This window comes from Bradyrhizobium iriomotense, assembly GCF_018129405.1.
In the GTDB taxonomy this organism is placed as follows: Bacteria; Pseudomonadota; Alphaproteobacteria; order Rhizobiales; family Xanthobacteraceae; genus Bradyrhizobium; species Bradyrhizobium iriomotense_B.
Genome location: NZ_JAFCLP010000009.1, coordinates 164,581 through 222,108, shown reverse-complemented (window position 1 = coordinate 222,108; position 57,528 = coordinate 164,581). Strand labels below are relative to the sequence as shown.

General features: G+C 65.6%; 50 protein-coding genes (2 of these 50 cut by a window edge). 25 read left to right on the top strand and 25 right to left on the bottom strand.

Features of this window, described 5'->3' with window-relative positions; translation table 11 throughout:
• The 3 genes in view from JQ592_RS20710 to JQ592_RS20700 are tightly spaced (at most 15 nt apart) and all read left to right on the top strand, a layout consistent with a single transcriptional unit that may run on beyond the window.
• Positions 1-308, top strand: partial view of an enoyl-CoA hydratase gene (locus tag JQ592_RS20710; protein ID WP_211404638.1) — the 3' portion only. The gene continues 547 nt to the left of window position 1, outside the view; only the last 308 of its 855 coding nucleotides appear in the window; the start codon falls outside the window, past its left edge; the stop codon is at positions 306-308.
• Between the two features lie 5 nt (positions 309-313).
• Positions 314-1,453 carry an acyl-CoA dehydrogenase family protein gene (locus tag JQ592_RS20705; protein ID WP_211404637.1) on the top strand — a complete coding sequence of 380 codons (1,140 nt, stop codon included), beginning with the start codon at positions 314-316 and terminating at the stop codon, positions 1,451-1,453.
• Positions 1,454-1,468: 15 nt separating this feature from the next.
• Positions 1,469-2,665 (top strand): acyl-CoA dehydrogenase family protein, encoded by a 1,197-nt coding sequence (locus JQ592_RS20700; RefSeq protein WP_211404636.1) that lies wholly within the window; start codon positions 1,469-1,471, stop codon positions 2,663-2,665.
• Positions 2,666-2,890: 225 nt separating this feature from the next.
• On the opposite strand, the gene JQ592_RS20695 is transcribed toward JQ592_RS20700, so the two are convergent.
• From JQ592_RS20695 to JQ592_RS20685, 3 genes are all read right to left on the bottom strand, one after another.
• The gene (locus JQ592_RS20695; RefSeq protein WP_211404635.1) at positions 2,891-5,212 is read right to left on the bottom strand and encodes a xanthine dehydrogenase family protein molybdopterin-binding subunit; all 2,322 of its coding nucleotides are present in this window, start codon (positions 5,210-5,212) and stop codon (positions 2,891-2,893) included.
• A gap of 204 nt (positions 5,213-5,416) precedes the next feature.
• A complete protein-coding gene (locus tag JQ592_RS20690; protein WP_211404634.1) occupies positions 5,417-6,292 on the bottom strand; it encodes a dihydrodipicolinate synthase family protein in 876 nt (291 codons plus the stop codon).
• Positions 6,293-6,348: 56 nt separating this feature from the next.
• Positions 6,349-7,314 (bottom strand): VOC family protein, encoded by a 966-nt coding sequence (locus JQ592_RS20685; protein WP_211404633.1) that lies wholly within the window; start codon positions 7,312-7,314, stop codon positions 6,349-6,351.
• Positions 7,315-7,531: 217 nt separating this feature from the next.
• Between JQ592_RS20685 and JQ592_RS20680 the strand changes: the two genes are divergently transcribed.
• Both JQ592_RS20680 and JQ592_RS20675 read left to right on the top strand, forming a co-directional pair.
• Positions 7,532-8,398, top strand: a complete 867-nt coding sequence (locus JQ592_RS20680; RefSeq protein WP_211404632.1) for a S1C family serine protease — start codon at positions 7,532-7,534, stop codon at positions 8,396-8,398.
• The gene (locus JQ592_RS20675) at positions 8,395-8,766 is read left to right on the top strand and encodes a response regulator transcription factor (protein WP_211404631.1); all 372 of its coding nucleotides are present in this window, start codon (positions 8,395-8,397) and stop codon (positions 8,764-8,766) included. The genes JQ592_RS20680 and JQ592_RS20675 overlap by 4 nt, the downstream gene beginning before the upstream one ends.
• A gap of 10 nt (positions 8,767-8,776) precedes the next feature.
• Here JQ592_RS20675 and JQ592_RS20670 read toward each other — a convergent pair whose 3' ends face one another.
• The 5 genes from JQ592_RS20670 to JQ592_RS20650 form a co-directional block, all read right to left on the bottom strand.
• Positions 8,777-10,018, bottom strand: coding sequence for an amidohydrolase family protein (locus tag JQ592_RS20670; protein WP_246820547.1), 1,242 nt, complete (start codon positions 10,016-10,018; stop codon positions 8,777-8,779).
• 29 nt (positions 10,019-10,047) lie between these two features.
• On the bottom strand, positions 10,048-11,130 hold the full coding sequence (locus tag JQ592_RS20665; RefSeq protein ID WP_211404629.1) for a sensor histidine kinase: 1,083 nt from the start codon (positions 11,128-11,130) through the stop codon (positions 10,048-10,050).
• Positions 11,117-11,809, bottom strand: a complete 693-nt coding sequence (locus tag JQ592_RS20660; protein WP_211404628.1) for a response regulator transcription factor — start codon at positions 11,807-11,809, stop codon at positions 11,117-11,119. Before JQ592_RS20660 ends, JQ592_RS20665 begins: the two co-directional genes overlap by 14 nt.
• A 100-nt stretch (positions 11,810-11,909) precedes the next feature.
• The gene (locus tag JQ592_RS20655; protein ID WP_211404627.1) at positions 11,910-12,443 is read right to left on the bottom strand and encodes a hypothetical protein; all 534 of its coding nucleotides are present in this window, start codon (positions 12,441-12,443) and stop codon (positions 11,910-11,912) included.
• A 324-nt stretch (positions 12,444-12,767) separates the two neighbouring features.
• A complete protein-coding gene (locus tag JQ592_RS20650) occupies positions 12,768-15,098 on the bottom strand; it encodes a Tex family protein (protein ID WP_211404626.1) in 2,331 nt (776 codons plus the stop codon).
• Between the two features lie 384 nt (positions 15,099-15,482).
• Between JQ592_RS20650 and JQ592_RS20645 the strand changes: the two genes are divergently transcribed.
• The gene (locus JQ592_RS20645; protein ID WP_211404625.1) at positions 15,483-16,595 is read left to right on the top strand and encodes a ring-opening amidohydrolase; all 1,113 of its coding nucleotides are present in this window, start codon (positions 15,483-15,485) and stop codon (positions 16,593-16,595) included.
• A gap of 124 nt (positions 16,596-16,719) precedes the next feature.
• A complete protein-coding gene (locus tag JQ592_RS20640; protein ID WP_211404624.1) occupies positions 16,720-18,189 on the top strand; it encodes an amidase in 1,470 nt (489 codons plus the stop codon).
• Between the two features lie 117 nt (positions 18,190-18,306).
• Here the strand turns inward: JQ592_RS20640 and JQ592_RS20635 are convergent, their stop codons facing one another.
• Positions 18,307-18,624 carry a hypothetical protein gene (locus JQ592_RS20635; protein ID WP_211404623.1) on the bottom strand — a complete coding sequence of 106 codons (318 nt, stop codon included), beginning with the start codon at positions 18,622-18,624 and terminating at the stop codon, positions 18,307-18,309.
• Positions 18,625-18,775: 151 nt separating this feature from the next.
• Here JQ592_RS20635 and JQ592_RS20630 point away from each other — a divergent pair, with 151 nt between their 5' ends.
• Positions 18,776-19,684 carry a PaaI family thioesterase gene (locus JQ592_RS20630; RefSeq protein ID WP_211404622.1) on the top strand — a complete coding sequence of 303 codons (909 nt, stop codon included), beginning with the start codon at positions 18,776-18,778 and terminating at the stop codon, positions 19,682-19,684.
• 68 nt (positions 19,685-19,752) lie between these two features.
• On the top strand, positions 19,753-20,118 hold the full coding sequence (locus JQ592_RS20625; RefSeq protein ID WP_211404621.1) for a hypothetical protein: 366 nt from the start codon (positions 19,753-19,755) through the stop codon (positions 20,116-20,118).
• Here the strand turns inward: JQ592_RS20625 and poxB are convergent.
• The 3 genes from poxB to JQ592_RS20610 all read right to left on the bottom strand — a co-directional run bounded on the left by poxB (position 20,115) and on the right by JQ592_RS20610 (position 23,520).
• Positions 20,115-21,851: a ubiquinone-dependent pyruvate dehydrogenase gene (gene poxB / locus JQ592_RS20620; protein WP_211404620.1), complete on the bottom strand. Its 1,737-nt coding sequence runs from the start codon at positions 21,849-21,851 to the stop codon at positions 20,115-20,117. The two genes, JQ592_RS20625 and poxB, sit on opposite strands and share 4 nt — an antisense overlap.
• 108 nt (positions 21,852-21,959) lie before the next feature.
• Positions 21,960-22,592: a 2-dehydro-3-deoxy-6-phosphogalactonate aldolase gene (locus JQ592_RS20615; RefSeq protein ID WP_211404619.1), complete on the bottom strand. Its 633-nt coding sequence runs from the start codon at positions 22,590-22,592 to the stop codon at positions 21,960-21,962.
• 13 nt (positions 22,593-22,605) lie between these two features.
• Positions 22,606-23,520 carry a 2-dehydro-3-deoxygalactonokinase gene (locus JQ592_RS20610; RefSeq protein ID WP_211404618.1) on the bottom strand — a complete coding sequence of 305 codons (915 nt, stop codon included), beginning with the start codon at positions 23,518-23,520 and terminating at the stop codon, positions 22,606-22,608.
• Between the two features lie 210 nt (positions 23,521-23,730).
• Between JQ592_RS20610 and JQ592_RS20605 the strand changes: the two genes are divergently transcribed.
• Both JQ592_RS20605 and JQ592_RS20600 read left to right on the top strand, forming a co-directional pair.
• On the top strand, positions 23,731-24,828 hold the full coding sequence (locus JQ592_RS20605) for an LLM class flavin-dependent oxidoreductase (RefSeq protein WP_211404617.1): 1,098 nt from the start codon (positions 23,731-23,733) through the stop codon (positions 24,826-24,828).
• A 57-nt stretch (positions 24,829-24,885) separates the two neighbouring features.
• Entirely contained in the window at positions 24,886-25,440 is a 555-nt protein-coding gene (locus JQ592_RS20600; RefSeq protein ID WP_211404616.1) for a flavin reductase family protein, read from the top strand.
• A gap of 1 nt (position 25,441) precedes the next feature.
• Here JQ592_RS20600 and JQ592_RS20595 read toward each other — a convergent pair whose 3' ends face one another.
• The 7 genes from JQ592_RS20595 to JQ592_RS20565 form a co-directional block, all read right to left on the bottom strand.
• Positions 25,442-26,866, bottom strand: coding sequence for an FAD-binding protein (locus JQ592_RS20595; RefSeq protein WP_211404615.1), 1,425 nt, complete (start codon positions 26,864-26,866; stop codon positions 25,442-25,444).
• Between the two features lie 136 nt (positions 26,867-27,002).
• Positions 27,003-27,890, bottom strand: coding sequence for a LysR family transcriptional regulator (locus JQ592_RS20590; protein ID WP_211404614.1), 888 nt, complete (start codon positions 27,888-27,890; stop codon positions 27,003-27,005).
• A gap of 230 nt (positions 27,891-28,120) precedes the next feature.
• On the bottom strand, positions 28,121-29,971 hold the full coding sequence (locus JQ592_RS20585) for a sigma-54-dependent Fis family transcriptional regulator (RefSeq protein ID WP_211404613.1): 1,851 nt from the start codon (positions 29,969-29,971) through the stop codon (positions 28,121-28,123).
• 213 nt (positions 29,972-30,184) lie between these two features.
• Positions 30,185-33,487, bottom strand: a complete 3,303-nt coding sequence (locus tag JQ592_RS20580; RefSeq protein WP_211404612.1) for an acetyl-CoA carboxylase family protein — start codon at positions 33,485-33,487, stop codon at positions 30,185-30,187.
• A gap of 12 nt (positions 33,488-33,499) precedes the next feature.
• The gene (locus tag JQ592_RS20575) at positions 33,500-35,221 is read right to left on the bottom strand and encodes an AMP-binding protein (RefSeq protein WP_211404611.1); all 1,722 of its coding nucleotides are present in this window, start codon (positions 35,219-35,221) and stop codon (positions 33,500-33,502) included.
• A gap of 147 nt (positions 35,222-35,368) precedes the next feature.
• Complete coding sequence (locus JQ592_RS20570; protein WP_211404610.1) at positions 35,369-36,025, bottom strand: aspartate/glutamate racemase family protein; 657 nt, start codon at positions 36,023-36,025, stop codon at positions 35,369-35,371.
• A 1-nt stretch (position 36,026) separates the two neighbouring features.
• Positions 36,027-36,797, bottom strand: a complete 771-nt coding sequence (locus tag JQ592_RS20565; protein ID WP_211404609.1) for a GntR family transcriptional regulator — start codon at positions 36,795-36,797, stop codon at positions 36,027-36,029.
• A 200-nt stretch (positions 36,798-36,997) separates the two neighbouring features.
• Between JQ592_RS20565 and JQ592_RS20560 the strand changes: the two genes are divergently transcribed.
• The 5 genes from JQ592_RS20560 to JQ592_RS20540 are packed head-to-tail and all read left to right on the top strand — an operon-like array spanning position 36,998 to position 41,729.
• Positions 36,998-38,119, top strand: a complete 1,122-nt coding sequence (locus tag JQ592_RS20560) for an ABC transporter ATP-binding protein (protein WP_211404608.1) — start codon at positions 36,998-37,000, stop codon at positions 38,117-38,119.
• 1 nt (position 38,120) lies between these two features.
• Entirely contained in the window at positions 38,121-39,170 is a 1,050-nt protein-coding gene (locus tag JQ592_RS20555) for an ABC transporter substrate-binding protein (RefSeq protein ID WP_211404607.1), read from the top strand.
• Positions 39,171-40,028 (top strand): ABC transporter permease, encoded by an 858-nt coding sequence (locus JQ592_RS20550; RefSeq protein WP_211404606.1) that lies wholly within the window; start codon positions 39,171-39,173, stop codon positions 40,026-40,028.
• Complete coding sequence (locus JQ592_RS20545; RefSeq protein ID WP_211404605.1) at positions 40,018-40,827, top strand: ABC transporter permease; 810 nt, start codon at positions 40,018-40,020, stop codon at positions 40,825-40,827. The genes JQ592_RS20550 and JQ592_RS20545 overlap by 11 nt, the downstream gene beginning before the upstream one ends.
• Positions 40,828-40,829: 2 nt before the next feature.
• Positions 40,830-41,729 (top strand): polysaccharide deacetylase family protein, encoded by a 900-nt coding sequence (locus tag JQ592_RS20540; RefSeq protein ID WP_211404604.1) that lies wholly within the window; start codon positions 40,830-40,832, stop codon positions 41,727-41,729.
• Here JQ592_RS20540 and JQ592_RS20535 read toward each other — a convergent pair.
• Positions 41,726-43,408 (bottom strand): methyl-accepting chemotaxis protein, encoded by a 1,683-nt coding sequence (locus tag JQ592_RS20535; protein ID WP_211404603.1) that lies wholly within the window; start codon positions 43,406-43,408, stop codon positions 41,726-41,728. The two genes, JQ592_RS20540 and JQ592_RS20535, sit on opposite strands and share 4 nt — an antisense overlap.
• A 284-nt stretch (positions 43,409-43,692) precedes the next feature.
• On the opposite strand from JQ592_RS20535, the gene JQ592_RS20530 reads away from it, so the two are divergent.
• Entirely contained in the window at positions 43,693-44,193 is a 501-nt protein-coding gene (locus JQ592_RS20530) for a hypothetical protein (protein ID WP_211404602.1), read from the top strand.
• Between the two features lie 11 nt (positions 44,194-44,204).
• Positions 44,205-44,672 (top strand): hypothetical protein, encoded by a 468-nt coding sequence (locus JQ592_RS20525; RefSeq protein ID WP_211404601.1) that lies wholly within the window; start codon positions 44,205-44,207, stop codon positions 44,670-44,672.
• Positions 44,673-44,675: 3 nt separating this feature from the next.
• On the opposite strand, the gene JQ592_RS20520 is transcribed toward JQ592_RS20525, so the two are convergent.
• A complete protein-coding gene (locus JQ592_RS20520) occupies positions 44,676-45,272 on the bottom strand; it encodes a TetR/AcrR family transcriptional regulator (protein WP_211404600.1) in 597 nt (198 codons plus the stop codon).
• A gap of 161 nt (positions 45,273-45,433) precedes the next feature.
• Here JQ592_RS20520 and JQ592_RS20515 point away from each other — a divergent pair, with 161 nt between their 5' ends.
• From JQ592_RS20515 to JQ592_RS20505, 3 genes are all read left to right on the top strand, one after another.
• Complete coding sequence (locus JQ592_RS20515) at positions 45,434-45,811, top strand: tautomerase family protein (RefSeq protein ID WP_211404599.1); 378 nt, start codon at positions 45,434-45,436, stop codon at positions 45,809-45,811.
• 108 nt (positions 45,812-45,919) lie between these two features.
• A complete protein-coding gene (locus JQ592_RS20510; protein ID WP_211404598.1) occupies positions 45,920-46,291 on the top strand; it encodes a hypothetical protein in 372 nt (123 codons plus the stop codon).
• A gap of 1 nt (position 46,292) precedes the next feature.
• Positions 46,293-46,688: a GFA family protein gene (locus JQ592_RS20505; RefSeq protein ID WP_211404597.1), complete on the top strand. Its 396-nt coding sequence runs from the start codon at positions 46,293-46,295 to the stop codon at positions 46,686-46,688.
• A gap of 3 nt (positions 46,689-46,691) precedes the next feature.
• On the opposite strand, the gene JQ592_RS20500 is transcribed toward JQ592_RS20505, so the two are convergent.
• The 3 genes from JQ592_RS20500 to JQ592_RS20490 form a co-directional block, all read right to left on the bottom strand.
• Entirely contained in the window at positions 46,692-47,564 is an 873-nt protein-coding gene (locus JQ592_RS20500; protein WP_211404596.1) for an urea carboxylase-associated family protein, read from the bottom strand.
• Between the two features lie 76 nt (positions 47,565-47,640).
• Positions 47,641-48,570 (bottom strand): CobW family GTP-binding protein, encoded by a 930-nt coding sequence (locus JQ592_RS20495; RefSeq protein ID WP_211404595.1) that lies wholly within the window; start codon positions 48,568-48,570, stop codon positions 47,641-47,643.
• Between the two features lie 3 nt (positions 48,571-48,573).
• Positions 48,574-50,064 (bottom strand): amidohydrolase family protein, encoded by a 1,491-nt coding sequence (locus tag JQ592_RS20490; RefSeq protein ID WP_246820545.1) that lies wholly within the window; start codon positions 50,062-50,064, stop codon positions 48,574-48,576.
• Positions 50,065-51,027: 963 nt separating this feature from the next.
• Here JQ592_RS20490 and JQ592_RS20485 point away from each other — a divergent pair.
• The 4 genes from JQ592_RS20485 (at position 51,028) to JQ592_RS20470 (ending at position 55,044) form a co-directional block, all read left to right on the top strand.
• Entirely contained in the window at positions 51,028-51,525 is a 498-nt protein-coding gene (locus JQ592_RS20485; protein WP_211404593.1) for a GNAT family N-acetyltransferase, read from the top strand.
• A gap of 81 nt (positions 51,526-51,606) precedes the next feature.
• The gene (locus JQ592_RS20480; RefSeq protein ID WP_246820544.1) at positions 51,607-53,073 is read left to right on the top strand and encodes a hypothetical protein; all 1,467 of its coding nucleotides are present in this window, start codon (positions 51,607-51,609) and stop codon (positions 53,071-53,073) included.
• A gap of 13 nt (positions 53,074-53,086) precedes the next feature.
• Positions 53,087-53,749, top strand: coding sequence for an SEC-C metal-binding domain-containing protein (locus JQ592_RS38300; RefSeq protein ID WP_246820543.1), 663 nt, complete (start codon positions 53,087-53,089; stop codon positions 53,747-53,749).
• A gap of 269 nt (positions 53,750-54,018) precedes the next feature.
• Entirely contained in the window at positions 54,019-55,044 is a 1,026-nt protein-coding gene (locus tag JQ592_RS20470; protein ID WP_211404592.1) for an alpha/beta fold hydrolase, read from the top strand.
• 98 nt (positions 55,045-55,142) lie between these two features.
• On the opposite strand, the gene JQ592_RS20465 is transcribed toward JQ592_RS20470, so the two are convergent.
• Positions 55,143-57,528, bottom strand: partial view of a UPF0182 family membrane protein gene (locus tag JQ592_RS20465; protein ID WP_211404591.1) — the 3' portion only. 398 nt of this gene lie beyond the right edge of the window; the window shows 2,386 of its 2,784 coding nt (coding positions 399-2,784); the start codon falls outside the window, past its right edge — the gene reads right to left on this strand; the stop codon is at positions 55,143-55,145.

Below are 57,528 nucleotides of genomic sequence, written 5' to 3'. Positions count from 1 at the left end.
CCGACAGCTGGAGCGCCGAGGAGGCGCACCAGCTCGGCATGGTCAACCAGGTCGTGCCGCGCACGGAGCTGTCGGCACGCGTGCTGGAGCTGGCGCGCCGGATCGCAGCAAAACCGTCCTTCGCGTTGAAGCTGACCAAGGAAGCGGTGAATCGCTCGGTCGACGTGATGGGCCAGCCCGCCGCGATCGACCAGGCCTTTGCGCTGCATCAGCTCTGTCACGCCCATAATCTCCAGGAGTTCGGCATGATCGTCGATCCATCCGGCTTGCATCCCTCCGTGCGCAAGCCGCCGGCGGCCGCGGAGTAGATGCGATGGACCTGAACCTCAGTGACGAGCAGCGGCTGCTGCGCGAGAGCGCGGAACGCTTCGTGGCCGAAAGCTACGATGCCGATCACCGCCGCAAGATGGCGAACGATCCGCTCGGATACAGCCCGGCAGTTTGGAAGCAGTTCGCCGAGCTCGGCTGGCTGGCGTTGCCGGTCGCGGAAGAGTTCGGCGGGCTTGGCGGCGGCGCGGTCGAGATCGGCATCTTGATGGAAGCCTTCGGGCGTGGGCTGGTGTCCGAGCCTTATGTGGCAACGGTGGTGCTGGGCGCGGCGCTGATCGACAGATGCGGCCGCCCAGCGCAGAAGCAGGCGAGCCTGCCGAAGATCGCGGATGGATCGTTGAAGCTCGCCTTTGCGCATTCCGAGCGCGCTGCGCGGTTCGATCTCGCCAAGGTCGCGACTGTCGCCAACAAGACGGCGCAAGGCTGGCGCCTTGCCGGGAACAAGATTGCCGTGCTCGACGGGCACGCCGCCGATGAGATCATCGTCTCCGCGCATCTCCATGATCATCACGGCCCGTCGGGGCGGATCGGTCTGTTCCTGGTCCCGGCGACGGCACCTAGCCTTATCATCAGCGACTATCCTCGACTCGGCGGCGGGCACGCCTGCAACATCGAACTATCGGACGTGCATCTGCCTGAAGACGCCCTGCTCGGCGACGGCCACGATGCGCTGCCCGCGATCGAATGGGCCGTCGACCGCGCCATGGCGGCGTTAGGGGCGGAAGCCGTCGGCATCATGCAGACGCTGCTGGACACCACGCTCGAATACACCAAGATCCGAAAACAGTTCGGCCGGCCGCTCTCGGCCAACCAGGTGATCCGCCACCGCCTCGCCGACATGGCGATGCAGGTCGACGAGGCGCGTTCGATGGCGCTGCGGGCTGCGTTGAAGGTGGACGTCGCGCCGGTCGAACGGGCGCGCGCCGCGTCGGGTGCGAAGGCGAAGATCGGCAAATGCGCGCGCTTCGTCGGCGAGCAGTCGATCCAGCTTCACGGCGGCATGGGCGTCACCGAGGAGCTCGAGGTCGGCGCCTATTTCAAGCGGCTGGTCGCCTTCGACACGCTGTTCGGCGGCAGCGCGCATCATTATGCCCGCCACGCGCAGCTCGGCCGCACGGCCTGACACTGGGAGAGCCTCATGGACCTCACGTTCAATGCCGAGGAGCGCGCCTTCCAGAGCGAGGTGCGCGGCTTCATCGCCAAGAATCTCACTGAGGAGATGAAGCGCGCCACCGCGCTGACGCCATCGGTGTTCTCCGATCCTGACATCGGCATGGCCTGGCAGCGCGCGCTGCACAAGCAGGGCTGGGGCGCGCCGGGCTGGCCGGTCGAATATGGCGGCCCCGCCTGGACGCCGGCGCAGCGCTGGATTTTTGAGACCGAATCCGCGCGCGCGGGCGTGCCCAACGTCAACGTGATGGGCGTGAAGATGGTCGGGCCCGTCATCATCGGCTTCGGCAGCCCCGAGCAGAAGAACTTCTATTTGCCGCGGATTCTCTCCGGCGAGGACTATTGGTGCCAGGGCTATTCCGAGCCCGGCTCCGGCTCCGACCTCTCCTCGCTGAAGACGCGCGCGGTGCGCGACGGCGACGACTACATCATCAACGGCACAAAAATCTGGACCACGCATGCCCATCACGCCAACCGCATGTTCGCGCTGGTGCGCACCAGCGACGGGCCACGACAGCAGGACGGCATCAGCTTCATCCTGATCGACATGAAGACGCCGGGCATCAAGACGCGCCCGATCCTCACCATCGGCGGCGACCACGAGGTCAACCAGGTGTTCTTCGACGACGTGCGCGTGCCCGTGGCCAACCGGGTCGGCGAGGAAGGCAAGGGCTGGACCTACGGCAAATACCTGCTCGAGTTCGAGCGCGGCTCCGGCATTGCCTCGGCCAAGCTGCGCGAAGGGTTGAAGGCCATCGCCGATCTTGCTGCATCCGATTTAACCGGACGCGCGATCGACAGCGCTGACATCGCAACGCGCATCTCGGAGGTCGAGGTCGACATCGACGCGCTGGAGATGACGGAGCTGCGCGTGCTCTCGGCGCTGCAGACCGGACAGAATCCCGGCGCGGTGTCGTCGATCCTGAAGCTGCGCAACAGCGAGATCCGCCAGGCCGTGACGCGGCTGGGAGTCGACGTGATCGGCCACGACGCACTCGCCGTCGAGCCGATGCGTCCACTCTACAGGCTCAACCACGAGCCGGCGATCCCGGAGGACATGCTGACGGTGGTACCGGAATATCTCAACGGCCGCGCCTATACGATCTTCGGCGGTACCTCGGAGATCCAGCGCGACATCATCGCGAAGATGATGCTGGGGATTTAGCCCCCAGCAGTCGCCTCATTCTCCGCCGTCGTCCCGGACAAGCGTAAGCGCAGATCCGGGACCCATAACCACAGGCGGGTGTGGTTACGGGGATTCGGAGTTACCGACTTCGCGCCACAACCACTCCCTGTGGTTATGGGTCCCGGATCGGCGCGCGCTTATGGCGCGCTTGGCCGGGACGACAGCGGAGTTTGTCGCAATAGCCCGCGTAACAGAGTGTTGCCCCTACCCCGCCTTCGCATCCCTGATCGCTTGCCAGATCTTCTGCGGCGTCAGCGGCGTATTCAGCTGGGTGATGCCGAGCTCGGCGAGCGCGTCCATCACGCCGTTGGTGACGCAAGGAGGGCCGCCGATGGCGCCGGATTCGCCGCAGCCCTTGGCGCCGAGCGGATTGGTGCGGCAGGGCGCGGTGTCGTCGAGCGTCACCACGATCGGCGGCACGTCGTCGGCGCGCGGGATGCAGTAGTCCTGGTAGCTCGCGGTGAGAAGCTGGCCGTCGGCATCGTAGGAGACGCCCTCATACAGCGCCTGGCCGATGCCTTGCGCGACGCCGCCATGGATCTGGCCGGTGACCAGCATCGGGTTCACGGCGACGCCGACGTCGTCGACGGTGGTGTAGCGCACGACCTTGGACACGCCGGTCTCCGGGTCGATCTCGACCTCGCAGATATGCGTGCCGTTCGGCCAGCTCGGTCCATCCACCTCGCCTTCGGAATCGACGCTGAGCTTGGCGCCGCTCTCCTTCTCGGCGAGATCGAACAGGCTGATGCGGCGGTCGGTGCCGACCACGGTGAGCATGCCGCCCTGATACTCGATGTCCTCGACCGAGGTCTCCAGCACGTTGGCCGCCTTCTCGCGCGCCTTCTGGATCAGATCGTTGGAGGAGACCGCGACTGCCGTGCCGCCGACGAACAGCGAGCGCGAGCCGACGCTGCCAAAACCCATGGCCAGATCGGTGTCGCCCTGGACGACATCGATCTTGTCGAGGGGAATGCCGAGCGAGTCGGAGATCATCTGGGTGTAGGTGGTCTGCAAGCCCTGCCCCATCGCCATGGTGCCGGAATGCAGCACGACGCGCCCCTGCGAGGTCGCGTGCAGGCTGACCTTCTCGGTATGCGCGCGGCCGCCGGTCCATTCGATGTAGGAGGTGAGCCCGCGGCCGTAGAGCATGCCCTTCTTCTTGGCCGCCTTCTTGCGCGCGGCAAAGCCGTCCCAATCGGCGAGCTTCACGGCACGGTCGAGCATGTGGGCGAAGGCGCCGGAATCGTAAACCTGGCCGGCCGCGTTGGTGTAGGGCAGCTGCGCCGGCTTGATATAGTTGGCTTTGCGGATGGCGCGCGGGTCCATGCCGATCTTTCGCGCGGCAGCGTCGAACAGGCGCTCGACGATGAAGACCGCCTCGGGCCGGCCGGCGCCGCGATAGGCCCCGACGGGCGCGGTGTGGGTCATCACCGACTGCACCTCGAAATGCACCAGCGGCAGGTCGTAGACGCCGGTCTGCACGAACGGTCCGAGCACCAAAGGAATGATGTTGGCAGCGCCTGAGGAGTACGCCCCGGTGCAGCCGATCGACTTGACGCGATAGGCCAGCACCTTGCCCTTCTCATCCAGCGCGAAGGAGGCCGTCGAAGTGAGATCGCGGCCATGGGTGCCGCCGACGAACTCGTCGGTGCGGTCGCCGCGCCAGCGGATCTTCCTGTTCAGCTTGGTCGCGGCATAGGCGACGATGCCGTCCTCGGGATAGAGGTTGGTCTTCTGGCCGAAGCCGCCGCCGATATCGCCGACCAGCACGCGCACGCTGTCCTTCGGACGCTTGAGCACGGCTTCGGCGAGGACGTCGCGGGTCGAGGCCGGCGTCTGCGACTGCACATGCAGGAGGAGGCGGCCGGTCTTCTTGTCGATCTCGGCAATGGTCGAGCGCGGCTCCATCGCGGAGGGCACGAGGCGCTGGCTGACGAGATCGAGCTCGACGGTGTGCGCGGCCTTGGCAAAGGCCTCATCGACCTTGGCAGCGTCGCCGTAAGCCATCGCGCCAACGATGTTGTCGGGCGCCTCCGGCCACACCACGGGCGTGCCGGGCTTGACCGCCTCGACCGGATCGACCACCGCGGGCTGCACGTCGTATTCGACCACGATCGCCTCAGTCGCGCTCTGTGCTTCCGCGCGAGAGGCCGCCACCACGGCTGCCACCGCTTCGCCGGCGTAGCGCACGATCTCATGGGCGAGCAGGCGGCGCGGCGGCACCGTCATCGGCTTGCCGTCGGGGCGCTTGAAGATGCTCAAGGTCGGGATGGCGCCGATGTCGTCCTTGAGAAGGTCAGCGCCGGTGTAGACCGCGGTGACGCCGGGCATCGCAGCCGCGGCGCTGGTGTCGATCGAGACGATCTTCGCGTGCGCGTGCGGCGAGCGCAGCACATGCAACCACAGCGCGCCGTCTTCCGGCTTGTCGTCGATGAATTGCCCCTTCCCGGTCAGCAGCCGCTGGTCTTCCAAACGCTTGACGGGCTGGCCCGCTCCGAAACGCAAATTGCCGGGAAGAATGTTCATTCCGTGGGGTCCTCAGGGTCTTTTCGAAATTGCGGGCTGCCTTTTAGCGGATCGATCAGGGGCAGGCCAGCCGCGGTTTTGGGCGGGATATCCACGATTTCGGCATGCCGTTGGGATCGTCATTCCGGGATGGTCCGAAGGACCAGACCCGGAATCTCGAGATTCCGGGCTCGGTCCTTCGGACCGCCCCGGAATGACGGCTCGCTATGCCAGCTCTCTCAGCGCCGCTTCCACGACCCTGCGCGCATCGGCCGTCAGCGCGGCCTGCGGCGGGACGGGATCGCCGACGTCGTAGCCCTGGATCGAAAGCCCGGCCTTGATGCAGGCGGCGAGGTTGAAGCGGGCGAAGGCCTCGTTGATGCGCCACAGCCGGCGCTGGAGCGTCATGGCCTCGTCCCAGCGGCCGGCCTTGCAGAGGTCGTAGAGAGCCACGCTCTGGCGCGGGATGATGCAGGCCGGGCCCGCCATCCAGCCGAGCCCGCCGATCAGCATCACCGCCGCCGGGATATGGGCGGATGCCGAGAACACGCGCAAGGCATCGCCGCAGCGGTTCATGATCGAGAGCAGCCGGCCGGTGTTGGTCGAGGCGTCCTTGATGTAGCCGATGCGCGGATGCTCCGCGAGGCGCGCGATGGTGTCGAGCGTGAGATCGGAGCGCTGGAATTGCGGATTGGTGTAGATGACGACGGGAATGTCCACGGCATCCGCGATGGCGCGGAAATAGGATTCGACCTGGACATCCGAGAGCGGGAAATAAGCCTCCAGGATCGCCAGGATGCCGGCGGCGCCGAGTGCCTGATAGGCCCGTGCCTGCGCCACCGCATCCGCCGTCGAGGTGGAGGCGACGCCGGCCACGACCGGCACGCGGCCCTTCGCGGCTTCGATCGTGGTCTCTACGACCGCGGTGCGCTGCGCGGCATTGAGATAGGCGAACTCGCCGGTCGAGCCCAGCGGCGTCAGTCCATGCACGCCGGCGCCGATCAGGTCGTCACAGAGCCTTGCGAGCACGCTCGTCCGCACCGTGCCGTCGGCATCAACGGGGGAGACGAGGTAGGGGAAGACGCCGTGGAATTCGGACATGTCGGGGGCTCCGGAAGCTGGCACCCTAGAGGTATTAGCAATGCCCGCCCCGGCGATCAAACCTTGAGCAAGCGTACCCGCGTGCCCCAGGGATCGATTGCCTCCACGCCGTCGGCAAGCGCCGTGACCTTCACGCCGCTCTTGCGCAGGCGCTCTTCCTGGGCGGCGAGCAGCTCCTGCTTCGCCATCACCAGCGAGAACCAGGCGAGACCGGTCGTGGAATCGTCGCGCTGGCCGGCGCCCTGGCTCTGCCAGACGTTCATGCCGAGGTGATGGTGATAGCGGCCCGACGACAGGAACGCCGCGCCGTTGCGCTTGCGGGTCGGGTCGAGGCCAACCGTGCCGTGATAGAAGCTCTCGGCCTGCGCGAGATCGCCGACGCGCAGATGCATGTGGCCGACACGCATCCCGTCCGGCGCCTTGGCATAATCAGGAACGCGCGTATTGGTCAGCGACAAGAGGTCGGGGATGTTGAGCTCGTCGGTTGCCATCTTCACGCTGCCCTCGCTCCACTGCCATTGCGAGGGATCGCGATCGGCATAGACCTCGATGCCGTTGCCTTCGGGATCGTCGAGATAGACGGATTCGCTGACGAGGTGATCGGCAAAGCCCGACAGCTGCACGCGATGTGAGGCCGCATGAACCAGCCAGCGCGCGAGGTCCTTGCGGGTCGGCATCAGGAAGGCGGTGTGATAGAGGCCGGCGGCGCTGCGCGATTCAATCGCGGCATCGGGACGGGCCTCCAGCACCAGGAGCGTGATGCCGCCCGTGCCGAGCCTTGCTGCGGCCGACGAGCGCTCCATCACGGTGAGGCCGATCACGTCGCGGTAGTAGCCGGCCACCTTGTCGAGATTCTTGACCCGGAGCGTGACCATGCCGACCCGCATCGGCGTGCGGCTGGCATAGGTCGGTCCGCCGCCTTGCGGTGTGCCCTCGGCACGCGCCGCGGCTGCGGCCGCCATCGCGAGCGACGTGGCACCGGCGAGTTGAAGCAGGGTGCGGCGGGTGAGGTCGATGGTCATCAGTCAGGGCTCGCTGAAATCCTTGAGGCCACAGGGCGCAATTTCGGGATTGCTACACGTTCCCGTGAGGCGCTCCCAATCACATGTTCGTCGGCCGTGGTCCTACGGAGGCCCGCCCCTGTCCCCTGTTCTGGTCCTGGTTCTCGTCCTGGCCACCCGGCCAGTTTCGCAATCGCCCGCGGCATCCCAGATTGAGGACAACTTACAGGAGCCCGCCATGACTGATCTTAGTCCCCTGTTCTCACTGTCGTCCGCGCTCGCGGAATTGGTGGCGCGCACCGCGCCGTCCGTCGTCTCCGTGCATTCGCATCGCTCCCGCGCAACCGGCTTCGTCTGGAAGAGCGGCCTGGTCATCACCGCCGACGAGGCGCTGGCCGACGAGGGCGAGGTCGAGATCGGCCTCGCCGACGGCAGCAGGGTCGCCGCCACGATCGCCGGGCGCGACCACACCACCGACGTCGCGCTGCTGCGCGCTGACACCGCGCTCGCGCCGGTCAAGCTTGATGCCACAGTCCCGCCGCTCGGCGCATTGTCGATCGTGGTCGCCACCCATCGCGAGACGCCGAGCGCCGCGCTCGGAATGGTATCGGCGTCCGGCAAGGGCTGGCGCTCCTTGCGCGGCGGCGACATCGATGCCCGGATCGAGCTCGACGTCCGCCTGCGCGAAAGCCAGCAGGGCGGCCTCGCGCTCGATGCATCGGGTGACGCCTTCGGCATGGCCGTGCTCGGGCCGCGGCGGGTGCTCGTCATTCCGACCGCGACGATCGAGCGCGTCGCGCCGCAGCTGGAAAGCCGCGGCCGCATCGCCCGCGGATATCTCGGCCTCGGGCTCCAGCCGGTGCGGCTCGACGATGGCGTCGGCGCGATGGTGATGCATGTCGACAAGGCCGGTCCTTCGGCCGCGGCCGGCATCCGCCAGGGCGACGTGATCGTGGCCGTCAACGACCAGAAGCTGTCCGGCGTGCGCGCGCTGTCGCGGACGCTGGGCCCTGCCAGCGTCGGCGCCGTGGTCGATGTCGCGGTGCGCCGCGGCGGCGAGCCGGTCAGCTTCAAGGTCACGGTCGGCGAGAGGCCGGAGGCGTGAGCGCGGACAACACGGCCGAGATCGTGCTCGCGCTGGAGATCGACGATCCTGCGCTGGCCGATCGCCTGACGGCACTGCTCGGCAATGTCAGCGGGATTCGCCTCGCCGCACCTGGCGAGCGGGCCGCTGCGACGGTCGTCGCCCGCGATGCGCGCAGCATGCCTGAAGACATCGCGCTGACGCAGCGGGAGCTCGACGTGCTGGCGCTGATGGCCGAAGGCGCCTCCAACAAGATGATCGCGCGTCAGCTCGGCATCTCCGTGCACACCGTGAAATTCCACGTCGGCTCGCTGCTCGACAAGCTGGATGCCACCGGCCGCACCGATGCGGTGGCGCATGCGGCGCGCCGGGGCGTGATCGAGCTTTGAGCGGCGTGAATCAATCGCGGGCGGCAATCTGCGCCAGCGCGCGCATGCGGTCGGTGTCGACAACGCGGCCGTGGCTGATGACGACACGCGGGGGGCTGTGGAAACGCAGGGCCTCGGTGACGTCGTCCTGCTCGAGCACGACCAGATTGGCCACGCAGCCGAGCCCGAGACCGTAGCGCTCGAGGTTGATCGCCGCGGCGGCGCGCGTGGTGATCATGTCGTAGAGCGTCTCGAACTCGTTCTTCCCGGTCATCCACAACAGATGTGAAGCGAGGAACGCCACCTCCAGCATGTTGTTGCGGCCAAACGGATAATAGGCGTCGGAGATATCGTCCTGCCCGAGGCAGACATTGATGTCGGCGGCCAAGAGCTCCTTCACGCGCGCATGCAGCGGGCCGGTGTGGGGATTGCTGACGACGCTGACGCGGGCGCTCCCGAGCAGCGCCATCAATTCACGGAAATAATTGTCGGGATAGAGCGCCATCGCCCGGCAGTGATGCGCCAGCGCCCAGCCCTCGACGCCGCGGGCGATCACTGCGCGCGCCATCATGTCGAGCGTGCGCATATTGGCGTCGCCGACATCGTCCAACAGCATCGAGACGTCGGCGCCGTGCTCGGTCGCGAGATCGAAGCAGAACGCGACATGGCGGCGCATGTCCTCTTCATCAGCTTCGATCCAGGGGATGCCACCGACGACATCGGCCCCAAGCGCCATCGCCTTGCGCATCAGGTCGTCTGCGCCGGGCTCGCGGAGCAGGCCGTCCTGCGGGAAGGCAACGACCTGGATCTCGACGATGCCGCGAAACTCCTCGCGGATGGCGAGCAGTGCCTTGATGCCTTCGAGCCGGGCCTTGGTGTCGACATCGGCGAAGGCGCGAATGTGGAGATTGCCGTGGAGCGCGGCGAGCGCCACCGCGCGCCGCGCGTTCGGGACGATCCAGGACGCGTCATAGTTGTTCTTCACCACCGCGGCGAGCTCGACCGCCTTCGCCGCCTCGCTCATGCCGCCGCCCTGATAGGCCTCGAGTGCCGCCTCCGACATCATCGGCAGGGTCCAGACCTTGCAGAGATGCAGGTGCGGATTGACGAAAGCGGGCGTGACCAGACCGCCTTTGGCATCGACGAAGGATTGGGCAGCGGTCTCCAGCCGGCTGCCGATCGCGGTAATCACGCCATCGGCGATGGCGATGTCGACGATCTCGCGGCTGCGCGTGCGGGCGTTGGCGATGACGAGGTCTGGCAGGCGGGACATTGCAGGACTTCCACTCGATACCAGTGCGATCATGCAAGTTGGGTGCCGGTATGCGGAAACCGTAGCTGGACGGTCAGGCCCGGCGCATTGTCATGCAGCGCAATCTCGGCGCCATGAAGGCCCGCGACCGCGGCGACGAGGCTGAGACCGAGGCCGTTGCCCGGCGTGTAGCGGCTCTGCTCGAGCCGGTAGAAGCGCTTGAAGACGCGATCGCGCGCCTCGGTGGGAATGCCAGGTCCATCGTCGGCGATCGCGATCACCGGGCCGCCATCGGCGCTGCGGCAGGTCACCGTCACCTGCCCGCCTTTGCGGCCGTGCTTGATCGCGTTGTCGACGAGATTGGCGACGGCGTCGAACAGGAGGTCGCGGTCGCCCGTGATCGCCACCTCGCGGTCGCCGTCGAGACTGAGGCGGGTCGCGACCTGCTCGGCGGCGGCGTCGTAGAGCTCGACCACCTCGCCGGCGATTTCGGTCAGGTTCAGCGGGCGAAAGGCGCTCCGGCGCGCGCGGGTTTCGATCTCCGAGATCCGGGTGATGGAGGCGAACATGCCGAGCACGGCATCGAGATCGGCGATGGTGTCGCCGATCAGGGCCGCGTCGGCCTCGCTGTTTCGCGGGGTGTGATAGGCCTTTTCCAGCCGGCCGCGCATGCGCGTCAGCGGCGTGCGCAAATCGTGGGCGACATTGTCGCTGACCTGCTTGACCTCGCCCATCAGCGTCTCGATGCGGTCGAGCATCTGGTTGAGATTTTCGGCGACGCGGTCCCATTCGTCGTGACTGCCGCGCAGCGGAATGCGCCGGTCGAGGCCGGACAGCATGATGGCACGGCTGGTCGCGTTGATCTCCTCGATCCGGCCGACCGTGCGCCGCGTCACCAGCACCGCCGCAAGTCCGGCGAGGACGAGGAGCAGCACGGCGACTGCGACCATCGCGAGCTCGATCATGGTGGTGAAGCCATCGTGATCGACGGCAGCGCCGAGCCGGCGCTCCACATAGGCGAGCGTCCCGACATAGACATAAGCCATGATCGCCGCGACGATCAGTCCGAATGCCGCGATCGCCATCAGCGCCAGGCGGAAGGTCGAGGAGTGGAGCGTCTTAGCCAGGAGCACGGAGGCAATATCCGATACCGCGGATGGTATGGATCAGCGGATAGGCCTGGGCATCGTCGACCTTGCGGCGGACGCGGCCGACATAGACGTCGATGATGTTGGTGGAGGGATCGAAATGCAGGTCCCAGACGTGCTGGAGCAGCATCGCGCGGGAGACGACGCGGCCCTCGTTGCGGACGAGATATTCGAGCAGCTGGAATTCCCGCGGCAGCAGCGGAATCTTGCGGCCGCGGCGGCTGGCGCTGCGTGCGATCAGGTCGATGGCGAGGTCGCCGACGCGCAGCAGCGTCTCCTTGGCGATGGTGTCGCTGCGCCGGCCGAGGACCTCCAGCCGCGCCAGCAGCTCGACGAAGGAGAACGGCTTGACCAGATAGTCGTCGCCGCCGGCGCGCAGGCCGCGGACGCGGTCGTCGACCTCGCCGAGCGCGGAGATGATCAGGAAGGGCGCGGCGATGCCGTCGTCGCGCAATTGGCGCATCACGGTGATGCCGTCGATGTCAGGCAGCATGCGGTCGATGGTGATCACGGCATAATCACGCGCGGCGCCGTGGCTGAGGGCCTCGCGCCCGGTGGCGGCGAGATCGACGTCATAGCCCGAGGTCGTCAATTCCTCGACGAGCTGGCCTGCGGTTTCCGGATCGTCCTCGACGACCAGGATGCGGCGGTGACCTCCGGTCATGCAAAACTCCGCGCGACGATCGCCACCAGACTATCCCGTTCCGGGGCTGAGCGGAACTGCCCGATGGCGATCGCGACAATGGTGCGGTACGGCGATGCGACTACCAATAGTCTCCGCACACATTGACCCATTGCCACCCGTAGGGCGTCCAGCTCCTGCGCCAGCAGCCGTCGTCGTAGTAGTTGGCATAGATGAACGGCGCACCGACGAAGGCGAACCGGTGGAAGCGATGATGATGGCGGAAGAAGGCATGGCGGCCGATGAAGGGCCTGCCGTGCCAGCCCGTGCCGGCAAACCGCGGTCCGAAGGCGGCGCGGGTCGCCAGCGGAGCTGCGGCAAAGCGGGGTCCGATGGCGGCGCGGGCAGCCATCGGCGAACCGACGAAGCGGGCACCACCGATATGAGGGCCGCCCATCCCGCCAGATCGCATGGCCCCGCCACCCATGCCGCCACCACCGACGTGCATGCCGCCACCACCGAAGTGGCCAGCGCCGCCAAAGCCGCCATGGCCACCACCGCCGAAGCCGCCGTGACCTCCGCCCCCCATGCCGCCACGGGCGAGCACTGGTGAAGCGAGCGCCATCACTGCGGCGACCGTCACCGCAGTGAGGCCTTTGAGAAGCCTGTTGTCCATCGAAGCATCCTCCGTGCTGCGCGGCGGTATTTCTGCCGCGTCAGAAGGATCAGATGAGAGGAAGGGACAGGCACCTTCAACTTACAAACGCGCCAGATTCTGACGCGGAAGTTAGGGAAGGCACGCTCGTGCACTCCCTCTCCCCGTTCTTACGGGGAGAGGGTGGGGTGAGGGGCTGTCTCCGCGAACACGGTTTGAATGAAGGACAGAACGAGTCGGATGGACTTCCAGCTCGGCAACATAGTGCCCTGCCCCTCACCCGGAATCCGCGCTGCGCGCGAATTCCGACCTCTCCCCGCAAAGAGCGGGGAGAGGTAAGAGACGTCACGCGCGCTTGCCGCTCTTCTCCGCCGCGCGGCGCATTGCTTCCGCAAGCGCGCCGCCGCCGGAGGATTCCTGCTTGCGCGGCGCAGACGAGGTCATGCGGCTCGCGTTGCGCTGGCCGTTGTCGCGCTGCATGCCGGGGGCGTCCTTCTTGGCGCCGACCTCGTCGTCGAGCCGCAGCGTCAGCGAGATGCGCTTGCGGGCGACCTCGAAGTCCAGCACCTTCACCATGACGATGTCGCCGGGCTTCACCACCTCGCGCGGATCCTTGATGAAGTTCTTCGACATCGCCGAGATGTGGACGAGGCCGTCCTGGTGCACGCCGATGTCGACGAAGGCACCGAAGGCGGCGACGTTGGTCACGGTGCCCTCGAGGATCATGCCCTTCTTCAGGTCCTTGATCTCCTCGACACCCTCCTTGAACACGGCGGCCTTGAACGCCGGTCGCGGGTCGCGGCCGGGCTTTTCCAATTCGCGCAGGATGTCCGTGACGGTCGGCAGGCCGAAGGTCTCGTCGACGAAATCCTTCGGCCTCAAGGTGCGGACGATCTCGCTGCTGCCGATCAGCGCCTTGATGTCGCTCTTGGTCGCCTCGAGAATCCGGCGCACCACGGGATAGGCTTCCGGATGCACGCCGGAGGCATCGAGCGGGTCCTCGCCGCCGAGGATGCGCAAAAAGCCCGCGCACTGCTCGAACGCCTTGGGCCCGAGCCGCGGCACGTCCTTGAGCGCCTTGCGCGACTTGAACGGGCCATTGGCGTCACGATGCGCCACGATGCTCGCGGCAAGGCCGGAGCCGACGCCCGACACGCGCGCGAGCAGCGGCGCGGAGGCGGTGTTGACGTCCACGCCGACGGCGTTCACGCAGTCTTCGACCACGGCGTCGAGCGATTTGGCGAGCTTGGCCTGGCCGAGGTCATGCTGATACTGGCCGACGCCGATCGCTTTCGGCTCGATCTTGACGAGCTCGGCGAGCGGATCCTGCAGACGCCGCGCGATCGAGACCGCGCCGCGCAGGGTGACATCGAGGCCGGGCAATTCCTCCGACGCAAAGGCCGAAGCCGAATAGACCGACGCGCCGGCTTCCGACACCACGATCTTGTTCATCTTCAGCTCGGCGAGACCCTTGACGAGATCGCCCGCGAGCTTGTCGGTCTCGCGCGAGGCGGTACCGTTGCCGATCGCGATCAGCTCGACGCGGTGCTTCATCGCGAGCCGGCCGAGGATCGCGAGCGACTCGTTCCATTGCCGCTGCGGCTCGTGCGGATAGATCACGGCGGTATCGACGACCTTGCCGGTCGCGTCGGTGACGGCGACCTTGACGCCGGTGCGGTAGCCGGGGTCGAGCCCCATGGTGACGCGGGTGCCAGCGGGCGCCGCCAGCAACAGGTCGCGCAGATTGGAGGCGAACACGCGCACGGCCTCGGTCTCGGCCGAGTTCCACAGCCGCATGCGCAAATCGATGTTGAGATGCACCTGGATCTTGGTGCGCCAGGCCCAGCGCACGGTGTCGATCAGCCAGCGGTCGCCGGCACGCTTGAGGTCGGCAATGCCGAACCGCTTCATGATCTTCAGCTCGTAGGCGCCCGGCACGCCAGCCGGCGGCGCTTCCTCGGCCTGGATCTGGAGGTCGAGGATTTCTTCCTTTTCGCCGCGGAACATCGCGAGGATGCGATGCGAGGGCAGCCTGGTCAGCGGCTCGGAGAAATCGAAATAGTCGGCGAACTTTTCGCCCTCGGTCTTCTTGCCGTCGCGCACCTTGGAAGCCATGCGCGCATTGGTCCACACGTCTTCGCGCAACGCACCGATCAGGTCGGCGTCCTCGTCGAAGCGCTCGACCAGGATGGCGCGGGCGCCGTCGAGCGCGGCAGTGGCATCAGCCACGCCCTTCTCGGCGTTGATGAAGCCTTCGGCGACGACCTTCGGATCGTTGCCGGGCTCGGCGATGAGCTGATTGGCGAGCGGCTCGAGGCCGGCTTCCTTGGCGATCTCGGCCTTGGTGCGGCGCTTCGGCTTGAACGGCAGATAGATGTCTTCGAGGCGCGCCTTGCTGTCGGCGGCCATGATGCTGGCTTCCAGCGCGGCATCGAGCTTGCCCTGCTCGCGGACCGATTCGAGGATGGCCTTGCGGCGGTCCTCAAGCTCGCGCAGGTAGACCAGGCGCTCCTCCAGGGTGCGCAATTGCGCGTCGTCGAGCGCACCGGTCGCTTCCTTGCGGTAGCGGGCGATGAAGGGAACCGTGGCGCCGCCGTCGAGCAGCGTCACCGCCGCCTCGACCTGCTCCGCCCGTACCCCAAGCTCCTGCGCAATTTTCTGGTTGATATTTGCCACGCGAGAATCCCTCTATCCAAGCACCCGACGCGGGGGCGAACCACCGGCCGCGGGACGCCGCTTATGGACCAACCAAGGTTGATTCATCAAGGTGCGGCGCGCAACCGTCGACAGAGGATTTTTTGCTGGATCGATGCGATCTCGCCACAATCGTGGGGATGGCGAGGGCTGCGCACACACTCCGCCGTCGTCCTGGCGAAAGCCAGGACCCATACCGCGGAATCCATCGATTGCTGACGGTATGAGTACCTACGACGAATCTTCGCCAAACCAACACTTGGGGTAATGGGTCCTGGCTTTCGCCAGGACGACGACGGGGATTGACATACACGCCGGTTCAACGGCTGTTTGCACCGCCGGACCACCGAACTCTGAGGATCACTCATGCGCACCACATCGGTCGGCGTCTTCAAAATCGCCACCACGGGCCCCGGCGACGTCTCCGGCCTCATGGCCATGATCGGCTCCGGCGCGATCGATCCGAGCGAGATCCTGGCGATCCTCGGCAAGACCGAGGGCAATGGCGGCGTCAACGATTTTACCAGGGAGTACGCCGTCGCCGCGCTGTGCACGGCGCTGGCGCCAAAGCTCGATCTCACCCCGCATGAGGTCGAGCAACGCATCGCCTTCGTGATGTCCGGCGGCACCGAGGGCGTGCTGAGCCCGCATATCACGGTGTTCACGCGCCGCGAGGCCGAACGCCCGGCGGGCCTGTCCGGCAAGCGCCTGAGCATCGGCATGGCGCACACGCGCGACTTCCTGCCCGAAGAGCTTGGGCGCTCCGCGCAGATCACGGAGACGGCCAAGGCTGTGAAGGCCGCGATGGCGGATGCCGGCATCACTGATCCGGCGGACGTCCATTTCGTGCAGATCAAGTGCCCGCTGCTGACCAGCGAGCGTGTCGCGGCCGCAAACGCGCGCGGCAGCAAGACGGCGACGACGAGCGCTTACAGCTCGATGGCCTATTCGCGCGGCGCCTCCGCGCTCGGGGTTGCGGTCGCGCTCGGCGAGATCGGCCCCGACGTCCGCGACGAGGACGTGCTGCGGCGCTACGATCTGTTCTCGAACGTCGCGTCCACCTCGTCCGGGATCGAGCTGATGCACAACGTCGTCATCGTGCTCGGCAACTCGGAGTCGTCAGCGAGCGAGTTCGAAATCGGGCACGCGGTGATGGACGATGCGATCGACGCGCCGGCTGTGGTATCGGCATTGAACAGCGTCGGGCTTGGTGTCGCGCCGCAAGCCAGCGCGGGCCGCGCGCTCGTCAACATCTTCGCCAAGGCGGAAGCCTCGCCTGACGGCAGCGTGCGCGGCTTTCGCCACACCATGCTCGAAGATACCGACATCAGCTCGACACGCCACGCCCGCGCTGCGGTCGGCGGACTGATCGCGGGCCTTGCCGGCACCGGCGTGGTCTACGTCTCCGGCGGCGCCGAGCATCAGGGGCCGGCCGGCGGCGGCCCGGTTGCGGTGATCGCGCGACTGTCGGATTGGTAGAGCCGGCATCGCGGGTCGTCCGACCTCTCCGCCCGGCGCAACCCTGCCCCTCGCGCCGGCTCAGTTGATTCACGCGGGCCGTTGCGAAAAAGGTGGCGCCGCACCTTAAGGGGATTTTGACTTCATGACTTTGCCGATGAGCTGGAATGAATGGGCGCAGCACGATGGCGTGGCGCTGGCGGCACGCGTCCGCAAGGGCGAGCTGACGGCGAAGGAATTGGCCCGCCAGGCCGCCGCCGGCGTCGCCAAGGTCAATCCGGCACTGTCGGGCGTGGTCGAGCTGTTCGAGGACGTGATCGCCGATCCCGCCAAGGACGGCGCCAATCTCGCAGGTCCCTTCGCCGGCCTGCCCTTCCTGATGAAGGATCTCGGACCGACCATGAAGGGCCGGCTCCAGGAGATGGGCTCGCTGTTGATGCGCGGCAATCGCGCCGCGGCGGACACGTTCCTGACGGGCAAATTCCGCCAGGCGGGGCTCAACCTGATCGGACGCACCACGACGCCGGAATTCGGCGTGTGCTCATCGGCCGACAATCCCGCCGTCTATGTCACGCGCAATCCCTGGAATACCGACTACACCACCTGCGGCTCGTCGGCGGGCAGCGCCGCGATGGTCGCCGCCGGTGTGGTGCCGATCGCGCATGCGACCGACGGTGGCGGCTCGATCCGCATTCCCGCCGGCGTCAACGGCAATATCGGCCTGAAGGTCTCGCGCGGCGTGTTCTCGTTGGCGCCGCACATGTCGGACCTCACCGGCCTCGTCTCGATCCAGGGCTGCCAGTCGCGCTCGGTGCGCGATACCGCCGCCTTCGTCGATCATGCGCGCGGGCCTGCGCCCGGCGAGTTCATGCCGTTCTGGACCACGGCGCAGCCGTATTCGGAAATGATCAAGCGCGATCCGACAAAACTTCGCATCGCGCTGTCGCACACCTGGGGCGACTACACCGCGACGCCCGAGATCGCCGCCGAGCTGGAGAAGACCGGCCGTTTCCTCGAAGGCCTCGGCCATCACGTCGACTACGCGCTGCCAGAGCTCGACTTCCGCGCCGCCTTTGCGGCGCAGACCACCTGTTACATCTCGAATTTCGCGGTGGTGATCTCCAACATGCTCGCCGCGCGCGGGCTGGAGAAGCCGCCGGAAAATCTGATCGAGCCCATGAACATCCGGATCTGGGAGGCCGGCCGCCACACCAGCTTCGCCGAGCGGGCGAAAATGCAAGGCGTGTTCAACACGACCTCGCGCGGCTTCGGCACGTTCTTCGAGCAGTGGGACGTGATCCTGACGCCGATCACCGCGCTGCCGACACCGAAGGTCGGCACCAGGGAATACCTCACCATCTCCGACAATCCTGACGTGCTCGACTGGTTCGGCAATCTCTGGCGCTTCTTCGCCTTCACGCCGCTCGCCAATCTCTGCGGCATGCCGGCAATCTCGATGCCGATGGCAGCGCAGGACCATGGCCTGCCGCTCGGCATCCAGGCGATCGCCAAGCAGGCCAATGACGGCCTGTTGCTGCAACTCGCCGCCCAGATCGAGCGCGCGCTCGACGGCAAGTGGAACGGCGGCAAGAAGCCGAAAGTGCATGTGAGCTGAGGCGAAGCTATTCGCTTCGGAGGGCCGCGCGCTTGCGGCCATCCTTCGAGACGCCCGCCGTTGGCGGGCCCTCAGGATGAGGTCTCGTTTCGTGGCGAGACCTCCAAAATGTCGATCTCAGTTCTTCACCGCCGGAATCTCCTCCGCCGGCTGCTGCTGGCCCTGCTTGTACATCGCGAGCGCCTTGTCGAGCGCTTCGCGCAATGCCAGCGCCGCGGCGACGCTGCAGCGTAAGTGCGCGGTCTGGACCACGTCGACCCTGACGGCAGCGCCGACCGGCATCAAAAGGTTCGCGGCGAGCTCGATCTGGATCGCGCCGTTGTGATGGCCGAAGCAGGATGCGCCATCGAAATAGATGATCGGCGCCCGCTCCGAGCTCGAGGTCGAAATGGTGACGGGCCCCTGGGTGGTGCCGGGTGTCTCGGGGTCGGTCATGGGGCGCTCCTTGCGGGCATTGGACGAACGAAGCGCCCACCATCGTTGCTTTGACCCGCCCTGTCGAGGCCAAACCGGCCCCGGCAGGCGTCCCGGGCGAAGCGCATTCTCAGGTTTTGCGCGGCGCCCGGCACTGGTCTAGAACAGCGCCATGTCCACTGCACCTGTCACGCTCCCGTTCGAGGAACTCGCCGAGGCCATCAAAGGCCGCCGCTCCGACTACGGCCATATCAGCGGGCTCCAGCTCGACCGTTTCGCGCCAGCTGAGGCCTGGTCCAGCCTGCCCTACCGTCCCGTCTTCGTCGGCGACACCGAGACCGGCGTTCTGCATGGCGGCGTCGTCACCGCGATGCTGGACGAGAGCTGCGGCATGGCGGTGCAACTTGCGCTCGACGGCACGCGCGCGATCGCAACCCTCGATCTGCGCATCGACTATCAGAAGCCGGCGACGCCCGGCCTCGACATCAAGGCGCATTCGGTCTGCTACCGCACCACGCGCTCGATCGCCTTCGTGCGCTCCACTGCCTATCAGGAGTCCGAGGACGATCCGGTCGCGACCGCGACCGCCTGCTTCATGATCGGCGCCAACCGCACCAACATGCTCGCCGACCGCCGGATGGATGCGCGCAACATCCCGACGCTGGAGGCACCGGAGGATCCGGATGGCCCGTTCGCGCGCAGCCCGTTCGCGCGCGCCCTCGGCATCCGCGTCAACGACGACGGCACGCTGACCATGCCGTTCTCGCCAAAGATCATCGGCAATCCGATCCTGCCCGCGATCCATGGCGGCATGACCGGCGCCTTCCTCGAGACCACGGCCATCATCGGGGTGGCGCGCGAGCTCGGCGCCGCCGCGCCGCCCAAGCCGATCGGACTCACTGTCAACTACCTGCGCTCCGGCCGCGCGCTCGATACCTATGCCAACGTCTCGATCGTGAAACAGGGCCGCCGCATCGTCGCCTTCGAGGCGCGTGCCTGGCAGGACGATGCGGACAAGCCGATCGCCACCGCCTTCGGCCATTTCATGCTGCGGCCGACGCCCGGAAGTGACGAGGAATAGACGTATTTTCCCTTGACGGAGGGGGACCGGGCCACAACGATAGCGCGGTTCCTGCGAGAGGTATTGGGTTGCGGCATCCGCTCGACATCGTCGCCATGTTCGCTGCGATCTGGCTGCTCGCCTCGATGGTGCTCGACGCGCTGACGCCGAAGGAGCTGACGGCGGTCATGATCGCCATCGCGATCGGGCCCGCCATCGTCATCACCGCGATCTTCTATTATCTGCGCTGCCCGCGCACGGATTTCGCGGTGATCTTCGCCGCGCTCTGGCTGATCTCGGACATCGCCATCGCCTTCATCTCGCCGAAGGAGCTGCCGCATTTCCTGATCGCGCTCGGCTTCGTCCCGGCCCTGCTGATCGGCATCGTGCTGCACTGGCAGCGCTTCCAGCGCCGCCACGAACGGCTGCCGGTGCCGTCGGCGAAGCGGGGCTAGCGCGGCAACAAATTCGTTTTCGCGAGGTCGAGCACCTCGTCGCCGCGGCCGTTCATCACGGCGCGCAGGACCCAGAGGCTGAAGCCCTTGATCTGCTCGGGCGTGATGGTCGGCGGCATCGACAGCTCCTGCTTGGCGGTGACGACGTCGAGCAGTGCCGGTCCGTTGTGCGTCAGCATCTCCTTCATCGCGCCCGGAAGCTCGCCGGGATCTTCGACGCGCCTCGCAAAGATGCCCATCGCGCGGGCCATCGCCGCGAAGTCCGGGTTCTCCAGATCGACATTGGTGTCGACGAAGCCGGCGGCCTTCATCTCCAGCGCGACGAAGCCGAGCACGCCATTGTTGAAGACGACCACCTTCACCGGCAGCTTCATCTGCGTCAGCGTGATGAGGTCGCCCATCAACATGGTGAAGCCGCCATCGCCCGACAGCGAGATCACCTGACGCCCCGGTTGTGCGGCCTGCGCGCCGATCGCCTGCGGCATGGCATTGGCCATCGAGCCGTGCACGAAGGAGCCGATCAGCCGGCGCCGGCCGTTCATGTCGAGATAGCGCGCGGCCCACACCGTCGGCGTGCCGACATCGGCGGTGAACACGGCATCTTCCGACGCGTGGTCGCTGATGACTTTTGCAAGATATTGCGGATGGATCGGCTTGCTGCCCGGCGTGCCCTTGGCCAGTGAGTCCAGACCTTCGCGCGCTTTCTTGTAATGCGTAACTGCATCGTCGAGATGCTTGCGCTGGGTCTTCGCTTTCAGCAGCGGCAGCAGCGCCTCGATGGTCAGCTTGACGTCGCCGACGAGGCCGAGATCGATCTTGCAGCGGCGGCCGAGATTTTCCGGGCGGATGTCGACCTGCGCGACCTTCGCATCGGTCGGGAAGAACTGCTTGTAGGGAAAATCGGTGCCGAGCATCACCAGGGCGTCGCAGGCATGCATCGCGGCGTAGCCCGAGGAGAAGCCGATGAAGCCGGTCATGCCGACGTCGTAGGGGTTATCGTATTCGACATGCTCCTTGCCGCCGAGCGCATGCACGATCGGGCTCTTCAGCGCTTCGGCCAGTTGCATCAACGGCGCATGCGCACCGGCGCAGCCGCGGCCGCAGAACAGGGTGATACGCTCGGCGCCGTTCAGAAGATCGGCCAGCGCCTTGAGCTCATCAGCCTGCGGCACCACCTTCGGTGCCGACAAAGCGAGGCCTCTCGACGTCGAGAGAGCGCGCTTGGGCGGCGAACGGAATGCGACATCGCCGGGCATGGCAACGACGGCGACGCCGCGCAGGCCCACCGCGGCGCGGATGGCGTTCTCCAGCACGTAAGGCAGCTGACTCGAATCCGACACCAGTTCGCAATAATGGCTGCATTCGCGAAACAGGTTCTGCGGGTGGGTTTCCTGGAAATAGCCGCCGCCGATCTCGGCAGTCGGAATTTGCGCCGCGATCGCCAGCACGGGAACGCGGCTGCGATGCGCATCGAACAGGCCGTTGATCAGATGCAGATTGCCGGGACCGCAGGACCCCGCGCACACCGCGAGGCTTCCCGTCATCTCGGCTTCACCGGCGGCCGCGAAGGCTGCGACCTCCTCGTGGCGGACATGGATCCATTCGATGGTGCCGCGGCGGCGTAGCGCCTCGGTCAGGGCGTTCAGGCTGTCGCCGACGATGCCGTAGATCCGCTTGACGCCGGCCTGTTCGAGCGTTGCCACGAACAGATCGGCCACGTTGTTGATCGCCATGTCGGTCTCCTGCTGCGCCGGTCGCATGTGTACGATGCCAAAGCATCAGCATCGCGACACAATGCGGCACAATAAGCGATGAGAGGATCACGGCTAGTTTATTGCCGGCTAGTCTTTCGCAATCGCCCGATCGTAGGCCGTGACCGTCGCCTTTGCGCGCGCTGCGACATCGGCTGCACTCATGCCGGGCTTGTAGAGGCTGGAGCCGAGTCCGAACGCCGTCACACCACCCTTGATGTACTCGGCAAAATTCTGGTCGGAGACGCCGCCGACGGCGGCAATCATCACGCCGGCCGGCAGCACGGCGCGGATCGCGGCGATGCCGGACGCGCCGAGCACGCTCGCCGGAAAGAATTTCAGGCCCGACGCGCCGGAACGCGCCGCGAGCAGCGCCTCGGTCGGCGAGAACACGCCCGGCAACGTCACCATGCCGTGCTGATGCGCACGCGCCAGCACCTCGGTGTCGACATTGGGCGAGACCATCAGCCTGCCGCCGGCGTCGTTGAGGCGATCGACGTCTGCGGCGGTCAGCACCGTGCCGGCGCCGATCAACACGCCAGCGGGCGCGAGCTTCACGGCGGTGGCGATGGAGCGGAACGGATCGGGCGAGTTCAGGGGAATCTCGATCGCGGTCATGCCGGCCTCGATCAGCACGCCGACGATGGCCTCGGCCTCCTCGGGCTTGACGCCGCGGAGGATCGCGACCAGCGGACGCTTCATCGGCGGAAAGGCAACGCTCATCTCAAAAGTCCTTCTATTTCGTCCAGATTGCCGCAGCCGCCATCGACAGGCCGCGGCGGACCGCTTCATCCGCATCGATCGGCTGCGCCGTGACCGACAAGGCATCGAAGGCGTGCCGGTACAACGTCGCGAGCCGACCCGACGCAATCAGCGCGACACCCGCTGCCGGCAACGCGCCGGAGAGACCAGCCGCGAGTTCAGCGCCGATCAATGTCCCCGACAGCGTCTCGCGTGCAGCGGCGGGCGTGCCGCCAAACAGCAGCTGCCGCGCCCGCGCGCCGAACAGGAGATTGGCCGCGAAGGCCGGTGCTTCGAACGCAGCTTTCACCGCCGCCTTGAAGCTCGCAACGTCCTCGGCGTCGTCAGCGCCGGCAACCGCAAGCGACAGGATCGTCTCGCGCGAGACAACGCTGAAGAGCTCGCCGGTCATGAAGGTGGAAAACCGCACGACCGTGCCGTCGTTCACCCGCACCCATTTCGAATGCGTGCCGGGCATGCAGACCAGCGCTTCGCCGGCCGCATCCAGGCCGAGCGCGCCAAGCAATTGCGTCTCCTCGCCGCGCATCACATCCGGCGCGCTCGCGTCGCGCTGGGCGATGCCGGGCAGGATGCGGATGTCGCGCGCCTCGCCCGGGACAGGCGCGGCCTGCTTCAGGATGGCGGCGAGCGGCGCCGGCGTGTCGACATAGCCGGCCTCGACCCAGCCGTTCCTGGCACCCGCCATGCCGCAAACGAGCACGGGCAGATGCGCGGGCGCCTCGACCGCGGCAAGATGCGATTGCAGCACGGCGGCGAAGCCGGCCTTGGCCGCGGCCAGCATGCCCTCGCCGCTGCGGCGCTCCGCCAGCACCTGGCCGGCGCGATCGACCAGCCACAGGCGAAAGCTGCTGGTGCCCCAGTCCACCGCGACATAGGCAGGTTCAGTCATCGTATCCTCGTCTCACCGGCAAGACGCCGTCTCGCGACAATGAGACGGTGACCAGCAAATCTGCCCCGGGATATCGGCTATTGCCGCGCCAAACCAGCCCTTTCTCGCAGGTCTGAGGTGCGATGCGCGCTGGCACACCGCTTGCTGAAGCGTCTTCACTCACATCCGTGAACCGCGCAGCAAGACGCGTCAACTGTGAAGAGGAAACCCATGGAGATCGGCTATTTCACGATGCCTTCACATCCGCCGGAGTGCGGCCTGAAGGAAGGAAACGACTGGGACCTGCAGGTCATGCGCTGGCTCGACGAGCTCGGCTATCAGGAGGCCTGGGTCGGCGAGCACCACACCGCCCCCTGGGAACCCAATCCCACCCCGGACCTCCTGATCGCGCAGGCCTTGATGCAGACCAAGCGCCTGCGCATCGGGCCCGGCGGTTTCCTCTTGCCCTATCACCACCCGGCCGAGCTCGCCAACCGCGTCGCGATGCTCGACCACATGTCCGAGGGCCGGCTCAATTTCGGCGTGGCGGCTAGCGGCTTGCCGAGCGACTGGGCGATGTTCAACGTCGACGGCATGAGCGGGCAGAACCGCGACATGACACGCGAGGCGCTGGAGATCATCCTGAAGCTGTGGTCCGATCCCGCGCCCTTCACCTACAAGGGAAAATTCTGGACGGTGACCAAGCCGGACACGATGTTCGATTTCCTCAAGCCCCACATCAAGCCGCTGCAGGCGCCGCATCCGCCGATTGGGGTTGCGGGCCTCTCGAAGAACTCGGACACCTTGAAGCTCGCCGGCGAGCGCGGCTTCATCCCGATGAGCCTCAACCTCAATCCGGCCTATGTCGGCAGCCATTGGGACTCGGTCGAGATTGGCGCGGCCAAGACCGGACGCAAGCCGAACCGGCAGGACTGGCGGCTGGTGCGCGAGGTGTTCGTCGCCGACACGGACGAGGAGGCCTGGAAGCTCTCGACCGGCGACATGATGGGCCGGATGATGCACGAGTACTTCCTGCCGCTGCTCGGCCATTTCGGCTTCAAGGATTATCTGAAGCACGCCCCTGATGTGCCCGACAGCGACGTCACGGTCGAATATTGCGCCAAGCGGAACTGGATCGTCGGCTCGCCCGCGACGGTCGCCGAGAAGATCGAGAAGATCTACGACGAGGTCGGCGGCTTCGGCGTGCTGCTGGTGTTCGGCTTCGACTACAAGCACAAGGCCGAGGCCTGGCATCACTCGCTCTCGCTGCTGAAGAACGAGGTGATGCCGCGCCTGGCGCATCTCGGCTCCGCGAAGAAGGCAGCTTGACCCGATACGGGTGCGGCGCGATCGTGCCGCACCCGCATTCATTTCGGAGGTCTCCGCGTGACGGTGGACGCCAAGGATTTCAAGCAGGCCATGCGCCAATGCGCCGGCGCCGTGGCGCTGGTCACGGTCGGCGCCGAGCATGGCAAGCGCACGGGACTGACGGTGACGTCGGCCTGCTCGCTGTCGGACTCACCGCCCTCGCTGATCGTCTGCGTCAACCGCAATGCCAGCGCCCATGCGCGCATCCGCGAGGAAGGCGCCTTCGCGATCAACTTCCTGCACGAGGATCACGCGATGCTGGCGCTCACCTTCAGCGGCCAGAAGGGCGTCAACGGCGACGATCGCTTTGCATTCGGGCAATGGACGCGCGGCGTGACCGGCGCACCGGTGCTGACAGATGCGGTAGCGGCATTCGACTGCGTGCTGGCGCAGGAGTTCGAGACCAAGACGCATTCGATCTTCGTCGGCGAGGTTCGCGGCGTCTCGCATGCGGATGCGGCCAAGCCGCTCGTCTATCTGCGCGGCCATTTTCACACGCCGCAGGAGATGCGCGAGACCGTCGCGCTCGGCGACCTCGATGCACGGCATCTGAGCTGGACGGATTTTTCCTGATCTAGAATAGATCGTACCCAGGTGTGAGGATGCCGGCCGGATCGTGACGGCGTCTGGCTTCGCGCAGCAGCGGCCATCTCAGGCCGAAATGATCCGCCCAATCCTGTGACGACATGGCGAGCGCACTCACCGGGTACAGCACGCCGCCGGCGCTGCGAATGCGATCGTACAGCGCGCGATTGCGGGCGACCAGCCGGTCGGCATTCTCCGTGTCCGCGGAGGATGGGATGCGGATGAGATTGAACGGAAACACGACGCGTTCGTCGGCCAGCCGAAGCAGGGGCGTGCGGCAGCCGTCCGTGAACATCGGATAGTAAGTGAGCCGCCCGAACGGGCCGAGATCATCGCTGTTCAACCCGGCAATGACCTCGCTCGCGATCTCGAGCGCGTTGCTGCCGCGCAAATAAGTCAGCAGCCAGGGATGCGGATTGAACCATTGGCCGTTCGACCGCAGCAGCTTTTCGAGCTTGGCGAATGCGTTGGCGTCGTCGCCAAAGGTCAGGTCGGAGACAGTCTCGTGCTTGTCGGAGAGCCCAGCGAGCAAAGCCTTGTCGACGGGAGCCGTGCCGCTGTCATAGAAGACGCCCGCTTCCAGTTGGTAGCGCCAGCCGCCGGCGCCGTCGGGCACGACAGCGCCCTGCAGCTGGTCGAAGCGCGCCTCGTCGAGCGCGCGCCGCTGATCCGCGGTCAGTGAAGCAAGATCGGGATAGGACAGCAGGTAACGCCTGACACGTTCGGGCGCGCGCATCAATCTAAGCGTTGCTCGGGTGATGATCGCGCATTGCGCCAGCCCGGCGCGAACGGCGTTGAACAGTTCGGCATGCGCTGTCGGCGAGCAGGTCAGCTCCACGCCTTCGCCGGTGACGATATCGAGTTCCAGAACCTGGTCGGTCTGGAGCCCGTACCGGGACGACGAGCCGCCAATTCCGCCGACGGCAAGCGTGCCGCCAATGGACAGGCCGAGGTAGTTGGTCAGCACCGGTGGCGCGAGCCCTTTGGCCAGGGTTGCCTCCAGCACCGCGTGCCAGGTCGCGCCGGCATCGACCACGACACGATCAGGCTCGATCCGGTGGATCGCAGTGAGTGCGCTGAGGTCCATCACGATGCCGTCTTCGGCCATGGCCCGGCCGTAGGTGGCGTGCCCCTGCCCGCGCGCAGCAACGCTCAGCCCCTGTTCCCTTGCCCAGCGCAGGATGTCGGCGATCTCGGCGCTCGACCCGGGCTTGCAGACGGCCCGCGGCTGCCTCTGAATGATGTGGCCGAAATCCTGCGCCGCAGCCGCGCGGGATTCCGCGTCGTCCGCAAGCAGAGACTTGGGTGGTCGCGGGTCGCGCGAACCCGGCGATTGTCCCGCAAAGGTGGCCGAAGCCAGCGTCGCCGTGACGCTGACGCCCGCGTGCAAGAGTGTCCGTCGATTGGGAGTCATGGTGCAGTCCTCTGCGCCCTCGTCGGGCGGATGGGCCCCTGCGCTTCAAGCTGCGATCGCCTGCCCGCCGGGACAACCGGCGCATCGCGGGATAGACATTCCCGCCAATCGAGAGAATGCGTTCCCGCGTGTCGGCTCAAAGCCGCTCGTGCTTCAATCGCTCCGCCAGCAGGTCGACGAAGAGGTGCGTCTTGGCCGGCGGTATCGCGCTTGGCGGAAACACGGCGCGCACTGGCGTTCGCGGTGCCTCGAACGTCTCCAGCACGATTTCGAGCGCGCCCTGATCGACGAGATCGCGGATCTGCCAGAACGGCCCGTATCCGACACCGAGGCCGTGACGAGCGGCGGCATGCGCAGCCGTCATATTGTCGGTGTGAAAGCGGCCGTTCACCTGCACGATCGCCGCGCTACCGTCGATCCGAAAGCGCCATGTGTCCATTTCACCGCGACCGGTCCTGCGCAGGATGCATTGATGCCTGGCGAGATCGTTCGGATGATGCGGGTGGCCATGACGCGCGAAATAGTCGGGCGCGCCGTAGACGACCGTGCGCAGCTCGCCGAGCCGCCGGGTCTTCAACGACGAGTCCGGCAATTCCCTGATCCGCACGGCGAGATCAAAGCCATCGCCGACGACATCGACAGGCCGGTCGGACATGTTGACGTCGACTTCGATCTGCGGGAAGCGCGCCATGAACTCGGCGATCACGGGCACCACATGGGTCGATCCGAACAGGACCGGTGCTGCGACCTTGAGCAGTCCCGACGGCTCGAGGCGTCGGTTTGCAGCCTCGAGCCGTGCTTCGGTGATTTCCGCAAAGGCCGGTTTGACGCGGCGATAGAACGCCAGTCCCGCTTCGGTCGCCACCGATTGCCGCGTGGTCCGCCGCACCAGTTCCACGCCGACGTTCTGTTCCAGCGCGGCCAGCGCCCGGTTCACCGATTGCAGCGACCGCCCCAATTGCCGCGCCGCGGCGGTCTGGCTGCCGGCCTCGACGACAGCCAGGAAGACTTCGATCTCCTCCATCGAATGCGCTCCTCTTGCTCCGCCGGGAATGTATGTTCGCAGTGGCGCAATTGCCGCCCTGGAATCGATCTGCGAGAGTCGATCAAGAACCGGGCCGCGTTCGGGTTCCAGCAGAGGCCCGCGAGCTCGCTAGAGCATGATCCGGAAAAGTGCGAAGCGGTTTTCCGGAAAGAGCATGCGTAGACAACAACCTAAAGCGCGATGACGATTCATCCAAATCTCATCGCGCTTTAGAACGAGATCTTCAATTGCTTGATCTTGCGATAGAGTGTGGCGCGACTGAGTTTCAGCGCGCGCGCTGCCTCGGTGACGCGGCCACTGTGCTTGCGCAAGGCCTCGACGATCGTCGCACGCTCGGCCGCTTCGAGATCGGGCTCCGCGGCCCTTCCGCCGAATGGCGGCAGATCTAGGTCGGTGTCGGCGATGACACCGTCTTCCGCCGTGCACCCCGCAAGCCGAAGCACGTGGCGGAGCTGGCGCATGTTGCCGGGATAGGGATAGGCCGACAACAGCGACCAGGCTTCGTCCGAGAGCCGGCAGTTCGGCGCCTCCTCGCGCGCGATCTGGCGGATGATGTCGTCGCGGTCGGCACGCTCGCGCAAGGCCGGCAGGTGCACCTCCATGCCGCGCAGGCGGAAATAAAGGTCGGCGCGGAAGGCACCCTCTTCCGCCATGCGGCCGAGATCGCGGTGAGTGGCGCTGATCAGGCGGATGTCGACGGCTACAGGCTTGAGCGCACCGAGCGGCCAGACCTCGCGGTTTTCCAGAACGCGCAAGAGGCGCGTCTGCAGCGCGATCGGCATGTCGCCGATCTCGTCGAGGAACAGCGTGCCGCCGTCGGCCTGAACGATCAGGCCCTTGGACCCCTCGCGCCGCGCGCCGGTGAAGGCGCCGGCCTCATAGCCGAACAGCTCGGCGTCGATCAGGCTTTCCGGCATTGCCGCGCAGTTCAGCGCGACGTAATTGTTGCGCGCGCGGTTGCTGGCGGCATGAATGGCGCGCGCGAACACGTCCTTGCCGACACCGGTCTCGCCATGCAGCAGCACCGGCAAATTGTGATCGCCGATGCTACGGAGCCGCTTCACGCTTCGGATCAGGCCGGGATCGCGGCCGGCGAGCCGATGCAGGGCATCGAAGCGACCGGCGGGCGCATCACGGCGCGGCGCATGCGACTTCCCGTGCAGCGGCGGTGCGACGTGGCCCCGGCCCAGCGGACGGCCGTCGGCGTGGCGCAGCTCGACCATCTCGTCCGCACCGCGCGCGTCGTGATGATCGAACTTGATGTAGCGCGACAGATCGATACCGGAGGCGATGGTGCCATCGGTGAGGCCGAGCAACGCGCGCGCCGAGCGGCAGGCGCCGACGATGCGGCGGTCGTCGTCATAGGCGATGAGGCCGCTGCCGCCGTCCCCGGGCACGGTCGCAATCCAGGCATTGCGGAAATGGCCGCGAAAGATCGCGCCCTCCATCCGCCGCGTCGCCTCCATCGTCACCGCCAGCGCGAGCTGATGCGCGGCGCGCTCGAGATCCTCGCGGCAGGAGGTGATGTTGATCGCACCGGCGAGGCGCCCGGCCTGATCGAACAGCGGCGCCACGGCGCAGGAGAACATGTGCCACTGCGCGCGGAAATGTTCGTCGCGATGCACCAGGATCGGCTTCTCCTCGGCGAGCGCGGTACCGAGCCCGTTGGTGCCCTCAAAGGTCTCGGCGAAATTCGAGCCGGTGTAGATCTTCCAGTCCAGAAACATCTTTGCGTCGGCTTCGCCCGGCAGGCGGCTGAACAGCATGGTCGCGTTCGCGTCCGCGAGATTGACGCAATAGCCGGCGTCGCGCAGCACGCGGGCGAGATCGTCGAGCTCGGGCGTGGCGAGCCTGATCGTCTCCTCCATCGGTTCGGCGACGTGACGGATCTCGGCTTCGGTCAGCGTCTGCGGCGGGCCCTGGCGGGCGGGATCGAGCTTGTGGCTGATCAGGCAGCGTCGCCAGGAATTGGCAATCCGCGAGGAGGCATCGACGTCCGCCACGTGATTGGCGACGGACAAGACACGGGCGACATGGTTCGAGGCCGAAAGGCTGGCCATCGCGGACGTCTCCACCCTGTATTATTGTGCAAAGTCTGGCACCACAGGCGGGGATGTCAATCGGGAACCGGGAACTGAGGCGCGGCGCGCTCTCGCTAGTTGTCATTCCGGGGCGATGCGAAAGCATCGAACCCGGAATCTCGAGATTCCGGGTTCGGCTCTTCGAGACGCCCCGGAATGACGGGAGTGGTCATCAAAATTGCTGCACTGCCCTCACCACGTGTCGATGCACGGCCGCTTCTTCGCCGTCCTCGCCGGCGGCTTCGGCACGGACCGCAGGCCCGCCATGATCCACCGCCGCGTCTCGGCGGGGTCGATGACGTTGTCGATCTCGAACACCGAGGCGATCGAGACCGCCTTGCCGTTGGCATAGAGCTCGGCGACCTTGTTGCGGTAGTAGGTCTCGCGCTCCTCGGGATCGGCGATTGCCTCCATCTCCTTGCGGAAGCCGAGGCGAACGTAACCTTCCAGGCCCATGCCGCCGAACTCGCCGGTCGGCCAGGCCGCGGTGAAGAACGAGGCGTGGAAGCCGCCGCCGATCATCGACTGCGCGCCAAGACCATAGCCCTTGCGCAGGACGATGCCGAACAGCGGCACGGTGAGGCTCGCGCCCGTGACGAACATGCGCGAGACGTGGCGCACGATCGCGGTCTTCTCGGCCTCCGGGCCGACCATGAAGCCAGGCGTGTCGCAGAGCGAGACGATCGGCAGATCGAAGGCATCGCAGAGCTGGAGGAAGCGCGCGGCCTTGTCACCGGCATCGGCATCGATGGCGCCGCCGAGATGGCGCGGGTTGTTGGCGATCAGGCCGAACGGCTTGCCTTCGATGCGGATCAGCGCGGTGATCATGCCGACGCCGTAGTCCCGTCGCAGCTCCAGCGCACTGTCCTTGTCGGCGACGAGGTCGATCACGCTGCGGATGTCGTAGACGCGCAGGCGGTTCTCGGGGATGGCGCGGCGGAGCAGGCGCTGGTCGGCGGCTTCCCACTCGGTCACCGCGCCCTGGAAATAGGACAGGTACTTCTGCGCAACGCGCGTCGCTTCCTCCTCGTCCTCGACCAGAATGTCGATGACGCCGTTCGGCGACTGGAACGAGACAGGGCCAACCTCGGCCGGATGATAGACGCCGAGCCCGCCGCCCTCGATCATGGCGGGGCCGCCCATGCCGATCGAGGCGTTCTTGGTGGCGATGATGACGTCGCAACAGCCGAGCATCGCGGCGTTGCCGGCAAAGCAATAGCCGGAGACGACACCGATGACGGGCACGAGGCCGGAGAGCCTTGCGAATTGCACGAAGGACGGGCCGTCGAGGCCCGTCATGCCCAGCCGGTCGGTGTCGCCGGGCCGGCCGCCGCCGCCTTCGGCATAAAACACCAGCGGCACGCGCCAATCTTCCGCCAGCGTCAGCATGCGGTCGATCTTCTTGTGGTTCATGTGACCCTGTGTGCCCGCAAGCACGGTGTAGTCATAGGCCACGACGATGCAGCGCGCGCCTTCCGGGCCAAATTTCCCGGCATTGACGGTGGCAACGCCCATGACGAGGCCGTCGGCCGGCGTGTTCTTGATGAGATCGTCGAGCTTGCGCCGGCGCCGCTGCGCCGCGATCGCAAGGCTGCCGTACTCCATGAACGAGCCGTCGTCGACGAGCTGCGCGACGTTCTCGCGCGCGGTGCGCTGGTTGGTGTTGCGCCGGCGCTCGACCGAGGCGGGGCGATTTTCGTCGAGCGTGTTGGCCTGGCGCGCGATCAGCTCGGCGAGATCAGGGCGGACGTGGTCGAGATCGACATCGGCCTCCGCCGCCGTGCTATCGGCCACCACGTCGAGCGGCTCCAGATACATGATCGCCTCGCCATGCATCAGCGTGACGCCGTCGCCGGCGACGAGTTTTGTCACCCGCCCGCCCTGCTCGGCCATGACCAGATGCTCCATCTTCATGGATTCGATCACGGCCAGTTGCTGGCCGGGACGCACGATCTCGCCTTCCCTGACCTGGATGGTGACGATGGTGCCCTGCAAGGGCGCGGCGACCAACACCGAACCCTCAGGCACGACCTGCGCGACATGCGCTTCCCCGCCGTGAGCGCCGTGCTCCGTCGCTGCAAAGTAGAGGGGCCTCGCCGCGCCATCGGCAGCCTCGACGAGTTTTGCAATGTTGCGGTCGATGAAATCGGTCGCGATGCGGTTGGTCCTGAAATCGGGATGCGCCAGCACGGCCTGGAGGAAGGCGATGTTGGTGACGACGCCATCGATCCGGAACTCGCGCAAGGCGCGCGAGGCCTTGGCGACAACGTCATGCCAGGCCTCACTCGGCGTATGCACGATGACCTTTGCGAGCAGCGAGTCGAAGGCCGCGCTGGTCTTGTAGCCGGCATAGCCAAAGCTATCGACGCGCACGCCCGGCCCCGACGGCGGCTCGAACACGGCAAGCACACCGCCGGTCGGATGGGTCGCGCCGGTCTCGTCCAGCGTCTCCATGTTGACGCGCAGCTGCATGGCATAGCCGCGCGGTTTCGGGATCGAGCCTTGCGCAAGACCGAGCGAGGCGAGAGAGCCTCCCGCGGCGACCGCGAGCTGGGCGCGGACGAGGTCGAGGCCGAGCACCTCTTCCGTGACGGTATGCTCGACCTGCAGCCGCGGATTGGCCTCGATGAAGGCAAAGCTGTCCTCGGCCGTGCCGTCGACCAGGAATTCGAATGTGCCGAGGTTGTCGTAAGAGGCAGCCGTCGCCAGCTGCTTTGCCGCCTCGATGATGCGGCCGCGCAGGGGATCGCTCAGCGACGGGCTCGGCGCCACCTCGACCAGCTTCTGGTGCCGGCGCTGGATGGTGCATTCGCGCTCCCAGAGATGGGAGATGGCGCCATGGCGGTCGCCGATGATCTGGACCTCGATATGACGGGCCTGCCGGATCAGACGCTCCGCATAGACACCGTCATAGCCGAACGCGGCCTTGGCTTCGGACTGGCAGCGCGCATAGGCCTCCGCCAAATCCGCTGCATTCTCGACGACGCGCATGCCGCGGCCGCCGCCACCGGCCATGGCCTTGATCACGATCGCCGCATTGCTGCCAAGTGAGGTGAAGAATGCCGTGATCTCCTCGAGGCTCGACGGGCCGCTGGTGCCGGCGATGATCGGTACGCCGCAGCGCTTTGCCAGTTGCCGCGCCGCGACCTTGTCGCCGAACAGTTCGAGCGCGGACGTCTTCGGCCCGACGAAGACGATGCCGGCGTCAGCGCAGGCCTTTGCGAATGCCGCGTTCTCGCTGAGGAAGCCGTAGCCGGGATGCAAGGCATCGCAGCCGGCCGTCTTCGCGGCTTTCACCACGGCTTCAATGTCGAGATAGGCCCGTGCGCCGCGGCCGGGGATTTCGACCGCCTCGTCGGCAACACGCACATGCAGCGACAGCGCGTCGTCGGCGGGATGGATCGCGACCGTCGCGATGCCGGCATCGGCCGCCGCGCGCGCGATGCGGATGGCGATCTCGCCGCGATTGGCGATCAGGAGCTTTTTGAACGACATCGTCTCTCTCACTCAGACAGCAGCAGGAAGATTCGGATCGAGGTCCTGCTTCTTCACCTTGCCCGTCGCCGTCAGCGGCAGGGCATCTATGATACGCACTTCCGGGACCTTGTAGACAGCCATGCGCTCGGCGCACCAGACGCGCAGATCCTCCGCCGAGATGGTGCCAACCGCCTCCGGCTTGAGCTGGATATAGGCCACCGGCACCTGGCCCTTGTCGGGATCATCGCGTCCGACCACGCCCGAGCCCAGCACCTTCGGATGCTGGCCGAGCAGCGCCTCGATCTCCGGCGGGAATACGCTCATGCCCTTGACCTTGAGCATCTCCTTGCGGCGGCCGAGGAAGTGCAGAAAGCCGTCCTTGTCGATGCTGCCGATATCGCCGGTGCGCAGCCAGCCGTCGATCAGCGACTCCGCGGTCGCCTCCGGCTTGTTCCAGTAGCTCTTGAGCAGCGACGGCGTGCGCACGCGGATTTCGCCTTCCGCACCGAGCGGCAACAGCGCGCCGGTCTCGAAATCGGTGATCTTGAACTCGGCGCCGGGGACCGGCAGCCCGACGAAGATCGGCTGGTTGTTGAGATCGAAATCGTCGTCCTGGAAACCTGATGTGAACGTGTTGGAGGTGTGGGTCTCCGTCATGCCCCAGGCCGCCTCCATCAGGATCGTGCCGGTGAGATCCATCCAGCGCCTGCGGTAGTCGGCGTTGAGCTTCTTGACGAAGGAGACGACACGCACCTGCTTCAACGACGACAGGTCGAATTTGCTCCAGCGCGGATGGTCCATCAATTCAACGGCACCATCGACCGGCATCGCCGTGATCGTGACCTTGTATTTGTCGATCGCGGCCATCGCGCCGACGGCATCCCAGCGCGCGAGCAGGACCAGCGTCGCGCCGGAGAACAGCGGAAAGATCAGGCCGAAGTTTTCACCTGCAATCCAGAACTCCGGGAAGAACGACAGGAACACGCTGCTTTCGTCCGACAGCACCGAGATGCCGTAATTGGCGGCCGCCGTATAGACCATGTCGCGATGGGTATGGACGCAGCCCTTGGGCATGCCTGTCGTTCCGCCGGTGTAGTTGAGCGCGGCGACATCATCGAGACCGGGCGGCGGCAGCGGCGTGGGCGCTGACATCGCGGCGAGCGCGGGGAACAGATCGGTTGCACCTGAGACCGCGACGCGCGGCACGCGGATCGAATCCGGCGTGGGGAATGCGGGCGCGGCCGGCACCACATCGGCAAAGCTGGTGACGATGATCTCACGCAGCCGCACCTCGCCCCTGACCTGCTCGACGACGGGGATGAGCTGGTCCAGCGCCACAATCACCTCGGCCTGGGTGTCGTTGAGTTCGTAGGACAGTTCGAACGCCCGCGACAGCGGGCTGACGGGGACATGGACCGCGCCGAGCTTCAGGATGCCAAAAAACACGATGTGGAATTGCGGACAGTTTGGGAGGAAGACGGCGACGCGATCGCCCTTGCGCACGCCCTTCGCCTGCAACAGCGCCGCAAAGCGATCGCTCAGCCGGTCAAGATCGGCATAGGTGGTGACGTGCCCGTAGAAGATCACAGCCGGGCGATCGGGACTGCGCTTCGCCCAGGCGCGCAGATATTCCGTCAGGGGAACTTCGCCGTGCAGATAGTTCGGCGAGCGCGGCATGCCCTTCGGCCAAGCCTTTTCCCAAAGGCCCCGCAAGGTGGCGAGGTAATCCTTCTCGTTGAGGCCTGCACTCATGGCGTCTTTTCCCGTGCTGCTTTTCTTTTCGTGACGGCGCGCAACGTGCCGTCGCTCGACATCGTTACACGTCGAGCACGGCAGAGTTGATGTCAAGGAAAACAGTTTTCCGCGGCACGGCCGATGCCGCGACGCGGAAAAATCACGCTACGGCGTGACGAGACGAATGATCCGCCGCACGGCTGACGGGATCGGCGCGATGACCGGCACGGTGAACATCGGCTGAAGCTCGCGTGCCGCTTCACCCAGCGGCCCGCCGCCGATGACGACCGCCTCCGCTCCGTCCTGCGCAATGCAGGCCTCGACCGTGCTCGCGAGAGCCGCGCGCAACAGCAATGGATCACGCATGAGCTCGTGCGGATCGCCATCGGCAAAGCGTGTGCCGCTGTAGTGCGATCGCAATCCCAGGGCCTCCGGCAATGCATCGATCTTCGCTTTCAGCAGCGGCGTCGTGGTCGCCACGCCGAACCGGCGACCGTTCTCTCCGGCTTCCAGCATCGCGGATTCGCCGATGCCGACAGCAGGCAGCTTCATCGCCGCCTTGATCCCGGCGAGGCCGGGATCGCCGAAGGCCGACACGATGATGCCGTCGCACGCACAGCTGGCCGCACGCGCGATCTCCTCGACCTCTGTCGCAGCCGCCTCCAGCGCATCCGCCGAGACGATCATCGTGGGCGCACGCGTTGCCGTGGCGCCGACAATGTCGAAACCATCGGCGGCAGCAGACCTGGCGATCGCCACCATCATCGCGGTGGTCGCTTCATTGCTGTTCGGATTGATCAGGAGGATGCGCCGGCCGGCCATGCTATCCGCCAGCCCGTGCCCGCGCGCCGATCTCCTGGAAGATCGCGGTGAGCTCGTCGACCTCTTCTTCCCCTTCCTTCGGCCGGATCCGCTGCTCCATCTCCTCGATGTGATGGCGCATGGCATGGACCGCACCGGCCTTGTCGCGGGCGAGGATCAACGCGCCAATGTCGGGATGGGCGTCGGGCGAGCAATCCGGCTCGCCCGGCTGCTCGAAGGTCGCGATCGCCAGCGACGTCCGCAGCATCAGTTCGCGCGACATTTCCAGCAGCACGCGGTTTCCCGCGAGCTTGGCGACCAGAATGTGGAATTCCGCCGTCAGCGACAGCGAGGCCCAGCGGTCGTTGCGATCATGGCGCGCCTCGCGCTCCATATGTGCCTTCAGCTCGGCCTTGCCCGCTTTGTCCAGCCGGTCGATCGCAGCGCTCACAGCCGCGGTCTCGATGATGCGGCGCGCGGCAAAGATGTCCTGCGCCTCCTCCCAGCTCGGCCGGTACACAAAGGCGCCGCGGTTGGGGATCTGCATCACCACCTTGCGCGAGGCAAGATGGGACAACGCCTGGCGGATGTGAATCCGCGTGGTGCCGAACGCTGTTGCGAGCTTGTCCTCACCGAGCTTGGCACCGGGCTTGAGCCGCTTCTGGCTGATCGCGGTCAAAATGCCCTGGACCACCGGATCGTCGTCGATGCTGCGCGGATCGACGGCCTCCGGCTCCCTGTGTTTCGGCTCGGCGCGCTTCGGCCTGCGCTTGAAGGGACGGGTTCGCTTCATGTCTCGCTTTTACAGGATTCTGGAAAGTTGCCGGAGCCCATTTTTTATACAAACCGGTCGCACTACTGTTTACAATATAGCCAATAAATTGGCGCCAATATTTGGCGCCAAAAAATTGTCATAACGCTCCCAAGGCCTTAGCGGACGAACCGCGCTGGCACGGCGATTGCTAACTCCCCTCGCGCAGGGCAACGCGAAGGATGGAGCTGGCGTTGAGCGACGTACGCGGACACTCGCTGGATCTGAAGGGCATCGGCCACGCCTTCGGCGCGACCGTCGCGCTGGACGAGATCGATCTCACTGTCGCGGCCGGCGAGTTGATCGCCCTGCTCGGTCCGTCCGGCTGCGGCAAGACCACGATGCTCCAGATCATCGCGGGCTTCCTGCGTCCGTCCCGGGGCGAGGTGCGTTTCGACGGCGCGCGGGTCGAGCACATCCCCGCCAATCGCCGCCGCATCGGCATGGTGTTCCAGAACTATGCCCTGTTTCCGCATCTGACCGTATTCGAGAACGTCGCCTACGGACTGCGCGCGCGCAAGCGGCCGAACGCCGAGGTCGCGGCGAAGGTCGAGCAGATGCTCGGCCTCGCCCAGATGGCGGCGTTCGCGCGGAGGCTGCCCGGAGAGCTCTCCGGCGGGCAGCAGCAGCGCGTCGCGCTGGCGCGGGCGCTTGCGATCGATCCGGGCCTCGTCCTCCTCGACGAGCCGTTCTCCGCGCTCGACAAGAATCTGCGCCTCGACATGCAGATCGAGATCAAGAGCCTGCTGAAGACCTTCGGCGTCACCTCCATCATCGTCACGCACGACCAGGAGGAGGCGCTGTCGATGGCCGACCGCATCGTCGTCCTCAACAAGGGGCGCATCGAGCAGATCGACAGCCCGGACGCCCTCTATGACCGCCCCGCGAGCCTGTTCATCTCGAGCTTCATCGGCCACACCAATCTTTTGCGCGGCACCGTCACCGACGCTGATCGCGTGCAGTTGGACGCCGGGCCCGAGATCGATCTCGGCCGTTCGGTTCAGCGCAGGCGCGGCACGCCGGTGACGCTCTCGGTCCGGCCTGAAAACATCGCGTTCGGCGCCGAACGGCCCGGCGCCATCCCCGTCACGATCCGCGCCACCGTACCGCTCGGCGCCGTCAGCGTCACCGAGGGGGTCACCGCGAGCGGCGAAGCCGTGAAGGTCAGCCGGGCCCGCGCCGCCGGCATCGCGAAGGCGCAGGCCGGAGACACGGCCTGGCTCGCGATCTCCGATGTCTCGCGCGTCAGCATTTTCAGCACGCCGATCGACGACGTTTCCAAGCATCAGCAAAGGAGTGTTTGACATGAACCTATCCCGGAGATCGCTGCTCACCTCGGGTTCGGCCGCGCTCGCGGCAGCTAGCCTCGGATGGCCGACATCATCGCGCGCGGCCCCCTCGATCGTGGCAACGACCTATCCCGGCAGCTTCGACGAAGCCTTCCGCTCGGTGGTCGGGCCGGCCTTCAAGAAGTCCAGCGACGGCGGTGTCACCTTCACGCCCCTGCTCGGCGTCGACCAGATCGGCAAGATCCAGGCTTCGCGCAACGCGCCGCCCTTCGACGTAGTGCTGTTCGACGAGGGTCCGCTGATCCCGGCGATCGCGAGCGGCGTCCTGGAGAAATTTCCGGTCGAGCAGTCGAAGTCGTTTGCCGACGTTCCAAGCGCATTCCGTCATCCTGACGGTTACGCGCCTGTCATCACCTGTCAGTTGATCGGCATCGCCTACAATCCGAAGAAGATCCCGACGCCGCCGACCTCGTGGGAGGATCTCTGGAAACCGGAATACAAGGGGCGCGTCGGCATCACCGGGCTCGGCTCCAGCCTCGGCACCGCCTTCATGGTCGAGATCGCCAAGCTGAACGGCGGCTCCGAGACCAATATCGAGCCGGCGTTCGACGCCATGAAGAAGCTGCTGCCGAACGTCGGCGCGATCGCAGCCTCACCTGGCGCGCTGGCGGCGCTGTTCCAGCAGGGCGAGATCGATATCGCCTTCAATTTCTGGAACAACGTCGCGCTGCTCGCCGCCAAGGGCGTCGACATCGCCTTCGCCAAGCCGAAATCCGGCGCCGTGGTGATCCGCACCAGCGCGCAAATCGTCAAGAACAACCAGGATCCGAAGGCGGTGCTGGACTATCTCGATACGGTGATGTCGGTCGAGACGCAGAAGGGCCTGGAGGCAGCGCCCTGGGTGATGATGCCGACCAACAGCAAGGTGCCGCTGACCGGCGCCAACCTCACCGTCGCCAAGAGCGTCGACGACCTCGTCGCCAACAACGTGCTGCTCGACTGGACCAAGTTCCAGCCCCTGCGCGGCGAATGGATCACGCGCTTCAGCAAAGAAGTGAAGATCTGAATGACGCCGGCAAGCACGAGCGCATCAAGACAGTTGCTGCCGGTGGTTCCGCTGGCGGCGCTGTTCTTCGCAGCCTTCGTGCTGCCGCTGATCGCGCTCGTCGCGATCAGCCTGTTCCGGAACGCGCAATTCGCGGAATTGTCGCTGGCACAATATCTGCGTTTCTTTTCCGATCCGTTCAGCATCAAGGTGCTGACGGACACGCTCTGGCTGGGGGCGGAGGTCGCACTGGCGACGCTGATCCTCGCCTACCCGCTCGCACTTGTTTATGTCGCGAGCGGCCCGTTCATGCGCACCCTGATCACCTTCCTGATCATGCTGCCGCTGCTGACCAGCACGGTGGTGCGAACCTTTGCCTGGATCGTCATTCTCGGCCGCGACGGCATCGTCAACTCGGCGATGCTGTCGCTGGGGCTCTGGCAGGCCCCGGCTCGCTTGCTTTACTCCTGGGAGGGCATGGTGCTGGCACTGACGCAGATCCAGCTTCCGTTGATGGCGCTGCCGGTCATCAACAGCCTGCTGCGGCTCGACGGCAACCTGACGCGCGCAGCTGAAGGATTGGGCGCGAGCCGCGCCCGCATCTTCATCACCGTCATCCTGCCGCTGACGCTGCCGGGCGCCATCGCCGGCTGGCTGCTCGTCTTCGCCGCCGCTGCGACCGCCTTCATCACCCAGACGCTGGTCGGCGGCGGACGCATCATCCTGATGCCGTCCTACATCTACCAGCAGGCCGTCGGCGTGCAGGACTGGCCGTTCTCGGCGGCGCTGTCGCTGATCTTCACGCTCGCCGTGACCGGCATCGTGTTTGCCATCGGCGCACTCTCCCGCCGCTACGTGCGAGGCGTCGATGCAGCGTAGTCTCGTCGACCGGATCTACTCCACCATCGTCGCTGCAATCACCGGCTTCGGCATGCTGTTGCTGCTGGCGCCGACGCTGGTCGTGCTCGTCATTTCCTTCACCGGCGGCATCACGCTGAAATTCCCGCCGCCGAGCTGGTCGCTGCGCTGGTATGTCGAGCTGCTGCAATCGCAGGAAATCATCGAGCCCGCGCTGACCAGCCTCAAGGTCGCAGCGGCGGCGACGATCCTTTCCGCGGTGCTGGGCGGCGCGGCGGCACTTGGACTGGCGCGCAGCAAGCTCAGGATCGCCCGCGCGTTGGATGCGCTGTTCATGTCGCCGATGGTGCTGCCGGCGATGGCGTTCGGCCTGTCGCTGCTGCTGGTCTTCAACCTGCTCGGCATCCGCCTGTCGGCGGCGACACTGGTGCTGGGCCACACCATCATCTGCGTGCCCTTCGTGATCCGGATGGTCGGCGCCTCGGTGCAGCAGCTCAATCCGGTGCTGATCACCTGCTCGCTCAGCCTAGGCGCCAGCCGCTGGTACACCTTCCGTCGCATCACCCTGCCGCTGATCCGCCGCGGTATCGTCGCGAGCTGCTTTGTGGCGTTCCTGACCTCGTTCGACAACGTCCCGGTGTCGCTGTTTCTCGCCGACGCGCGCACCGAGGTACTCCCTATCAAGCTCTGGGCGATCCTGGAAGGCAGCCTCGACGTGCGCGTCGCCGCCGTCTCCGGCGTCATCGTGCTGCTGACTCTGGCCGGTCTCGTCTGCGCCGAAATCTTCGGCGGCGTCAGCCGCCAGATCGGGAGCCGCTGATCATGCCGATCGAACGCGATCTTCGCGGATATGGAAGGGCGCGACCTGATATCGTCTGGCCCAACGGCGCCCGCGTCGCGGTGTCGCTGGTGGTGAACTTTGAGGAAGGCGCTGAGCTCGCGGTTGAGCAGGGCGACGCCGAGACGGAACGCTATGGCGAGGTCGCCTCGATGTCGCCGCCGGGCGTGCGCGATCTCGTGCAGGAACAGGTGTTCGACTACGGCATGCGCGCCGGCCTGTGGCGCTTCCTCAATGCCTTCACTGAGGCCAAAATCCGTTCCACCTTCATGATGTGCGGCCGCGCCGTCGAGCGCGTGCCGGACCTTGCCCGCGCCGTGGTCGAGGCTGGACACGAGCCGGCGGTGCATGGCTGGCGCTGGCTGCCGCACGCGCTCTATGGCGATGCCGAAACAGAGCGTCGTGACATCGAGAAGACGCGCGACGTCATCGCCCGCGCGACCGGCGTCATGCCCGTCGGCTTCATGTCGCGCGGCAGCCAGAGCGCCTGGACTCGCGATCTCCTGACCGAGCTCGGCTTCGCCTACGATTCCAACGCGCTCGACGACGATCTGCCCTATTGGAGCCGGTCGCCGCGGGGATCGATGCTGGTCCTGCCCTATTGCTTCGACACCAACGACATGAAGTTCTTCCATCCGAACGGGTTCGTGCAGCCGGAGGATTTTTCGGGTTACGTCGGTGCGGCGCTCGCGACCTTGATCGAGGAAGCTGAGCGCGGCCGATCTTCGATCCTGTCGGTCGGCTTTCACCTGCGCATTTGCGGCCGGCCGGCACGTTTCCGTGCCGTGCGCACCATTCTCGCCGAGCTGGCGCGGCTGGAGGGCCGGGTCTGGGTCGCAACGCGCGCCGACATCGCGGCGCATTTTCGCGGCGTCGCGCGTTAGGCCGCCCGCACGCCCGCAACGAAGGCGCTGACTTCGTCCTGGAGCGATTGCAGCTTCTGGGTCAGGCGGCCGCTCGATTGCAGCACGAGGCCGGCGGCCTGGCCGGTCTCGGCGGTCGCGCCGGTGACGCCGGAGATGTTTTGCGAGACCTGGTCGGTGCCGGAGGCGGCCTCCTGCACGCTGTGGGCGATCGCCTGCGTCGCGGCGCCCTGCTGCTCGACCGCAGCCGCGATCGACGAGGAGATCTCGTTGACCTCCATGATGGTCTTGCGGATGCTGTCGATGTTGCCGACCACCTGGTTGGTCTCGGCCTGGATCGCCGTGATCTGCGCGCCGATCTCGTCGGTCGCCTTCGCGGTCTGGCTCGCCAGCGACTTCACTTCGCTCGCGACCACGGCAAAGCCCTTGCCGGCCTCGCCCGCCCGCGCCGCCTCGATGGTGGCGTTGAGCGCGAGCAGGTTGGTCTGCGAGGCAATCTGGTTGATGAGGTCGATGACCTCGCCGATCTTGTGCGCGGCGGCGGCAAGGCCCTGCACGGTATCGTTGGTACGCTGACCGTCGGCGGCGGCCTTGTCGGCCACTGATGCTGCCTGCGCGACACGCTGGCTGATCTCGGTGATCGAGGACGAGAGCTGGCCGGCGGCGGACGCCACCGTCTGCACGTTGGCCGAGGCCTGCTGGCAGGCGGTCGCGACGAAGCTCGCGCGATCGGTCGCCTTGTTCGCGGTTTCCGACATGCCTTGCGCGGCCTGCTGCATCTCGCGCGCTTCGTTGAAGACATCGCGGACCACGGCCTGCACGCTCGCCTCGAACTTGCCGGCGAGATCGGCCATCGCCTTGCGCTTCTCGCCATCCGCCTTGCGCTTCAGCTCGTCCTGCTCGGCATGCATCTGCTGCACCGCCGACGCATTGTCCTTGAATACGGCGAGCGCCTTCGCGAGCCCGCCGACCTCGTCGCGACGCTCGGTGTAGGGCACCTCGAAGGCGCTGTCGCCGGCGGCAAGGCGCTCGGTCAGCGCCGTGATCTTCGCGAGCGGCTTTGTGACGCTGCGGCCGATCACGAACGAGGCGCCGAGCACAATCACGAGTACCGCAAGACACACCAGCGCATACGTCATCGCGTCCTGCCGGAACACGGCGTCGACGTCGTCGAGATATATACCGGTGCCGATGATCCAGCCCCAGGGTGCAAAGCCCTTCACATAGGAGATTTTTCCGACCGGCTGGTCGAAGCCGGGCTTCGGCCAGAGGTAGCCATAGAAGCCCGCGCCCTGCTTGTTGACGACGTCAACAAAGCCCATGAACAGCGCGTTACCCGCGGGGTCCTTCATCCCGGAGAGATCCTTGCCGTCGAGCTCGGGCTTGATCGGGTGCATGACCATTTTGGGGGTCATGTCGTTGATCCAGAAATACTCGACCTTGTCGTAACGCAGGCTCTTGATTTGCGCGATCGCAGCGGCCTGGGCCTGCTCGCGCGGCAGTTTTCCTTCGCTTTCGAGCTTCTGGAAATGGGCCAGGATGCCGTAGCCGACATCCACCATGTGCTGCGTCTTGGCCTGACGGTCGGCGATCATCTGCCCGCGCAAGGTCGAAAGCGCGATCGGCGCCAGCGCGATCATGCCGAGGAGGCTGATGCCGACAATGAGGACCAGCTTGAAACTGATGCGGGAGAAAATCATCGGTGCTCGCAAGAATTGGAAGGGCTGATATGCAAGTTTATCCCGCGCCCCTTAGCAAAGCTTTAAGCATTCGGGTTCCCGAAAGCCCGCAAGATTGCGTCGGGCCGGGCGCCGGCATGCTGCGGGATTGCGTGGCGGCCGTGCGGAAATTCAAGCTGTTCAAATCTAGAAGACCTCGACATCGCCCCTCGAAGCGTTGACTTGGCGGAGCCTCTGGCCGAACGATCGACGCAGATCATCAGCGCCAGCCGAAGCGCTGCGCGCCGCCAGAGGCCAGAGGCTCCATGCATCAATCGACATACGCCAAGCCCCTCGAGCTGCCCGCACTGACCGCAGCGGAGCGGCTCTTCGTCTGGGGATTTCGTGCCAAGGCGCGAAGCGGCAGCCCCGTTCCAACGGCGGCCGACATCCAGCAGGTGTACGACCATTTTCGCGTCGGCGACGCCGTGCCGTCGCTGGAGTCCATCATCGAGATCTTCGCCTGCACCGCACATACGGCGATCGAGGTGCACTGCCCGACCTGTCCGCGCATGTCGGAGAGCGAGTGCGGAATCTTGCGGGCGATCGCCGCCGCACAGAAGGAGCGCGACGATGTCGCACGCGAGCAGTTCGAGTGCTGGCTGCCGCCGGTGGGTGCGGATTGGGCGCTGGCGCCGGTGCGGGGACTGGCGACGATCTTCCGCATGGCCGGCCTCATCCTGCCTGACCGGCACGTCTCGTCACGCGCCCATGATAGGATGATGGCGATGAAGAGCTGGTTCGTGGGCAGCCCGACATTGCATTGACGAGATCGTTCATGATGCAGGCCATTTGCGATTCTGCGCCGGACGCGGACCAGCCGCTGCTCTGTCCACTTCAAGCCGCGCTTGCGAACCGTCCGAACGTCGAAAGCTACGACCAGTTTTCCCGCGTCGCGCTGTCGCTGTTCCGCTTCATCGGAGCGGCCTATGCGACCGGCGCATCGGATTGCTGGGAAGCGGCCTATCGCTTTGCCGACGAGGCGCCTGGCATTGCCGACAGTCCGCTGCTGGTCGCACGCGCGGCTGCGCTGGTCAGGGTTCTGCGCAGCGGCCGGCCGTGCGAGCTCTGCTTCATGCCGCCGTCCTGCCGCCGCCTGTCGAAGGACGAAACGGAGTTGATGCAATTGCTGGCGGTCGCGCGCCGCAAGCAGCCGGGTGAGCTCGCATCCATCGTCTGCCAGTTCGTCGGCTCCGGGAAGGAAGATGCGGCGACCCGAGCGGTCAACGCGCTCGCTTGCTGCTGACGCCTAACTTCCCTTGTCGAGCACGAGATCGATGGTGTGGCTTGCGATCTTGCGCAGCTGGGCTTCGTCGCCGTAGGCGCGTTCGAGCACGGCAAGGCCCCGCGTCACCGTGACGATGTGCAGCGCTGCGGCCGCCGGATTGCCCTTGAACTCGCCACGCCTGGCGCCCGCCGACAACGTGTCCTGAACCAGCGCGGTGATGCGTGAGACGAGACTAGCAAAGGCCTGGCGCGCCTTTTCATCCAACCCCTCGCCTTCCGCCGCGCCGAGCTCCATCAGGCCGCGCGTGGTCGGACATCCCCGCGGCGGCGAGCCGGAACGGAAATTGGTGATGGTGAGGTCGAAGAACGCGGTGAGACGCTTGCGCAAAGACCCCGTCCCGAGCGCCTTTTGCAGGGCGAGCAGATAGTCGCCCGCGTAACGCTCATAGGCCTGGAGAAGCAGCGCTTCCTTGCTGCCGAAGGCATTGTAGAGGCTGCCGCGCTGGACACCGGCGTCGCGCGCGATGTCCGACAGCGAGGTGCCGCGCACGCCCTTGCGCCAGAACTGGTCGAACGCGATGCGCAGGACATCGTCATGGTCGAACTCGCGCGGCCTCAAATGCTGCTCCTCCAAAAGTATTTGACACGACGTTAAGAACATGGTTTCTCGACATCGTGTCAAAAACAAATTGGGATTGATATCCCGTTTCGTCAATAAGCCGACGGCCGGCGCGGATGATGCGCCTGGCCGATCGGGCCCGCATGCCGAGGGACTTTACGATGCCTCTCCTCCACATCTCGATGCGCGAAGGAAAGCCGGAAGCCTACCGCCAGGCCATTCTCGACGGTCTCTACCGCGCCATGCGCGAGGCGCTGAACGTGCCCGAAGGCGACGAGTTCATGACCATCAGCGAGCTTTCGCCCGCAAACTTCCGCTGCGGCAATGCCTACGGGGTCTTGCGCAGCGAGGACGCCGTGCTGATCCAGATCACCGTGTTCGCCTCGCGCACCCCTGAGCAGAAGAAAGCGCTGTACCGGCGGATCGCGGAGCTGCTCGGCGAGAGCCCGGGCATCCGGCCCGAGGACGTGTTCGTGAACGTGCTCGACGCGCCCAAGGAGAACTGGTCGGTGGGGCACGGCATCGCGCAATTCGCGTGAACCTGCCGGGCGCGGAATCGCCGGCGCCCTCTTGAGAATTGCCGGCCGGAAGGGTCTGATAGGGTGCGGAGCAAGCCTCCGCCGAGCCGAACCCGGGACCTGAACGGCATGACCATGTCGGTCGAACAATTGTGGAGCCTGCCGGAGACGGCGCTGATCGGCGCCTATGCCGAGGCGCGGCGCCGCTACGCCGAGAAGAAGTTCGAGCGCGACACCCAGCGGGCGCGGCTGGAATGGATGCGCGCAAAGCTGTTCGTCAACACACAGGGCAACGTGACCGAGCGCAAGATGGCGGTCGACGTCTCCGAGGAGCTGGCGCGCAAGGGCCAGGAGCTGCGCGAGATGACGCGCGATCTCGACATGCTGAAGATCGACGTGGACGTGATCGACACCATGATCCGGCTGCGCGGCGCGCACGGCGGGCCTCCGGTTCACACCGAGGACGCGGCCGAGAAGCCGGCCGAGCCGGAGGGGGAGTGAGATGGCCGCCTTCCGCGGAAGCTGCCTGTGCGGCGAGGTCGCGTTCGAGGTGGAGGGACCGTTCGATCGTTTCCTCAACTGCCATTGCTCGCGCTGCCGCAAGGCGACCGGGACCGCGCATGCCTGCGAGGTGATCGTGAAGGCAGAGGCTCTGCGCTGGCTGCGTGGGGAAACGTCCGTCACGCGCTTCGATCTACCCAACGCGCGAAGCTTTGCGACCGCGTTCTGCAAGATTTGCGGCAGCCCGATGCCGCATTTGACCCGCAGCGGACGCGAGGCGATTGTCCATGCCGGCGCATTCGACGAGCCGCTGGGTGCGACACCCGACCGGCATGTGCAGTGGGCATCGCGCGCGGATTGGTATGTGCACGGCGATGGATTGCCGACGGAAGATTGAGGCTCAGCTTCCCGCATGCGTCCCGTGGTGACGGTGATAAGCACTCGGCGAGGGCCAGGTCCAGCCCTTCAGTGCCGTTCGATCCGGCTCGAAGATTTCGATCTTGAGCGGATGGCACGCCGCGGCATCGCTGGAATGGGTTGCGCTGCAGTCTCCACCGGGACAGGCCGACAATGCTCCGAGCAGGTCGATCTCCGCGAAAAACTCGATGAAGTCGCCGGGGCGGACCGGACTTGCCTTCATGAAATACTGGTGCGTGTCCTTGGTGAAGCCGGTGCACATGAAGACGTTGAGCACGTCGTGGACATGATGCTCCACTGCGGCCGGATCGGCCTTCAATTCGGTGGCGAGCGCGCGGGACAGGTTGGAGTGGCAGCAAAAGTCGTAAGCCGTGCCGTTCAACAGGAGATTTGTATAGGGATCGCAGCGCGTGCCGATCACATCGTGAATGCCGGCGCCGTCCGCGTCGAAGCCGTACCAGCCGAGCGTATCGTGACTGATGGTCGCCATCGGCCGAAGATAGGGCATATTGCTCCAGAGCCGGTCACCGATGCTGACATGCGTGCCATGGAGCGCCCGCGTCTTGCCGCTGAAGAAACGCTCGGAGAGATCGTCCGCGTTCCAGAGATTGAGGTCGCCGACCTGAGGGCCTTCGATGCTGACGATGCAGAAGAACTGGCCGCGCGCCACGCGAAAGGCACGGGCATCGCGTGGCGGCACGATGAGCTCGTGCGTCTTGACCGCCGCTCGGCGGGCTGCTTCGAGCGTAGCCATATCCGGCCCGGGCATCGTCCCGGCCGGATAGACGATGGCCGGCTTGGCAGCGCGGCGCGAGGCGGCATCAGCGGGGGCGGGTGGTGGGATATTTGGGGGCATTGTTCAGTCTCGGATCGAATCGGCAAGAGGAGAGGCGGTGGCTGACGGCGGAAGCAGTTGACCCTATCGCCTCGCCTCAGCCGCCGGCAACGCACGCTTCCATGATTCCATCGAGCTCGGCCTGCGAGAGCACGCCGAGCTCGGCGATGAAGACGATCCGTGTCCGGGGCACGCCTGGCGGCGGCGCCTCGCCCGGCGCGAGCGTGGCGCGGCCGCCGGCGAACTGGAACACCATCGGGCGTCCGGGCTGCTCGACGGTCTCGAACAGGCCTTTTGCGCGGGCGAGCTTGGGCGCGAGGCGGCCGATGGCCTGCTGCAAGCGCGGCAGCGAGATCGGCCGGTCCGAGGTCCAGCTCAGCGTCTCGAAGCGCTCCTCTGCCGGCCGTTTCGGTCCCGGCTCGCGCGGCGCGGGCGCGCGATCGACGTTCGCGGGAAACAGCAGCGCGGACGGAATCTCGCCGCGGTTCGCCTCGACCACGACCGCAGGGACGCGCAGCGCACGGATGGCCTCGCGCATCCGGACGCCTGCGCCCTCCTCCGCCAGATCGAGCTTGCTCAGCGCCACGATATCGGCGACGCGCAGCTGCGACCGCAGCAGCGCATCATCCAGGCGCGATGACGGTGTCCCCGCGTCGAGCACGCAAAGCACCGTTTCCAGCGGCGCCTCGCGCAGGATCACCGGGTCCATCAGGTTGCGCACGATGTCGGCGGGATCGGCGATGCCGCTGGTCTCGATGACGATGTACTCGGGCTTCGGATCGCGCCGCAGCAGCGTCGAAAGCGTGCGCAGGAGATCGCCTTCGAGCGAGCAGCAGATGCAGCCATTGGCAAGGCTGACCACGCCGTCGCTCGCGCCCGCGATCAGCTCCGCATCGATGTTGATGGCGCCGAAATCGTTGACCACGGCGGCGATGCGCCGCCCGTCCGCATGCGCCAGCAGATGGTTCACGACCGTGGTCTTGCCGGCCCCGAGGAAACCCGTCACCAGGAGAACCGGGACCGGCATGGCTCAGCTCGCTACGACGGGGCGCCGCACGGGCTTTCCGGGCCGCGCCGTCACATCGAGAATGCCGTCGCTGATCAGCGGCTGACCGCTGACGATCAGATGCCGCACGCCTTCCGACGGGCGGTTCATCGCCGTGAACGTCGCGCGGTCCGAGAGCTTCTCGTAATCGAACACGACGATGTCGGCATCCGCATCCTTCGTGAGCCGGCCCTTGGCGCGCATCGCGGGCGTGCTCTGCGACAGGATCTCTGCCGGGATCAGCGCGCATTTGCGTACGCCTTCCAGCAGCGACACCGCATTGCGCTCGCGCACCCATTCACGGATGAATTTCGTGAAGCAGCCGGCCGAGCGCGGATGCGAGGTCGCATCATCGGGCAGCGGCCAGGCATCACCGGTATAGGTGGTGCCATCCGACAGCGTCCACGGCATCGCGTCGGAGGCGATGGCGCCGCCGGGATAGAGCACCGACATGTCGAGCAGATCGCGGTGATGGGCATTGTTCTCGGTGTCGAGAATGTGCCAGAGCACCAGCGAGGACGGCTCCTCGGCCTGCGCCTTGAGCAGCTCCTCGCGGTCGTGGAAACGGTAGCCGTCGGTCACGCGCTGCACGGAATCGTAAGCAGTGCCGTTGCGCTCGACGAATTTTGGATCGCTGAAGAACGCGGCGGCCAGCACGGTCGAGCCGGTGCCGTAAGGGTAAGCTTCGACGGTGATCGGCAGGCCCTGTGCCTGCGCCTTCTCGACCAACACGCGGCAGCGCGCGATGTCGGTCTTGCTCGACGAGTTGAAATGACAGATGTGCATATGCGCGCCGGTGGCGCCGGCATAGCCGATCAGGCGGATATAGGCTTCCACCGCGCTTTCAGGGTCGATGCGCGACATGAAGGCGACGTGGGTGAAGGTCGGCACGTCCTGCTTTGCGGCGAGCTGGCAGACCGCGGTCAGCTCCTGCACGCCCGCGCCCGGCGCATAGGCGTTCAAAATGCCGATGCCGATGCCGCCCTCGTTCAGGCCGCGCGAAAGACGCTCGAGAATGCCGGCGACCTCCGCATCGGTTGCGACGTTGTCCATCCAGCGGCGATCGCGCATGGCATTGCCGAACGCCTCCAGGGAGCTCTCCGCATTGGAGCCCGTCATCGCGCCGATGCGGGCAAAGGCCCAGTTGGTGGCGGCGCCGTAGTTCAGCACGCGGCCCTTCCGCGCCTGGCGCTCATACCAGGACCCGACCGGCAGCACGCCGGCTTCGAGATCGAGCGTCGTCGTGACGCCGTCGAAGGCCTGCATGCGGTCGGCCGGGAGCGACTGGCCATGCGCATGCAGATCGATGAAGCCCGGCGCGACCACCAGGCCAGTGGCATCGATCACCCGTTCGGCGCCGCCGAGGCTAGTTCCGACAGCGGCGATTCTGCCGTCCACCACCGCCACATCGCCGATGGCATCCATCCCGCTCGCGGGATCCACCACCCGGCCGCCGCTGATCACCAAACCGCTCATCTCGTCACTCCGAAAAGCCATTGCCAACACCTCCAAAGGCCCGGCAGCAGCTCCGGAGGCACGTCGGCGCGCATAGTGCAGATTTTGGGGAGAACGACCACCACCACTGATGCCTACGCAGCATGCTTGCAAGTGAGGCCGATGAACGCAGGGCGTGTATCGGGACCGGAGCGCAACAACGCCGCGGCGTCAATTCGCCGTCCAATCGGCATGCGCGCGCATCCTCGCGGCAGGATTTGCCCGAGCGATGCTCTGCTTCACACCCTCAGAGAAGAAAGGGCGCAGGGAAGACCGGGCGCCAGCTGGCACCCATAAGACCCCTGCGCTGAACGAATGCACGCGCAAATGCACAGGGGAGACACAGGGCAGCCGAAACCAGGCCTTCCCTGCGCGATGGTTTGACGGCCTATGCCGCGCTCTCCCGGGAGCCGAGTTCCTTCTGGCCTCCCTCACCTCCGCGAAAGTCACGGCACCGCGCCGGTTGACGCGATGACGCCTTCGCCAAGGCTTGACCGTAGCAACGACGGCCAGGACCACACGGTTTCGCCGTACGCGGACACTCCCGCTTCGCCAAGCGGCTTCGCAGGACATGCCTGCTTCGCCAGAGGCATCACGGGACTTGAGCGCCGTCCGTCTTCGCGGTCCGCGCCATGCTCACGAGGTTCATCTCGCCCTGCACGCCACCGACCGCCTTTAACGCCGCCCGCGTCCACCGCAACCCAGCCCGCGCTCGAAACGACGTACGACCGCCCCTTTGGTGGGCTGGGATGGGCGAGACATACGATAAATCCGAATTTCGGTAAAGTGGAATATTTTTGAAGGAAGGGGTTGACAGCGACACGGGCTGTTTTGCCCGACGGCACGATTATCTCCAGATCGACGTCTTCAAGCGAAGTGGACGCCGGCTCGCGTAAACAAGACGTGTCAAACCGAGACATCCGCCCGAGCAAGAGGCGCTGAGACTTGGCGATCTCCGCCCCTGAACCGCTGACGCCAGCGCACCGTCTCGACGAGTTCTCTTGCGGCAAGCCATCGCTCGACCGATGGCTGAAGACGCGAGCGCTATCCAACCAAGAGAAGGGCTTCACCGCCGTCATGGTGGTTCACGAGATGAACCGGGTGGTCGGCTATTATGGTCTCGCGCCGACGGCAATCATCCCCGCGTCTCTGCCGCGGTCCATACGGACCGGGCAGCCGCCCGACCCTGTGCCCTGTCTGCTGCTGGGACAGTTCGCGACCGATGAGAATTGGATCGGCCAGGGCATCGGCACCGGCCTGGTCAAGCGTGCGCTCCAGCGCTGCGTCACGGCCGCAGGCCTGATCGGAGGACGCGCGCTGATCGTCAATGCGGTCGATGCCGGCACTGCTGCGTTCTGGAAGCGGCGAGGATTCCTTCCGTCAAAGGACGATCCGCTCGTTCTCTTCAGATCGATCGCCGACATTACGGCATCGCTTCGCTGACTATCGAGGTCGAACGTCGTCGAGAAAAGCCGTTGAATTCTCGCGGGCGGCCCGGTTCCGGATCGAAATGAGGGCGAAGGCTTGATAGACTACCTGCGGGTGGCGATGAACGACTTTCATCATACGAGCGGGAAAATGGCCGGCAAACACATCCTCGAAGGCCTGATCAAATGGTCGGCGCGCGATTACTGGGCCGATTGCTTCGAAGAGATACTCGAAGAGCATCTGTTGGCCGCCTGCGACGAAACCGGTCTCGAAATCGATGAAATCGTCTCGACGATCAGCGAGGATCTGTTCATGAGCACGGTATGGGCCTGTGCGTTCGAGGACTTCGTGACCCGCGAATTCGACGACGGCGAGAACGTCATCGACGAATATCTGAAACGACGCGGATGGAAGGAGAGTGCGTCGGTTCGCAACTACATGGCAGCACTGCGAAATTCGACGATGAGCCTCTACGAGGTGAGCGACATCGTTCCCGGCACGTCGTTTCGTGCACGCGACCTGATCCGAGGCGGCGAACCGGTCCTGATCAGCGAGCGGAGCGCCACGCGCAGCCTCAAGCCCTGGGACTGTATCGCCGCGCGCGTCGTTCAGGTGGGCGCCAAAACCCAGATCGGCGGCGCCGTGCTGGTGTTCGAACAGGACACCGCGAAGGATATCATCAAGGCCTGGGATGCCTTCGGAAAGCTCGGCGAGGATGAGAGGCGAAAGCTGACAGAGGACACCTTCGGAGAAGACGTCGGCGACGCGGCGTTCGCGGCTCTCTCTCCGACCGAGATAGCCCGCGGAAACAGTTCGCTGTTCACGACCTTTTGGCTGGTCGACGTGATCGACCGGGTTCGAGAGCCGCCAATTCCCGATTTGCGCAACGCCGAAGGAGACGAGCTGGTTCTCTGTGTGGCGCGCTACCCTCTTGCAGCCGGCACGACGAACAAGGACATCCGGAGTGCACTCCAGGCGCGTGATGAATTTCTCATGGCCGACACGACAACCTGGAGCTGGATCACCCGGCAAAAACAGGCCACTGCGGCTGCCGGCGAACGGCCAGGACGATCGTTGAACTTCGAGACGTGGCGTGACGACGGCTCACTCGTGCTCGGCGATGTGAGACTGGAGGACAAGGCGGTCGTGCTCAGCGTGAACTCCCGGCAGCGATGCGACCGCGGCGATGCGCTGCTGTCCGCGATACTCGGCTCCCGCGTCGGCAAACCCACGATCGAAACCGAGACTGTCGAGCAAATGATGGCATCGCGTGCCGCCGCCGAGCCTCAGGAAGTCAACATCTCCGAGGTAGAGAAGCGCGCGATAATCCATGATCAAATGGATCGGCACTACCGCAGCGTTCTCGATGAGCCGGTTCCTGCGCTCGGAGGACTGACGCCGCGTGCCGCAGTCAAGACGGACGACGGCCGAATTAAAGTCGTCGAATGGCTCAAGATGATTGAGAACGAGACCGCCAAGTCCGGCGCTCACAACAGCGCAATGGCCAGTTACAACTTCGGTTGGCTATGGAAGGAATTAAGTCTGGGTGAGCTGAGGCGGTGAACGAAACCACCAATTGGCCGCTGCGGCGTGGTCCGGAGATTGCTCCACTCACCACCCGGTCGGAAGAGAATCCGTCAACGCGGTCCTGTCGCGGGTGCTCGCAATGGTGAATTTGCACAAGGTGGGACGAAACGACCCCTGCCCCTGCGGCAGTGGCAAGAAGTTCAAGAAGTGTTGCCTCGACTCACGAAGGCTGGACGAGGCGTCATCCGGTTTGCCCCAGATCATGCAGACACCGGACGTTGCCCGGTCGGCGCTTCAGGACGAAGAAGCGACCCTGGCGTATGATCCATTGATCGAGCCAGACCCGGATCTGTGGGTTGCGCTGGACGAGGAGGAACGGATCGATCTCGTGATGGCGTACCATCGCCGCGCCGGAATCCGCCTTCCGCGGGAGAAACTGCACGCTGTCTTTCATGTGATCGTCGAGAGTCAAATTGCCGATCCCAAGCTGCCGGTGCGAAACACGGCGCAGCGGCTGATGTCCGAAGGACTCGATCGTCACGAAGCCATCCATGCGATCGGCTCGGTGCTTGCAGAACACATGAACGAGCTGATGCGCGAGACCAAATCAGGCGATGACAATTTCGATGCGAAGCCCAATCAGGACCCGAATGAGGCTTATTTCGTCCAGCTGGAACTCATGACGGCGGATGAATGGCGTCGGTCGGGCTGAGCGGCGTGCCCACGCTCGATACCGACCTTCTCAAGGTCCTGAACTTGCCTCCAGGCGACCACCTTGCCATCGCGACATGAGCCACGGAGAGGCATTGCGCGATCGGTGCGCGCTACATTCGATTGAAATCATCGACTGATCTGGCGCTTTTTCGGACTCCATGTCCACGCAACCGGCCGCGAAGCAGCTCTGCCGTCTTCTCGCCCCCATTGTCATTCAGGGAGACAGGCGGGGCGGCGTTACGGTGGGCAAGTTCCCTGGGGTTCCGTGTGATCGTCCGACGTCTCCTGCTACGCGACTGCCGTCATTCCGTTTCGCGCCGCGCTTTCCTCGGCGGCTTTGTGTCGGCAGGAAGTGCCCTCGCGCTCGGCGGATGCGCTGGCCTCGGTGCGACCGGCGCGCGCTTCGATGCGTCGTCCCTCTCCGCTGACCCCACGGTGCTCGTCACCACCACGCGCAAGCCCGTCAACGGCGGCCGCACCAAACCCTGGTTTGGGCCGGAGCGCGCGACGAGCATGACGGTCGCGCGGGCCAGGTTGGTGGCCCCGGACGAGAGCCGTCTTTCTCTCGCTTCGGTTGGACTCGGCGATTGGCGTCTTGATCGGATCGAACCGGTGTCGGCCGACGCCGGCGATCTCGCTGCGCAGGCCGGCGGAGGCGACGTGCTGATCTACGTGCACGGCTTCAAGCAGACATTCGAGACGGCGGTGCTGGATGCCGCCCATCTCTCCGATGGAATCAAGTTCCGCGGCCGCACCATGGCATTCTCCTGGCCCTCCAAGGCAGGATTCTTCGATTATGCCTATGACCGCGACAGCGCGATGTGGTCTCGCGACGATTTCGAGCGCGTGCTCTCTGCGCTCGTGTCGGCGCCAGGCGGCGGCCGCGTGCACATCGTTGCGCACAGCATGGGAACCATGCTGACGCTCGAAAGCCTCCGTCAGCTCTATGCGCGATACGGCGACACGGTTACGAGCAAGATCGGCGCAGTCGTGTTTGCCGCGCCCGATATCGACATGGACGTGTTCTCATCGGCAATCCAGCGCATCGGTCCGCTCGCCGGCAAGATCACCGTGATCGCCGCGACGAACGATCGTGCACTCGCGCTGTCCGGCCAAATCGCAGGTGGCATGACCAGGGTCGGTGCCGCCGAAAAGGCCGTCATAGCGCGGCTCGGCGTGCGCGTGGTCGATGCCTCCCAGGAAGGCTGGGGCATCATCAACCACGATCTGTTTCTTTCGAATGCGGAAGTGCAGCGGGTGATCCGCCGCTCGATCGACGGCACGACCGCGTAAGAGAGCGCCCGCGCCGAGCCATGCAGAAGCGCCTGCGCAATCGTGACGTCGTGTTTCGTGCGGATCGGAGGCCGCGCCAGGCTCGAGGAGCCGGCGCGCTAACGGCCGGTGGAGCGCCGGTTCATCTCCTCCAAAAGCTCTCGCATTGCGTCGAACTGCGTGCCAAAACCCTTCCAGTCGCCGGATTTCAATCGCTCCACCGCCTGATTGTAACGATCGAGCGCCTCCCGTGCCTGACTCTCCGACGGGCGTGTGACAGGCATTTCCTCCTTCGTGCTCGAGACCGGTTGTACCGCGCCAGGCTCGGTGAACAGGGCTGACAAGGCTTCGTCGAGCGTCTCCTTCATCACCACGTGTTCACCGTAGGCTGCGATCACGCGTTTCAGCTCCGGCAGGTGTCCGTGCTCCGCTCGCAAATAGAGTGGCGTGACATAGAGGATCGAGTTCTCAATCGGGATCACAAGCAGGTTCGCACCGCGAATCACCCGCGAGCCCATCTGATTCCAGAGCGTGATCTGTTGCGATATCTCGGTGCTCTGATTGATCCGCGCCTCGATCTGGAACGGCCCGTAGACGAGCTTCTCCTTGGGAAACTCGTAGACAATCAGCTTGCCGTAGCCGGGCTCGTCGCAGCGTGCGGCCAGCCACGCGATCATGTTGTCGCGGCGGCTGGGCACCATGGGAAGCATGAGGAAGAACTCGGCCTGCGGCTCACCGGGCAGCCGCATGATGATGTAATATGGGGCCATCGTTGCAACGCCGCCGCCGCCCGGCTGGCGCGGAAACTGCCAGAGATCCTCGCGGTTATAGAAAACGTCGGCGGCCTCCATGTGATAGCTCTGATAGAGCTGCGCCTGAATCAGGAACAGGTCCTCCGGATAGCGAATGTGCCTCTGCAGATCGGCCGGCATGACCGAGAATGGCTTGAACAAGTCCGGAAAGATCCGCCGCCAGGTCGCGGCGATGGGATCGCCGGTGTCCATCAGATAGAAGTCGACGGTTCCGTTATAGGCATCGACGGTGACCTTCACCGAATTGCGGATGTAGTTGAGATCCTGGTCTTGCGCCGGCTGCGCGGAGGGGAAGTAGGAACTCACCGTGTAGGCGTCCTGCATCCAGAACATCCGCCCGTTGCTGATGACCAGATATGGATCGTGATCGAGCCTGAGGAACGGAGCGATCGTTTGCACCCTTTCCCCGATATTGCGGCGGATCATGATCCGGCTGTCGGCCGTGACGTAGCTCGAGAGCACCAGGTTCGGGTCGTTGAAGTAGTAAGCGAACAGGCCTCTCCACACCATCGCTCCTATCGGAACGCCGCCGGTACCGTCATAGGCCGCGTAAACATTGTCCTTTCCCTTCGGATAGTCGAACTCCGGCGTGCTCCCCTTGACGATGACGTAGTCGTCGCTTCGTTCGCCGTAGTAGATGCGCGGCTCGTGGATCTTCGGGCCCCCATCCGCAACCGGAGGGATATCCCGCAAATAGAGTAGCGGCAGTCCCTCGGTGCTCTTGCGCGTGACCGGGCTCATCACCGCGCCATTGCCGTGAGTGAACAGCACGTGGCGGTTGACCCATGTCTGGGCATTCGGCGGCAGCAGGGAGGCCCCCAGTTCGCGGGCCGAGATCATGACGCTTTGGTAGGCGCCATCGAGCCAATAGCGATCAACGTCAAGGTGGTGGAATTTGTAGTAGGTGCGGATCTCCTGGAGTTGCGCGTAGGTGTCCGACAAGGGCTGCCAGTCCCACAGCCTGATATTGTCGATTGTCGCCTTGTTGGCGTCGAGCGTCTTGAAGCTAAGCTTCTGTTCGGCAGCAAACGGCTTGGCTGCGATCCGATCGAGATTGTATGCCTGCCGGGTGAGCGCGATGTTGCGTTCGATATAGGGCCTTTCCAGCTCCAATTCGCTTGGCTTGACGAAGAACTGCCGGAACAACACGGGAACCACGCCGGACAGCACGAAAGACCCGATCACGACAAGCAGGAACGCGGCGGCAGGAAGCCGGTAGGTGCGCACCTGCAGGTTTGCCCACGCGGCGAGAGCCGCGATGATCGAAAGTCCGATCATCAGCCACAAGGCCGGCAGCCCCACTTGGACATCGGTGTAACTTGCACCGACGACCACGCCGTTATCGCCGTAGAGCAGCAGATAGCGATCGAGAAAATAGGACCAGGCCTTCACCGCAAAGAGCAGACCGAGCAGCGCCGAGCCGTGGGCAATCACCGTCGGCGACATTGATCGGCGATGAATGTCGTATTCGATATCGCCGTGCACCCAGTAGATCGCTGCGGCGAAAAGCGCGCTCAGAACGAGCGCGAGCATCATCCAGTTCTTGATGAGGACATAGGCGGGCAGTGAAAAGAGATAGAACCCGATGTCCTTGTTGTAGAGCGGATCGTCTGCACCGTATGGCAGCTGATAGACAAACCGCAGGAAGACGCCCCAATTGCCGACTTCGGCCGATGCGACAAGCAGAGCCAGC

What these genes read in the sequence shown, in the direction of transcription:
- JQ592_RS20700 (WP_211404636.1), top strand. Translation starts at nt 1,469, where the DNA reads ATGGACCTCACGTTCAATGCCGAGGAGCGCGCCTTCCAGAGCGAGGTG.
- poxB (WP_211404620.1), bottom strand. Translation starts at nt 21,851, where the DNA reads ATGGCGATCAACAACGTGGCCGATCTGTTCGTGGCAACGCTCGAACAG.
- JQ592_RS20565 (WP_211404609.1), bottom strand. Translation starts at nt 36,797, where the DNA reads ATGAAGCGAACCCGTCCCTTCAAGCGCAGGCCGAAGCGCGCCGAGCCG.
- JQ592_RS20595 (WP_211404615.1), bottom strand. Translation starts at nt 26,866, where the DNA reads ATGACTCCCAATCGACGGACACTCTTGCACGCGGGCGTCAGCGTCACG.
- JQ592_RS20705 (WP_211404637.1), top strand. Translation starts at nt 314, where the DNA reads ATGGACCTGAACCTCAGTGACGAGCAGCGGCTGCTGCGCGAGAGCGCG.
- JQ592_RS20605 (WP_211404617.1), top strand. Translation starts at nt 23,731, where the DNA reads ATGGAGATCGGCTATTTCACGATGCCTTCACATCCGCCGGAGTGCGGC.
- JQ592_RS20510 (WP_211404598.1), top strand. Translation starts at nt 45,920, where the DNA reads ATGACCATGTCGGTCGAACAATTGTGGAGCCTGCCGGAGACGGCGCTG.
- JQ592_RS20640 (WP_211404624.1), top strand. Translation starts at nt 16,720, where the DNA reads ATGACTTTGCCGATGAGCTGGAATGAATGGGCGCAGCACGATGGCGTG.
- JQ592_RS20630 (WP_211404622.1), top strand. Translation starts at nt 18,776, where the DNA reads ATGTCCACTGCACCTGTCACGCTCCCGTTCGAGGAACTCGCCGAGGCC.
- JQ592_RS20575 (WP_211404611.1), bottom strand. Translation starts at nt 35,221, where the DNA reads ATGAGTGCAGGCCTCAACGAGAAGGATTACCTCGCCACCTTGCGGGGC.
- JQ592_RS20505 (WP_211404597.1), top strand. Translation starts at nt 46,293, where the DNA reads ATGGCCGCCTTCCGCGGAAGCTGCCTGTGCGGCGAGGTCGCGTTCGAG.
- JQ592_RS20610 (WP_211404618.1), bottom strand. Translation starts at nt 23,520, where the DNA reads ATGACTGAACCTGCCTATGTCGCGGTGGACTGGGGCACCAGCAGCTTT.
- JQ592_RS20695 (WP_211404635.1), bottom strand. Translation starts at nt 5,212, where the DNA reads ATGAACATTCTTCCCGGCAATTTGCGTTTCGGAGCGGGCCAGCCCGTC.
- JQ592_RS20645 (WP_211404625.1), top strand. Translation starts at nt 15,483, where the DNA reads ATGCGCACCACATCGGTCGGCGTCTTCAAAATCGCCACCACGGGCCCC.
- JQ592_RS20515 (WP_211404599.1), top strand. Translation starts at nt 45,434, where the DNA reads ATGCCTCTCCTCCACATCTCGATGCGCGAAGGAAAGCCGGAAGCCTAC.
- JQ592_RS20545 (WP_211404605.1), top strand. Translation starts at nt 40,018, where the DNA reads ATGCAGCGTAGTCTCGTCGACCGGATCTACTCCACCATCGTCGCTGCA.
- JQ592_RS20525 (WP_211404601.1), top strand. Translation starts at nt 44,205, where the DNA reads ATGATGCAGGCCATTTGCGATTCTGCGCCGGACGCGGACCAGCCGCTG.
- JQ592_RS20685 (WP_211404633.1), bottom strand. Translation starts at nt 7,314, where the DNA reads ATGACCATCGACCTCACCCGCCGCACCCTGCTTCAACTCGCCGGTGCC.
- JQ592_RS20690 (WP_211404634.1), bottom strand. Translation starts at nt 6,292, where the DNA reads ATGTCCGAATTCCACGGCGTCTTCCCCTACCTCGTCTCCCCCGTTGAT.
- JQ592_RS20615 (WP_211404619.1), bottom strand. Translation starts at nt 22,592, where the DNA reads ATGAGCGTTGCCTTTCCGCCGATGAAGCGTCCGCTGGTCGCGATCCTC.
- JQ592_RS20530 (WP_211404602.1), top strand. Translation starts at nt 43,693, where the DNA reads ATGCATCAATCGACATACGCCAAGCCCCTCGAGCTGCCCGCACTGACC.
- JQ592_RS20670 (WP_246820547.1), bottom strand. Translation starts at nt 10,018, where the DNA reads ATGTCCCGCCTGCCAGACCTCGTCATCGCCAACGCCCGCACGCGCAGC.
- JQ592_RS20500 (WP_211404596.1), bottom strand. Translation starts at nt 47,564, where the DNA reads ATGCCCCCAAATATCCCACCACCCGCCCCCGCTGATGCCGCCTCGCGC.
- JQ592_RS20590 (WP_211404614.1), bottom strand. Translation starts at nt 27,890, where the DNA reads ATGGAGGAGATCGAAGTCTTCCTGGCTGTCGTCGAGGCCGGCAGCCAG.
- JQ592_RS20660 (WP_211404628.1), bottom strand. Translation starts at nt 11,809, where the DNA reads ATGACCGGAGGTCACCGCCGCATCCTGGTCGTCGAGGACGATCCGGAA.
- JQ592_RS20635 (WP_211404623.1), bottom strand. Translation starts at nt 18,624, where the DNA reads ATGACCGACCCCGAGACACCCGGCACCACCCAGGGGCCCGTCACCATT.
- JQ592_RS20535 (WP_211404603.1), bottom strand. Translation starts at nt 43,408, where the DNA reads ATGATTTTCTCCCGCATCAGTTTCAAGCTGGTCCTCATTGTCGGCATC.
- JQ592_RS20555 (WP_211404607.1), top strand. Translation starts at nt 38,121, where the DNA reads ATGAACCTATCCCGGAGATCGCTGCTCACCTCGGGTTCGGCCGCGCTC.
- JQ592_RS20495 (WP_211404595.1), bottom strand. Translation starts at nt 48,570, where the DNA reads ATGCCGGTCCCGGTTCTCCTGGTGACGGGTTTCCTCGGGGCCGGCAAG.
- JQ592_RS20680 (WP_211404632.1), top strand. Translation starts at nt 7,532, where the DNA reads ATGACTGATCTTAGTCCCCTGTTCTCACTGTCGTCCGCGCTCGCGGAA.
- JQ592_RS20580 (WP_211404612.1), bottom strand. Translation starts at nt 33,487, where the DNA reads ATGTCGTTCAAAAAGCTCCTGATCGCCAATCGCGGCGAGATCGCCATC.
- JQ592_RS20585 (WP_211404613.1), bottom strand. Translation starts at nt 29,971, where the DNA reads ATGGCCAGCCTTTCGGCCTCGAACCATGTCGCCCGTGTCTTGTCCGTC.
- JQ592_RS20560 (WP_211404608.1), top strand. Translation starts at nt 36,998, where the DNA reads ATGGAGCTGGCGTTGAGCGACGTACGCGGACACTCGCTGGATCTGAAG.
- JQ592_RS20570 (WP_211404610.1), bottom strand. Translation starts at nt 36,025, where the DNA reads ATGGCCGGCCGGCGCATCCTCCTGATCAATCCGAACAGCAATGAAGCG.
- JQ592_RS20655 (WP_211404627.1), bottom strand. Translation starts at nt 12,443, where the DNA reads ATGGACAACAGGCTTCTCAAAGGCCTCACTGCGGTGACGGTCGCCGCA.
- JQ592_RS20490 (WP_246820545.1), bottom strand. Translation starts at nt 50,064, where the DNA reads ATGAGCGGTTTGGTGATCAGCGGCGGCCGGGTGGTGGATCCCGCGAGC.
- JQ592_RS20540 (WP_211404604.1), top strand. Translation starts at nt 40,830, where the DNA reads ATGCCGATCGAACGCGATCTTCGCGGATATGGAAGGGCGCGACCTGAT.
- JQ592_RS20550 (WP_211404606.1), top strand. Translation starts at nt 39,171, where the DNA reads ATGACGCCGGCAAGCACGAGCGCATCAAGACAGTTGCTGCCGGTGGTT.